Annotated in this window: 49 protein-coding genes and 1 tRNA gene (2 of these 50 running past the window's edge); 12 read left to right on the forward strand and 38 right to left on the reverse strand. The window is 59.0% G+C overall.

The window, feature by feature from the left end:
- The 7 genes from flhB to ACEOAC_RS15190 form a co-directional block, all read right to left on the reverse strand.
- Positions 1–731: the 5' portion of a flagellar biosynthesis protein FlhB gene (gene flhB / locus ACEOAC_RS15160; protein WP_039876338.1), read on the reverse strand. 445 nt of this gene lie to the left of the window's left edge; the window shows 731 of its 1,176 coding nt (coding positions 1–731); the start codon lies at positions 729–731; its stop codon lies off the left edge, out of view.
- A 363-nt stretch (positions 732–1,094) separates the two neighbouring features.
- Positions 1,095–1,754 (reverse strand): protein phosphatase CheZ, encoded by a 660-nt coding sequence (cheZ, locus tag ACEOAC_RS15165; protein ID WP_006712753.1) that lies wholly within the window; start codon positions 1,752–1,754, stop codon positions 1,095–1,097.
- Positions 1,747–2,142: a chemotaxis response regulator CheY gene (gene cheY / locus ACEOAC_RS15170; RefSeq protein WP_006712751.1), complete on the reverse strand. Its 396-nt coding sequence runs from the start codon at positions 2,140–2,142 to the stop codon at positions 1,747–1,749. The genes cheZ and cheY overlap by 8 nt, the downstream gene beginning before the upstream one ends.
- 177 nt (positions 2,143–2,319) lie before the next feature.
- Positions 2,320–3,396, reverse strand: coding sequence for a protein-glutamate methylesterase/protein-glutamine glutaminase (locus ACEOAC_RS15175; protein ID WP_039876336.1), 1,077 nt, complete (start codon positions 3,394–3,396; stop codon positions 2,320–2,322).
- 49 nt (positions 3,397–3,445) lie between these two features.
- Entirely contained in the window at positions 3,446–4,051 is a 606-nt protein-coding gene (gene cheD, locus ACEOAC_RS15180) for a chemoreceptor glutamine deamidase CheD (protein ID WP_077237032.1), read from the reverse strand.
- Positions 4,048–4,920, reverse strand: a complete 873-nt coding sequence (locus ACEOAC_RS15185; RefSeq protein WP_241812669.1) for a CheR family methyltransferase — start codon at positions 4,918–4,920, stop codon at positions 4,048–4,050. Before ACEOAC_RS15185 ends, cheD begins: the two co-directional genes overlap by 4 nt.
- Positions 4,921–5,115: 195 nt before the next feature.
- Complete coding sequence (locus ACEOAC_RS15190) at positions 5,116–6,762, reverse strand: methyl-accepting chemotaxis protein (protein ID WP_413628914.1); 1,647 nt, start codon at positions 6,760–6,762, stop codon at positions 5,116–5,118.
- 331 nt (positions 6,763–7,093) lie between these two features.
- Here ACEOAC_RS15190 and ACEOAC_RS15195 point away from each other — a divergent pair, with 331 nt between their 5' ends.
- Complete coding sequence (locus ACEOAC_RS15195) at positions 7,094–7,369, forward strand: metal/formaldehyde-sensitive transcriptional repressor (protein ID WP_006712746.1); 276 nt, start codon at positions 7,094–7,096, stop codon at positions 7,367–7,369.
- Between the two features lie 9 nt (positions 7,370–7,378).
- Positions 7,379–8,371 carry a CDF family Co(II)/Ni(II) efflux transporter DmeF gene (gene dmeF, locus ACEOAC_RS15200; protein ID WP_413445749.1) on the forward strand — a complete coding sequence of 331 codons (993 nt, stop codon included), beginning with the start codon at positions 7,379–7,381 and terminating at the stop codon, positions 8,369–8,371.
- Between the two features lie 418 nt (positions 8,372–8,789).
- Here the strand turns inward: dmeF and ACEOAC_RS15205 are convergent, their stop codons facing one another.
- From ACEOAC_RS15205 to ACEOAC_RS15235, 7 genes are all read right to left on the reverse strand, one after another.
- Entirely contained in the window at positions 8,790–9,032 is a 243-nt protein-coding gene (locus ACEOAC_RS15205; RefSeq protein WP_039876334.1) for a hypothetical protein, read from the reverse strand.
- A gap of 147 nt (positions 9,033–9,179) precedes the next feature.
- A complete protein-coding gene (locus ACEOAC_RS15210) occupies positions 9,180–10,814 on the reverse strand; it encodes an FAD-dependent oxidoreductase (protein WP_413443358.1) in 1,635 nt (544 codons plus the stop codon).
- 12 nt (positions 10,815–10,826) lie between these two features.
- Positions 10,827–12,044: a glycosyltransferase gene (locus ACEOAC_RS15215; protein ID WP_413443357.1), complete on the reverse strand. Its 1,218-nt coding sequence runs from the start codon at positions 12,042–12,044 to the stop codon at positions 10,827–10,829.
- A gap of 64 nt (positions 12,045–12,108) precedes the next feature.
- Positions 12,109–13,098, reverse strand: a complete 990-nt coding sequence (locus tag ACEOAC_RS15220; protein WP_413443356.1) for an NAD-dependent epimerase/dehydratase family protein — start codon at positions 13,096–13,098, stop codon at positions 12,109–12,111.
- A 361-nt stretch (positions 13,099–13,459) separates the two neighbouring features.
- A complete protein-coding gene (locus ACEOAC_RS15225; RefSeq protein WP_413443355.1) occupies positions 13,460–14,548 on the reverse strand; it encodes an acyltransferase family protein in 1,089 nt (362 codons plus the stop codon).
- A 410-nt stretch (positions 14,549–14,958) separates the two neighbouring features.
- Positions 14,959–15,035, reverse strand: a tRNA-Pro gene (locus tag ACEOAC_RS15230).
- 99 nt (positions 15,036–15,134) lie between these two features.
- Positions 15,135–16,061, reverse strand: coding sequence for a hypothetical protein (locus ACEOAC_RS15235; protein ID WP_413443354.1), 927 nt, complete (start codon positions 16,059–16,061; stop codon positions 15,135–15,137).
- A gap of 652 nt (positions 16,062–16,713) precedes the next feature.
- Here ACEOAC_RS15235 and ACEOAC_RS15240 point away from each other — a divergent pair.
- Positions 16,714–17,874 carry a glycerate kinase gene (locus ACEOAC_RS15240; RefSeq protein WP_413443353.1) on the forward strand — a complete coding sequence of 387 codons (1,161 nt, stop codon included), beginning with the start codon at positions 16,714–16,716 and terminating at the stop codon, positions 17,872–17,874.
- A 102-nt stretch (positions 17,875–17,976) separates the two neighbouring features.
- Here ACEOAC_RS15240 and ACEOAC_RS15245 read toward each other — a convergent pair whose 3' ends face one another.
- Complete coding sequence (locus ACEOAC_RS15245) at positions 17,977–19,062, reverse strand: acyltransferase family protein (RefSeq protein WP_413443352.1); 1,086 nt, start codon at positions 19,060–19,062, stop codon at positions 17,977–17,979.
- 1,116 nt (positions 19,063–20,178) lie between these two features.
- Here ACEOAC_RS15245 and ACEOAC_RS15250 point away from each other — a divergent pair.
- Entirely contained in the window at positions 20,179–20,724 is a 546-nt protein-coding gene (locus ACEOAC_RS15250) for an FxDxF family PEP-CTERM protein (protein ID WP_413443351.1), read from the forward strand.
- 182 nt (positions 20,725–20,906) lie between these two features.
- On the opposite strand, the gene ACEOAC_RS15255 is transcribed toward ACEOAC_RS15250, so the two are convergent.
- Complete coding sequence (locus ACEOAC_RS15255; RefSeq protein WP_413443350.1) at positions 20,907–21,437, reverse strand: serine O-acetyltransferase; 531 nt, start codon at positions 21,435–21,437, stop codon at positions 20,907–20,909.
- A 650-nt stretch (positions 21,438–22,087) separates the two neighbouring features.
- Between ACEOAC_RS15255 and kdsB the strand changes: the two genes are divergently transcribed.
- From kdsB to ACEOAC_RS15285, 6 genes are all read left to right on the forward strand, one after another.
- The gene (gene kdsB, locus ACEOAC_RS15260) at positions 22,088–23,368 is read left to right on the forward strand and encodes a 3-deoxy-manno-octulosonate cytidylyltransferase (protein WP_274620122.1); all 1,281 of its coding nucleotides are present in this window, start codon (positions 22,088–22,090) and stop codon (positions 23,366–23,368) included.
- A gap of 30 nt (positions 23,369–23,398) precedes the next feature.
- Positions 23,399–24,346: a KpsF/GutQ family sugar-phosphate isomerase gene (locus ACEOAC_RS15265; RefSeq protein WP_174616859.1), complete on the forward strand. Its 948-nt coding sequence runs from the start codon at positions 23,399–23,401 to the stop codon at positions 24,344–24,346.
- A 92-nt stretch (positions 24,347–24,438) separates the two neighbouring features.
- Entirely contained in the window at positions 24,439–25,278 is an 840-nt protein-coding gene (gene kdsA / locus ACEOAC_RS15270; RefSeq protein ID WP_413443349.1) for a 3-deoxy-8-phosphooctulonate synthase, read from the forward strand.
- A gap of 103 nt (positions 25,279–25,381) precedes the next feature.
- A complete protein-coding gene (locus ACEOAC_RS15275) occupies positions 25,382–26,812 on the forward strand; it encodes a lipopolysaccharide biosynthesis protein (protein ID WP_413443348.1) in 1,431 nt (476 codons plus the stop codon).
- Between the two features lie 25 nt (positions 26,813–26,837).
- Complete coding sequence (locus ACEOAC_RS15280) at positions 26,838–28,184, forward strand: capsular biosynthesis protein (protein WP_413443347.1); 1,347 nt, start codon at positions 26,838–26,840, stop codon at positions 28,182–28,184.
- A 229-nt stretch (positions 28,185–28,413) separates the two neighbouring features.
- On the forward strand, positions 28,414–29,376 hold the full coding sequence (locus ACEOAC_RS15285) for an acyltransferase family protein (protein ID WP_413443346.1): 963 nt from the start codon (positions 28,414–28,416) through the stop codon (positions 29,374–29,376).
- Positions 29,377–29,510: 134 nt separating this feature from the next.
- Here the strand turns inward: ACEOAC_RS15285 and ACEOAC_RS15290 are convergent, their stop codons facing one another.
- The 4 genes from ACEOAC_RS15290 to ACEOAC_RS15305 all read right to left on the reverse strand — a co-directional run bounded on the left by ACEOAC_RS15290 (position 29,511) and on the right by ACEOAC_RS15305 (position 34,526).
- A complete protein-coding gene (locus tag ACEOAC_RS15290) occupies positions 29,511–30,938 on the reverse strand; it encodes a mannose-1-phosphate guanylyltransferase/mannose-6-phosphate isomerase (RefSeq protein ID WP_413443345.1) in 1,428 nt (475 codons plus the stop codon).
- Complete coding sequence (locus ACEOAC_RS15295; RefSeq protein WP_182994925.1) at positions 30,938–32,074, reverse strand: sugar phosphate nucleotidyltransferase; 1,137 nt, start codon at positions 32,072–32,074, stop codon at positions 30,938–30,940. Before ACEOAC_RS15295 ends, ACEOAC_RS15290 begins: the two co-directional genes overlap by 1 nt.
- A gap of 123 nt (positions 32,075–32,197) precedes the next feature.
- Positions 32,198–33,322, reverse strand: coding sequence for a WecB/TagA/CpsF family glycosyltransferase (locus ACEOAC_RS15300; RefSeq protein WP_413443344.1), 1,125 nt, complete (start codon positions 33,320–33,322; stop codon positions 32,198–32,200).
- Between the two features lie 46 nt (positions 33,323–33,368).
- Positions 33,369–34,526 (reverse strand): glycosyltransferase family 2 protein, encoded by a 1,158-nt coding sequence (locus tag ACEOAC_RS15305; protein WP_413443343.1) that lies wholly within the window; start codon positions 34,524–34,526, stop codon positions 33,369–33,371.
- Between the two features lie 549 nt (positions 34,527–35,075).
- Between ACEOAC_RS15305 and ACEOAC_RS15310 the strand changes: the two genes are divergently transcribed.
- Positions 35,076–36,479, forward strand: coding sequence for an Atrophin-1 multi-domain protein (locus tag ACEOAC_RS15310; protein ID WP_413443342.1), 1,404 nt, complete (start codon positions 35,076–35,078; stop codon positions 36,477–36,479).
- Positions 36,480–36,572: 93 nt separating this feature from the next.
- Here the strand turns inward: ACEOAC_RS15310 and ACEOAC_RS15315 are convergent, their stop codons facing one another.
- The 8 genes from ACEOAC_RS15315 to epsL all read right to left on the reverse strand — a co-directional run bounded on the left by ACEOAC_RS15315 (position 36,573) and on the right by epsL (position 46,709).
- On the reverse strand, positions 36,573–37,985 hold the full coding sequence (locus ACEOAC_RS15315) for an O-antigen ligase family protein (RefSeq protein WP_413443341.1): 1,413 nt from the start codon (positions 37,983–37,985) through the stop codon (positions 36,573–36,575).
- Between the two features lie 80 nt (positions 37,986–38,065).
- The gene (gene xrtB / locus ACEOAC_RS15320) at positions 38,066–39,712 is read right to left on the reverse strand and encodes an exosortase B (protein WP_413443340.1); all 1,647 of its coding nucleotides are present in this window, start codon (positions 39,710–39,712) and stop codon (positions 38,066–38,068) included.
- A 27-nt stretch (positions 39,713–39,739) separates the two neighbouring features.
- A complete protein-coding gene (gene epsG, locus ACEOAC_RS15325) occupies positions 39,740–40,618 on the reverse strand; it encodes a chain length determinant protein tyrosine kinase EpsG (protein WP_413443339.1) in 879 nt (292 codons plus the stop codon).
- A 49-nt stretch (positions 40,619–40,667) separates the two neighbouring features.
- Entirely contained in the window at positions 40,668–42,062 is a 1,395-nt protein-coding gene (epsF, locus tag ACEOAC_RS15330) for a chain length determinant protein EpsF (RefSeq protein WP_413443338.1), read from the reverse strand.
- Positions 42,063–42,138: 76 nt separating this feature from the next.
- Positions 42,139–42,930 (reverse strand): polysaccharide export protein EpsE, encoded by a 792-nt coding sequence (epsE, locus tag ACEOAC_RS15335; protein ID WP_413628437.1) that lies wholly within the window; start codon positions 42,928–42,930, stop codon positions 42,139–42,141.
- A gap of 69 nt (positions 42,931–42,999) precedes the next feature.
- A complete protein-coding gene (locus tag ACEOAC_RS15340; protein WP_413443336.1) occupies positions 43,000–43,953 on the reverse strand; it encodes an EpsD family peptidyl-prolyl cis-trans isomerase in 954 nt (317 codons plus the stop codon).
- A 97-nt stretch (positions 43,954–44,050) separates the two neighbouring features.
- Positions 44,051–45,460, reverse strand: coding sequence for an undecaprenyl-phosphate glucose phosphotransferase (locus tag ACEOAC_RS15345; RefSeq protein ID WP_413443335.1), 1,410 nt, complete (start codon positions 45,458–45,460; stop codon positions 44,051–44,053).
- Between the two features lie 10 nt (positions 45,461–45,470).
- A complete protein-coding gene (epsL, locus tag ACEOAC_RS15350; protein ID WP_413443360.1) occupies positions 45,471–46,709 on the reverse strand; it encodes an XrtB/PEP-CTERM-associated polysaccharide biosynthesis outer membrane protein EpsL in 1,239 nt (412 codons plus the stop codon).
- A 399-nt stretch (positions 46,710–47,108) separates the two neighbouring features.
- Between epsL and ACEOAC_RS15355 the strand changes: the two genes are divergently transcribed.
- Positions 47,109–47,717: a phosphatase PAP2 family protein gene (locus tag ACEOAC_RS15355; protein WP_413443359.1), complete on the forward strand. Its 609-nt coding sequence runs from the start codon at positions 47,109–47,111 to the stop codon at positions 47,715–47,717.
- A 106-nt stretch (positions 47,718–47,823) separates the two neighbouring features.
- Here the strand turns inward: ACEOAC_RS15355 and ACEOAC_RS15360 are convergent, their stop codons facing one another.
- The 10 genes from ACEOAC_RS15360 to thrS all read right to left on the reverse strand — a co-directional run.
- Positions 47,824–48,906 (reverse strand): collagen-binding domain-containing protein, encoded by a 1,083-nt coding sequence (locus ACEOAC_RS15360; RefSeq protein ID WP_413443334.1) that lies wholly within the window; start codon positions 48,904–48,906, stop codon positions 47,824–47,826.
- A 229-nt stretch (positions 48,907–49,135) separates the two neighbouring features.
- Positions 49,136–49,657 (reverse strand): GNAT family N-acetyltransferase, encoded by a 522-nt coding sequence (locus tag ACEOAC_RS15365; protein ID WP_413443333.1) that lies wholly within the window; start codon positions 49,655–49,657, stop codon positions 49,136–49,138.
- Positions 49,658–49,835: 178 nt separating this feature from the next.
- Positions 49,836–50,237, reverse strand: a complete 402-nt coding sequence (locus tag ACEOAC_RS15370; protein ID WP_006712697.1) for a MerR family transcriptional regulator — start codon at positions 50,235–50,237, stop codon at positions 49,836–49,838.
- A 3-nt stretch (positions 50,238–50,240) separates the two neighbouring features.
- On the reverse strand, positions 50,241–50,654 hold the full coding sequence (locus ACEOAC_RS15375; RefSeq protein WP_077237224.1) for an integration host factor subunit alpha: 414 nt from the start codon (positions 50,652–50,654) through the stop codon (positions 50,241–50,243).
- 64 nt (positions 50,655–50,718) lie between these two features.
- Positions 50,719–53,145, reverse strand: a complete 2,427-nt coding sequence (pheT, locus tag ACEOAC_RS15380; protein ID WP_413443332.1) for a phenylalanine--tRNA ligase subunit beta — start codon at positions 53,143–53,145, stop codon at positions 50,719–50,721.
- Positions 53,146–53,211: 66 nt separating this feature from the next.
- The gene (gene pheS / locus ACEOAC_RS15385; RefSeq protein WP_006712692.1) at positions 53,212–54,240 is read right to left on the reverse strand and encodes a phenylalanine--tRNA ligase subunit alpha; all 1,029 of its coding nucleotides are present in this window, start codon (positions 54,238–54,240) and stop codon (positions 53,212–53,214) included.
- Between the two features lie 189 nt (positions 54,241–54,429).
- On the reverse strand, positions 54,430–54,792 hold the full coding sequence (gene rplT / locus ACEOAC_RS15390) for a 50S ribosomal protein L20 (protein WP_006712690.1): 363 nt from the start codon (positions 54,790–54,792) through the stop codon (positions 54,430–54,432).
- A 25-nt stretch (positions 54,793–54,817) separates the two neighbouring features.
- Positions 54,818–55,015 carry a 50S ribosomal protein L35 gene (gene rpmI / locus ACEOAC_RS15395; RefSeq protein WP_006712688.1) on the reverse strand — a complete coding sequence of 66 codons (198 nt, stop codon included), beginning with the start codon at positions 55,013–55,015 and terminating at the stop codon, positions 54,818–54,820.
- A 251-nt stretch (positions 55,016–55,266) separates the two neighbouring features.
- Entirely contained in the window at positions 55,267–55,788 is a 522-nt protein-coding gene (gene infC / locus ACEOAC_RS15400) for a translation initiation factor IF-3 (protein ID WP_077237003.1), read from the reverse strand.
- A 73-nt stretch (positions 55,789–55,861) separates the two neighbouring features.
- Positions 55,862–57,671, reverse strand: partial view of a threonine--tRNA ligase gene (thrS, locus tag ACEOAC_RS15405; protein WP_006712685.1) — the 3' portion only. It continues 98 nt past the right edge of the window; 1,810 of the gene's 1,908 nt are visible here — the last part of the coding sequence; its start codon lies beyond the right edge, outside the window — the gene reads right to left on this strand; it ends in the stop codon at positions 55,862–55,864.

Consider the following 57,671-nt stretch of genomic DNA (forward strand, 5'->3'; position numbering starts at 1 on the left):
ATCTTGCCCTTGACGTGAGGATCGCCTTCGGATTCCTTGTGCTCCTGCTTGACCTCTTCACGCGTCATGCGCAGCTTGCGGCCGTAGTTCCAGATCTGATAAGGGACGTCCAGTACGGCAATGAGGATCAGCGCCGACACGATGGTGATGAAGCTCACCCATAGCAGATACGCCGAATGGGCGCCGGCGGTCTTGAGCGATTCCACGCCCAGCCCCAGCACGGCATCAATCTGGCCGCGAATGGCCAACCAGGCAACGGTCCCCACCAGCAGCGTCTTGAGGACAGCCTTGCCCAGCTCGACCAGGGAGTTGACCGAGAACATGTTGCCAAAACCGCTGATGGGATTGAGCTTGCTGAACTTGGGGGCCAGTGATTCGACGTTGAACAGCCAGCCTCCCAGCATCAGGGGCGCGGCCATGGCAGCCAGGGTCATCATGAAGGCGATGGGGATCATGGCAATGGCCACATCCAGCAGATGGGCGCTGAGCATGTTGAACAGCACCACCGGATCGAAGGCCGCCGCGCGCTCCATGCTCAGGGTAGCGACCATGATGCGGTCCAGGCTGGTCACGACCGGGCCGCTGAAGGCCCAGACGCAACTACCGCCCACCAGCAGCATCAGGCAAGTGGCCAGCTCGCGCGAGCGCGGCACATCACCCTGCTCACGAGCACGCTCAATGCGTTTACTCGTGGCGGGTTCTGTCCGCTCCATATCGCTGTCTTCGGCCATCCGCCGTATCCCCCTGCAAAACTGCTTGCCCCCCGGCGTCGCGTGCGCTGGACGGATTTCTAGAACAATAGGCTAGGATTATTGGCGACCGGGAGGCGCCATCATCACGGGAATAGGGGCGAAAACGTCCCCCATTTCGGACTAGGCAAAAGCCCCAGGCTCTGCCTTGGACAGAACGGCGCGTCTCGAAGGCGGTGTGCCGCACGCTTCTTCCGGCATAGGAGACACAGGGCAAAGTCAGATTTGCATGTTGAATGTGATACGTGGCATTTCCACGACATGCTAAACCAGCAACAATGACGAAGGCCTTGCATATTGCCCATCAGACAATATGCAAGGCCTTCGATGAAGATACCCGCAGGATCAGAAGCCCAGGCTCTCCAGCAGATCGTCCACCTGCCCCTGGTTGGCAATGACATCCTTGCCGGCCGGGTCGATCTGGGGGCCATTGAGCAGGCCCGTGTCTTCACGCTTGGTTTCCGAGGGCGAGTAATCGACCAGCAGTTGCACCAGTTGCGACTCCAGGTCGTGTGCCAGCTTGGTGACGCGCTTGATGACCTGACCCGTCAGGTCCTGGAAATCCTGCGCCATCATGATGTCCAGCAGTTGCTGCTTGGTCACGCTGCTGTCTTCGCCAGCCTGCGCCAGGAAGGCCGAGGTGCGGGCACCCAGTTCGCGGTACTGGGCTTCCGAGAAGCTGCCGGCGGTAGCCGCTTCCCACTGCGCCTTGAGCTCGCCGGCACCGTCGTGGATGCGCTCCTGCAAGGGGCTGGCCAGTTCAGTGGCATTGAGCACACGCTGGGCGGCCTGTTCGGTCATGCGGGCCACGTATTCCAGGCGGTCACGCGCGTCGGGCATGTCGCTGGCGGCGCGCTCCAGCAGGCGGTCGAAGCCCAGACCGCGCAAGCTGTCGTGCAGGTTGCGCGTCATGTGGCCGATACGGACCAATACCTCTTCGCTGACCGCGGCACCCTCGGTGGACGCGGTACGGGCGGGATTGAGGCCGCCTTCCACCTCAGCCACCTGCAGCCATCTTTTCGAAGATCTTGCCCAGCTTCTCATCCAGCGTGGCCGCGGTGAAAGGCTTGACCACGTAGCCGTTGGCACCCGCCTGGGCAGCAGCGACGATGTTTTCCTTCTTGGCTTCGGCGGTGACCATCAGCACGGGCAGCTTGGACAGGGCCGGGTCCTTGCGGATTTCCTGCAGCATGGTCAGGCCATCCATGTTGGGCATGTTCCAGTCGGAGACGACGAAATCGAACTGGTCGCTACGCAGCTTTTGCAGCGCCTGCACGCCATCTTCGGCCTCGTCCACATTGGTGTAGCCCAATTCCTTGAGCAGATTGCGCACGATGCGGCGCATGGTCGAGAAATCGTCGACGACTAAGAACTTGGTATTGGGACCCGACATGCTAAGACTCCATCTGAACAATTGAATTCGTGGATAACGGCAAGTGCCTACGCTCACTTGAACCGAATCCTTCTTATCTTCCCAGCTTGAGGTGAACCCTCAGGCTGCCTCTCATATGCAACGCATTGTAGTGCAGCAACAGCAAATTTGGCAGAACAATAAGCGTATCGCGCGGCTTCAAACCCGCAGGGCACGGCTTCCGTGTTCCGCCAGCCACGCCAGTACCCTGCCCGGCATGGCCTGCAGTGAAAGAACCTCATGCGCCGCACCAATGGCGATGGCTTCGCGGGGCATGCCGAAGACCACGCAGGAGGCCTCGTCCTGGGCAAAGTTGTAGGCGCCGGCATTGCGCATTTCCAGCATGCCCTGTGCGCCGTCCTTGCCCATACCGGTCAGGATCACGCCCACGGCGTTCTTGCCGGCGCAGGTCGCAGCCGACTGGAACAGCACATCCACTGACGGCCGGTGGCGGTTCACCGGCGGGCCCTGGTCGAGCTGGGTCATGTAGTTGGCGCCGCTGCGCACCAGCTTCAGGTGGGAATGGCCGGGTGCAATATAGGCGTGCCCCGGGAGCACGCGCTCGTTGCCGGCCGATTCCACCACTGAAATCTTGCACAGGTTGTTCAGGCGCTGAGCGAAGGAACGGGTGAATCCTTCGGGCATATGCTGGGTGATCAGGATGCCGGGGCAGTCGGAAGGCATGCGGATCAGGAATTCCTTGATGGCCTCGGTGCCGCCGGTGGAAGCACCGATGATGATCAGCTTTTCGCTACTGGTGAGCGGATTGCGGATCTGCGGCAAGGCCTCGCCGGGGGTGGCAGCCTGCTCGGCCGCACGTGACGGGCGAGCGCGCACGCGGGCCTTGGCGGCGGCGCGGATCTTGTCGGCGATCATGTCGGCATATTCCTGCATGCCGCTCTGGATGGAGATCTTGGGCTTGGTGACGAAATCGATGGCGCCCAGTTCCAGCGCCCGCAGGGTGATTTCGGAACCACGCTCGGTCAGCGAAGACACCATCACCACCGGCATGGGGCGCAGGCGCATCAGCTTTTCTAGGAAATCCAGGCCGTCCATGCGCGGCATTTCCACGTCCAGCGTCAGCACGTCCGGGTTGGTCTGCTTGATCAGCTCGCGGGCGATGATCGGGTCGGGCGCCACGCCCACCACTTCCATGTCCGGCTGGCTGCCGATGATTTCGCGCATGACACTGCGAATCAGTGCGGAGTCGTCGACGATAAGAACTTTAATTTTCATCACTCAATCACTCTAATTTCGGAATCACCCTGCTGACTGATCATGGCCGTCAGAACAGGTCCACCTCGCCGCCCACCGGCTTGGTGACCAGCTTGCTGGCGTAGGCTTTTTCGCGGTCCACCAGGGTATTGTTGTGCATCTGTTTCAGCTTTTTCACCAGCACCTTGCCGGTACGGGGGAAGAAATACACCTTGCGGGGATAGATATCGTTCAGGTCCTCGGCCACCACACGGATGTTTTCTGCCTTGAGGTAGCGCCGTACGAATTCGGCATTGCGCTCGCCCACGTTGATGGCCGAAAAGCCGCGTAGCACGTTGCCGCCGCCGAATACCTTGGCTTCCAGGTTTTCGCGCCGGGCCCCGGCCTTGAGCACTTCGTTGATCAGCACTTCCATGGCATAGGTGCCATAACGGGCCGAGGCCGAGATCGGACTGCCATCGTCACCCCCCCCGTCGGGCAACATGAAATGGTTCATGCCACCAATGCCGGAGACACGATCCCGGATACAGGCCGAGACGCAGGAGCCCAGCACGGTGACGATCATCATGTCCTTGCCGGTGAAGTAATACTCGCCCGGCAGGATCTTGGCGGCGTCGCAATCGAAGGTGCGGTCGTAGTAGAGATTGGTGGCAATCTGCTCGGACGCCTGACTCATGGCTTGGTCCTTGCGCCACGCTGCGTTGCGTTGAGTTCATAGACCGTCTTGCCTTTGAGCTTGAGGGCATCGGAGACATACAGGAAGTTCTCCGAATGGCCGGCGAACAGCAAGGCATGAGGCTTCATCAATGGAACGAATCGGGACAGGATCTTGCTCTGGGTAGGTTTATCGAAATAGATCATCACGTTGCGACAGAAGATCACATCGAACTGACCGTTGATGGGCCAGCCATCGGCCAGCAGGTTCAGTTGCTTGAAGGTGATCAGCTTGCGCAATTCCGGGCGCACGCGCACGTAACCCTCATGGTTACCCTTGCCGCGCAGGAAAAACTTCTTGACCCGTTCGGGCGACATCTTTTCGATGCGCTCCATGGGATAGACGCCATTGGCGCCGGTGGCCAGGACATTGGTATCGATGTCGGTGGCCACGATCTGCACCGGTGGCGTCATCGAGCCATAGGCCTCGCAGGCGGTCATGGCGATGGTATAGGGCTCTTCCCCGGTAGAAGCCGCCGAGCACCAGATGGTGGCCGGCTCCTTCAGGGTCTTGAGGAAATCCGCCAGGATGGGGAAATGGTGAGCCTCGCGGAAGAACGAGGTCAGGTTGGTGGTCAGGGCGTTGGTGAAGGCTTCCCACTCGTCGGAGTCGTGGGTGCGTTCGAGCATGTCGAGATACTGCTGGAAGGAAGTGATGCCGGTGGCCCGAAGGCGCCGCGCCAGGCGGCTGTACACCATCTCCTGCTTGCTGTCGGCCAGGGCGATCCCGGCCCGCTGGTAGATCAGGCCACGCACGCGCTCGAAATCACGGCTATTGAAATCGAACTCCTTGCCGGATGATTCGCCCTTGCTTGGCACCGTAGGCTTCACTGTCTTTCCTTCCCTCGCGCAGCCCGCTCGCAGGCCGGCCACTTGCTGTCTATCGCCCGTCCCATGCGGGCGAGCGTCCCCTCGTCGAATAATCTAACAGGCGCCGGACGGGGTCAAGCGAATCAGCCTCGGAAATGAAATGGTTTTACCCCCCTATTGCGACAAGTCAATCCGACACGGGCATGCATACCCTTCTCAAACCTTGGAAATCCTCACCGGCCTTGCCCCGCGCGGGGCGGCCGACGCCCGTACTGCAGTGGACGGCGCCGGGGTGGCAGACGTAGTAGTCGAGACCACCGGTACCGCCGCAGGCGCAGCCGCATGGCTGGACCGATAGCCGACCCGGAAGCCGCCCCAGTGCTTGCCATTGACATAGATCGGCACCGACAGGTCGTGCATCACCTCACCGGTATCGCGCTTGTAGGTCTGCAGCAGGAAAGGCTTGGTATTGGCCCCGCAGCGCTTGCCGGTGCGGTCACTGAAGATGCGCTTGGTACGATTGTTGACCAGGTCGACATCATAATTACCAGTCAACGGCTGGGAAAACTTCTTGTTGTGAGTAGGAAAGTAGCCGTTGTTGTCCACCGCACCGGCATAGGCCAGTTGCGGCATGCGCTCCAGCAGCGCCTCTTGCAGTGCGGGCAATACGCGGTCGGTAAAGCCGTCGAACTGGCTGGAGTGTTTTTGCGGCGAGGTATTGGCAATCGGCTTGTAAGTGCGATCGAAGAGCGCCGTCTCGGCAATCTGCCCGGCGCGGATCGCCTTTTCGAACAGGCTCCCCACCGCCTGCGCGGCTTCTGAGGCGGCCTCGCGGATCTCATCATGACCGCTGCGCGCACCGCCATCGACGATGGCCTCGAATACCGCCTCCGCCCGCTCTGACAGCAGCATCGCCGACGCCGCCACGCGGGGCAGCTCACCGTCGGTCTGCAGCATGCCGTTGCGGATGTCGGTGATGGCCTCGGCGATTTCCTGGGTCGTCTGGACATGTTCGCGCGAGGCCACAGCGATTTCCTCGATCTGCTCCTGCGACTGGCTGGAAGAACGCTCGATGCTGTTGAGCAGCGTATGCACCTTCTCCACGTTCTGGGCCGCCTCCAGCACCTTGCTGCTCAGCGAGTTCATCCCCGAGGCCGCCCGCTCGGCCTCTTCAGTGATGGCGCGCACCATGACGCCGATGTCGTCGGTGGCTTCCTTGGTGCGCTGGGCCAGTTGCCGCACCTCCCCTGCCACCACCGCAAACCCGCGCCCCTGCTCGCCGGCGCGCGCGGCCTCGATGGCCGCGTTCAATGCCAGCAGATTGGTACGGGCGGCGATTTCACTGATGACCTCGGTAATGCCATGGATGCGGCGCGACTTTTCCTGCAGCTGCGCCATCATCGACGATGCCGACAGGGCGTCGGTGCGCGCCTGCCCGATCTGCTGCAGGCCGCGATCGACCTCTGCCCGGCCGCTGACGCTCTCGGCACGCACTTCGGCGGCGATCGCCGAGGCGCGCTCGGCATTGGCGGCAATCTGCTCGGTGGTGGCCGCATTCTGCTCGGCGCTGGCAGCAATCCGATCGGCCGCTCCCACGTCCTTGCTGATCTTGTTCTTGATGGTATCGACGAAGAACGAGGTTTCAGCTGCACCGATCATGATGTGATCAATTTCGCCGCTGATCCTGTCGACCATCGCATCGCCACGAGGCTGCCCACGGCCGCGCGCCAGCGCAAAACCGACCAGGCCCAGCAGCACGGCCACGCAACTGACCAAAGGTGCCGCCAGCCAGCGCCCTGCCCCCATGGCATCCAACGCCAGCGCCGCACCGCCACCGAGTACCAGCCCGGCCAACCAGGGCAATGCCCCCTCCCAGGCCTGCGACGCCACCCCGGCGCCGGCCGCCCGCGCACTTTTGTTCTTCGCCATCGATGTCTCCTTGCGGGTAGCCCCGCTTCTTTTATTTCCGCCCTGGGCAGAGTTGGCTGCGGACGAAACATGACGCAACACGCCGCATTGTCCCGAGGCTATAGCGCAGAGCTTACGTATAACTGAATAAAACTGCACATGGGCAAGTATTTTTTCACAGCATGGGAATGTATGCAGTGTCCCGGATTGCGGCAAAACGCCCCTCACCTCATGCAGCCCTGGACAGCTTATAATGGCGGCTTTATAGGATAGGGGGGTATGGTATATGGCACACCTGAAGCAAGACAAGGATGCCCTGCTCAACCGTGTGCGACGCATCGGCGGCCAGGTCCAGGCCCTGGAACGTGCACTGGAAGGTGACGCCGAGTGTGGCCGCACCCTGCACCTGGCCGCCGCCATCCGCGGCGCGGTGCACGGCCTGATGGACGAATTGATCGAAGCCCACGCGCGCGAACATGTGGCCCGCCCCGGGCTGACCGACGAGGAACGCAAGCAGGGACTGGAAGAAGTCCTGGAAGCCATCCGCCGCTACGCCAAATAAGGAAACGACATGCCAAGCACCTCCCCCTTGCGCCATGACCACGTCTATCTTGGCGCCAACCACGACCGCAATACCCGCCGCACCCTGTGGGTGGTCGCCCTCACCGCCGTGATGATGGTGGCCGAAATCGCTGCAGGCTACCTGACCGGATCGATGGCACTGCTGGCCGACGGCTTTCACATGGCGACCCACACCGGTGCGCTGGCCATTGCCGCCGGCGCCTATGTATTCGCCCGCCGCCATGCCCATGATGGGCGCTTCAGCTTCGGCACCGGCAAGGTCGGCGACCTGGCGGGCTTCGCCTCCGCGCTGGTACTGGCGGTGATTGCCATCGGCATCGGCGGCGAATCCCTGTGGCGCCTGGCCAGCCCGAGTGCGGTCGATTTCAGCGAAGCCATCCCGATCGCCGTGGTCGGACTGATCGTCAATATCGCCAGCGCCTGGCTGCTGATGGATGGGCATCATGGGCATCATGGGGATCACGACCATCACGGTCATCCGGGTCATCACGATCATGATCACGGGCATGCGCATGAACACCATGCCCATCCTCAGGACGGGCATGGACACGGCCACCATCACCATGGACACGACAACAATCTGCGCTCGGCCTATCTGCACGTCGTGGCCGACGCCCTGACCTCGGTGCTGGCCATTGCTGCCTTGCTGGCTGGTCGCTATCTGGGCTGGACCTGGCTGGATCCCTTGATGGGGGTGGTGGGTGCCGTGGTCATTGCACGCTGGTCGTATAGCCTGCTGCGCTCCAGTGCGGCGGTGCTGCTCGACGTGACCGACGCCCAGGTCGCTGCCCGCATAGAGCAGGTGCTGGCCGGCGCGGAGGTGCAGATCGACGACCTGCATGTCTGGCGCATTGGACCGACTGCGCGGGCGGCAATTGTGAGCGTATCCGCCGCGAAGGCGGCTTCTGAAGACCTGCTTCGTCAGAAATTATCGGAAGTGGACGGCCTGCGACATCTCACGCTGGAATTGCGACTGCGCTGATACCGGCGTGGTGAGCCCTCCCCCCCTACACACAGAAATGAAAAACAGCGGCCTAGGCCGTAATGCCGTTCAGTTAAGCTTGTTACCAGCCCGAAAGCTTGCTCAGACTTTGTTTGCGCCATCGCTGGCCGTTCGTCCTGAGTAGCGGCGTAGCCGCGTATCGAAGGCGCGCCACAAGCTGAGCAGCGCCCCTTCGACAGGCTCAGGACAGGCTTCGATACGGCCCTCAAGGGCCTACTCAGTCCGAACGGTTTCAAATGGCGGGAAGAGAACTAGGGAAGAGAAACAAGCAAAATCGCCGCGCCAAAGTCATCTGGCGCGGCGATTTTTTCTTAACTGAACGGCATTAGCGGCGTAGGCCGCTGTTTTCGCGTTATGTGCCGCTTTTCTTACACCTATATGCAGCATTCGGCATCAATCAGCGCCAGCCGCGATGCCAGCCATAGTGCGGATGATGCCAGCCCCAGCCGTAATAGGAGTGGTATTCCCAGACCCAGCCGGGTCCGGGCGAAGCGTAGGTCGGCTGCACGTAGACCACACCCGGGGGCGCAACGTAGGTCGGCTGTGCCACGTAGGCGGGCCGTACGGTGGGTGGTGCGACCACGCAGCCGCTCAGGGCCGTGACCACGGCCACGGCCGGAATCAATAGTAGGGATTTCATGCTTGCGCTCCTGATCTTGTTTGGCGGAATGTGCCGGCATGGAAACGCCGGAGGCCACGTCATGGCGTGGTTATCCGGATAACGAGATAGCTCGGGCGCAGGCGGACGTGAAATTGTATGGATGTGTAACCTGACACGCAGATTCACTTAGTTCTGCAGATGCTCAGCCATCCTCAATGCCAGCGCCACGATGCTCAACGTGGGATTGGCATGACCATTGGTAGGAAATACCGAGGAGCTCAGCACCAGCAGGTTCTCGACGCCATGCAGGCGGCAATCGGAATCGACCACGCTATCTTGTGCGGACAAGCCCATGCGCGTGCTACCGATGTGATGCCCGCCCACCGGCAAGGCTCGTGAAACCTGCTCACGCAGCTCGCCAATGTCGAAATCAAGGCGGCAGTTGCGGGTCGTCTCAAGCAGGGATTGCATGGACAGGAAGGACTGGATGCCCGATTCAATATCCTGTGCAGTCAGGCGCCATTTCACGTCGACCCTGCGCATTCCGTAACGGTCGGTCGCGTCCAGGAGGCTAATCCGGTTGTCCGCGTCGCACACCTGTTCACTGTTGAATTCCAGCGGGTAGGTGCCGTTGCGGTTGGGAATGAGCGTGTAAGGCAACTTGCGCTTGGCCAGCTTGCGCTTGACTACCATATCGTATGCAAAACCAAACACCGAGCCGGCATCGACGATCACATTGCGCAAGTGCGCCAGGCGACGCGGATCACGGATTGCATCCTGGCTGCCGTGATTGAGGATGTCCTGGTGCTCGGTCGGCAAAACCGACTTGGCAAGATAGATCGCAGAGAGCACGCCACTACCGTGGTCAGGGTCGGCATAGGGCGGGAAATGCAGCCGCAGCGTCGAATTGAGCAGGCCCAGCCGGTTCTGCAATTCGGGAGTGAACTGCAGCTTGCGCCGGGCATAGATACCGTCCTGCGTTTTCTGGAAACTGAACCGTGGACGCTCGTCCTTGAGACGCAATTGTCCAAAAATCAGGTCGAAGTGACAGGCGTAATATCGGCCCAGGCTGGCGTCGAATCGCTGCCAGGCCGGAACATTCTCACGTGTACAAAGCAATAGCCGGGTTGCCTCGATGGCACCGCCAGCCAAGACGATCTGGCCGGCACGCACCTGCGTCTCACGCTGCCCGTCATGCAGCACCACGGACTCGATTCGCGCGCCATCCGTGCTGACCACCAGACGGGTGCAGCGAGCGCGCAGCAAGACCTTCACGCGATCAGATGCCTTTAGTTCTTCAGCAAACTTCGCCGCAAAATCGGTCGGCAGGCTATAGCGTTCTATGTATTCCGTCAGATCCCGCGCAAGCACCGGTAGCTCTGAAAACATCGGACCGTTGCCCCCGGCCAGGCTGGCAGGCGAAAAATCCGCCGCGCCGGCATCACAGTACTGCATGGCCTCGGGCAGGAAAGCCGCGTACTCTTCATGACTGATCGGCCAACCGCTCAACGGCACATGCGGACGCCGGGCGAAATCGACTGGATCAAGCGGGACGCACCGCCCGCCCCAGAGATGCGTGGTCCCCCCAAAGCGCTGACGACGATACTCGGTCGTGGCCGGATGTGGAGCGTGCGCACTTCCCTGATAGGCATCGTCGTCGGTCTGGCTTTCACTCCAGTCGCCACCGTCGACCAACAACACCCGTTGCCCCTTGCGTGCCAAAGCAACAGCAAGACTGATGCCACCGGGACCGCTGCCGACAATGCACACCGGATAATCCTGAAGACTTGCGCCCTCGCAATCGGAGAGATATTGAATCAATCTGTCTCCCCCTCACGCTTCCTGGCGACCATGCGAAGCGAAAAGCTGCTCAAGCTTTCCTACTTCAGTGCCCAGGTGATGTTTTTGTCTGACTGCCTGCGCGCCATGCCGCCCCATTTCCTGCAGACGTTCCACCGAGGCTCCCGTGACCTGATCGATGGCAGACACAAGCTCCTCGACCGAACCAGGTGCGACGACCCATCCATTGACGCCATCCTCCACCAGTTCCGCAATACCGGCGATGCGGGTACTGATGACCGGGCGCGACAATGCCAGCGCCTCCATCACCACCACGGGCAGGCCCTCGGCAAAACTGGGCAGCACGAGCGCACGGCTGCGCTCGATTTCCTCGCGGACCTCTGCGCTGCTCTTCCAGCCGAGGATGCGAATGACCTTGGACAGCGGACCGCCAGCGATGGCCTTCTCGATAAAGGGACGCAGCGGACCGTCGCCCACCAGTACCAGCTCGCAAGGCTTACCGGCGTTGACATGACGAGTCACAGCTTCGATCAGCAAGGGCACGCCCTTCTCCGCACACAGGCGCCCCACGAAGACCAGCCGCGGCACCTCGGGGATGGGCAGCGCCGGAGCATTCTCGAATGCCGGACCAACGCCACAGCGCACTACGTTCAGGCGCGGCCATGCATTGACCTCGGAGAACAGCATGCACTGGCTCTTGCAGAAGTTCGTAATGGCCGCTGTGAAGGCCGAGCGCTGCACCTTCTCTCCCAATGCCCACGCGACAGGGTGGAAAAAGATGCCTGGTCCATGAACCGTCATGCTGTACGGAATACCCGACAGCATCGACGCATACATGGCTACCGTCGCCGAATTTTCGGCAATGTGGTTATGCAGTATCTGTACCTTCTGCTCACTCAGGCGACGCGCCAGATAGCATGCCTCGATCAGGTACAGCACGTGTAGCAACGCCGGTCGCACACCCGCGGCCCGCGTGCGGCGCGCCAGTTTCAGCACCTCCAGCACGCGCCCCGGCGCTTGCACCAGCGTCGCAAATGTGGCGGCCAGCAAACGTGGCAAGCCATTTTCCAGGATGTAATCGGTATTGGCCTGCTCACTTTTCACATCGGCGCTGACGGCGGCATCACCTGCCTCGCGCCGGATCGAAAACGTCAGCACCTCGTGGCCGCGTCGACGCAGTTCCAGGACCTCATTGCGGATAAACGTATCACTGGCGCGCGCATATACGCTGGTCAGGTAGGCAATTTTCATATTGTCTTTGCAAAGTCGGTGGAAGATTGCTTCATTCCGTGCAATCGAATTCTGCTGGCATTGGTCATTTGCTCACTCGTGCGGATCCAATGCCTTGGCTCAACGCCCATTGCGCCGACTCCGCAAGGCTCTGGGAATACGTGCGCGGGGCGAACTTCAACTGAGTGTGAGCGTGCTCCACATCGATACGCAGAGCCTGCTGCCAGAGGCGCAGGAAAGAGGGCGACAAGGCCACGGGCAAACGCTGCGAATCCGCCCCGGCCTTGTCTGTCAAACGCTGCAGGACACGGATCAGTGCTGTTCCCACGCTGGCATCCAGCTTCAGCTGCAAAGTACGGATGGACTTGACCGGAGCGACGCCGATGGCCTTGCCAAGGTCGATGAAATAGCGATTCCACTGGGGGCTGTCGGCACCTGCCAGATTAAAAATCGCCGGCCCCTCGATAGCAGACTCATGGCGCAGGGCCAAAAGCACAGCCGAGCAGACATCATCCACGTGGACCAGATTGGACCAGCCCTCGCCTGCCGGACCAAGATCTCCGACCCGCCCGGCCGCCAGCAGGCGCGCAATCTGTCGCACCCACATGTCGCTGCCAGGACCATGGATACAACCCGGACGCAGCATGATCACCCTCTGGCCGGCCGCGGCATAAGCCGCCATATGTTCTTCAGCCTCGCACTTGGCCCGTGCGTACCAGCTGGCACCGGGATCGAGCGACGCATCTTCCCGGAGCTGCCCCTCCTGACGGCCATATACCGCCATCGAACTCATATGCACGATCCGCGGGCGCGATGTCTCCAAGGCCGCTTCAACCAGTAATCTGGCGCCACGGGAGATCGAATCGCCTTTACCTGCAACACTATTGACTACCGCATCGATATCAGCCAAGGCCCGGCGCAGACTATTGGAGTCGAGGGTATCGACCTGGCGGAACTCCAGGCCTACAGGCAGATTGGCCGGCGGACGGCGACCCGCCAGGACCGGAGTGGCCCACCCGCTTTCACGCAGTTGCGCGACCAGGCGCTGTCCAACAAACCCGGTTGCTCCGAGCACAAGAACTCTCACATAGGCTCCAGTTACAGGTCTCAAAAAAGATAAACATGCATTTCAGCAAAAGGCCGGATACAGCTGCAGCACCTGCGCCAACACCCGCTCGCTCTGCTATGCCGGCTTTACCACATCCATCGCCAGATTCCAGGAGGCGAAGAACGCCGCAATCCTTGTGCCAATCGCCATGCCAAATCGGCCGGCAAGACGTTTTTTGCGCTGCATCATGCATTCTTGCCAATATTACACGGCCGACAATATGTGAGCAATACGAGACGCAACGAGAAAATATCGCAAGGCCGTAGGCGAAACCGCGCCCTCACACGGAACCAGAAAATACCCGGCGTGCGCGTCGAAAAATCGCCGACTAGACCGGCGCTGTGGCCGGTACGGACGGGGGTGGCAGCTTGCGCTTCATGAACGTGGACAAAGGTTTTTCTACGCACCGATGAATGAAATAGGCAAATGCGATCATACCCACGCAAATGAGCGGCAGCAGCAGCCATTTATTCAGTTTTTCGCCTACCAGATTGAAGATCACCAAGCCCACGTTCAAATGGATCAGGTACAGCGGATAGGAAAGGCTGCCCAGCCGGGTCGCCAGCTTGGCGTAGCGAGGCGACGAAGATCGCCGCAAGATGACGCCAATAAAAAGAACATAGAATCCGATACAGATCCCAGCGACCATTTCGCCGTTAAAAGCGAGTTTATTGTAGTGAGCAGCACGCACTGCCAGATCAGCGACTTCGAAATGGACTCCGACCGGCACAGTCACCACCAACATTCCTGCTCTGAACCAGGAAAATCCGAGTTTCGACAGCCGATAAAAGAGGCAGCCTGCAATGAAGAAACTCGCATAATTGGTAATCAGGTACTTGTCCAGGAGCGGTATTCTGTAGAACGCCTGGAATACGCAGATGAGCAACCAGCCGGCCAACAGATATTCGATCTTCGGCATCTTGCGAAGCAGCAGCACGCAGAGCACGAGCAGATAGAACTTCAGTTCTACCAGAAGAGTCCAGTACACGCCATCAACGTACCCGATACCGAAGAATCCGTTGAACATGGTGAGATTGAAGAGGTATCGCGGAACAGTCAGGGTAAAGATGTGATTGATGAAGAAGTAAGTGAGCACGAAACTGACCGTGCAACAAAACCAGTACGCGGGATAGAGCCTGAGCAGGCGAGACCGCAGGAATGACAAGGCCGTCCCGCCCTCGGCAGTCATCAGGATGACGAACCCTGAAATCATGAAGAAGAGATTGACCGCCAGATAATTGTATTTGACCAGATTGGCGGCATCGCCGTAGAAAACGGGAGAATAGATGTCCCCATCGGCGAATCCCCGGACGAGGTAGTGCAGAAGCATCACACTGACCGCCGCCAGGAATCTTAGGACGTCTATGTCATGGAATCGCCGGTGAACCGGGTGGCGGGTGTCAGGGTGTATGTGCATGGTTATCGCGTTTTCTGTTAAAAGTCATAACAAAAGCGATAACTCAGACTTAACTTTGCGCTGCGCGTTCCGGGGAAAATGCTGCAAAGCAGTAAAGGCACAGCGTGGGACGACCAGACTGCATCTTTCCGATGGAAAGAATCTGGCGCGAGGAAGGATTATTCATAAGCCGCCCCATTTGCATGGAACGTGCTTTCTCAACAACTACGGGGATTGGGTATGTCGCTGCCAGAAGTGTTGGCGATCAAAAACCGTTTCAGATGATTAGCCCGGCATCAACGTAACAATTGTCCGAATCATTCATGAGCTACTGCCGAGCCCAAGCCAGAAAGCAAAACGGCACTGACATTAGAAGTTCTAATATCAGTGCCGTTTATCCGTATAACTTGCGTCATACGTTTTAGTTCTGTTGGTCGGGACGGTGTGATTCGAACACACGACCCCTTGCACCCCATGCAAGTACGCTACCAGGCTGCGCTACGCCCCGACTGAAGAAAAAGATTATAGCAGCAATTGTGTTTTTAATTCAACTGTTTCTGCAAAACATTTTCTGTTTTGCTTTCAACCAGAATTCAACCCCTGCAATTTACCTGCCTCCGAAGAACTCATTGAGGAGGAAATTCTGCAAGCCCTTGGTATCTTCCTGCCGCGCCGATAATGTCACCACCCTACCCAACTTCTGCGAATCGAAATTGAAGTCACCCGTGTAGTACTTACGGATCAGGGCAATCATGCTATCGACTACGGCAAGCTGCACGTTCCCGCCAAAGCCCGCGTCCACTTCGATCAACTGGTTCTGGCTGCGACGCTGATCAGTGGTCCAGCCACGGAAACTGTATTGCGCCACGCGCGGCCCCATGCTGATGATCTGGAACACACCGTTGGTGCCGCGCCCGCGTCTATCCTGGAAGGCGATATTGGCGCGGGCGATGTCGTTGGCAGAAGGATTTTCAGCCGCGCGGGCAGCCGCGTTTTCCTGTGCAGCCTCTTGCTCGGCAGCTTCGCGCTTCTGGCGATTACGGTTTGTAAAGGTCATGAAATCATCCGCAGGCGCCGCCTGGGCAGGGGCCGGGGATGCGCTCGACGGCGCCGGTGTAACGGGCAGCGAGCGCTGCGGACTAGCCTGACGCGCTGCCTGGGCTGCATGCGGACGAGTCGCTGGCTTGGTTACGGGTTTCCTGGGCAGAGGCGGCTGCTTCTTTGGGGGTTCCGGCGCGGGCTTGGGCGGCTCCGGCTGCGCGACGGGTGCCGGTGTAGGTGGACGAATGAGACTGACCTGCAGGGGGGCATCGGGTCGCCCCGGTTGATCGAACCTGGGCGGCGGCGTTTCGTTGAGCTTGGCCCGCACGAACAAGAACACCGCCGCATGCACGAGCACGGACGATGCCACACCCAGCACGGTCCGGCGCCGGGAACGGGAGATGTGATCTGCTCGGGTCAACGAAACCAAAAAACTCATACCTTGTGACGGCCAATGCGGACGGCTGCGAGCATCGTCGCCGCTCTCGGACATGGGAAGCTCCATGCGCTTGGACCCGGATCAGCCTTGCCGCACCCTGTTATCGATAAAGGCAACATTCTAGCTGCTTTTGCGCGACCGCCAACCTGCCGATCAGACTCCCTTAGGAGATCAGATCAATATCTCAGCGCCACCGGCCATGGCGCCCCCAACCGCTGCTATAGCCGAAGTAGATGGATGAAGAGGGATAACTGTAAGACGGATAAGCAGGATACGCAGGGTAGGCATAATAGGGAGAGTACGCCGGCTGGACCGGATAGACCGCAGTTCCGCCATAGGGTGAAACCGGAACGGCTACGCAACCACCTAGCAGCACGGCCGCAGGCAATGCAGCCAGATAAAGACGGGCCTTCATGATTTTCACTCCTCCGGCGCAAGGGGCCAATAAGAAACTATCGGTCATCTCTACTTAACCGGCTACCGACCTTACCTTTTGTTACTCACTTCATATCCAGGTCCCGCTAACCAAATTTATCTTCAGCGCTTGTCGCTACTGCCTATACCCCGGGAAGCATAGCGCAGCGGCATCGTACTTATATAATGATGCGTTACATGCAGCGCCACGGCGGTGCTGCCCACACAACAAAGACGAGACCTTGCCAATGTGCTCTGCGCCACGCCGCGCGCAGGCCGGAACCTGCCCATCATGAATTCAGCCCAGACCTCCTCCCGCCCTCCAGTCGTCGTCATCGCCCCCGACTCTTTCAAAGGCTCTCTTTCGGCTGAAGATGTCGCAGCCGCCATCGGCGCCGGCATCCAGGCCGCGTTACCTGATGCGCAGATCCGGTTATGCCCTATCGCCGATGGTGGCGAAGGCACGCTCGACGCACTGATGCATGCGGGTGGCGATCGCTTCACCATCGATTGCCGCAATGCCGCCGGTCAGCAGGCCCGGGCACCAGTGGGCATCCTCAAAGATGGCAGCGCGGTGATCGAGTCCGCGGCCATCGTGGGCTTGACCGATAGTGCCGGCACGGCCGTTCCCGTGGACCAGCGCTGCACCCTGGGCGTGGGCGACGCCATCAAACAACTGCTGGATCGCGGCGCGCGCCGCTTCCTGGTCGCGCTGGGCGGGAGTAGCACCAATGACGGCGGTGCAGGACTGTTGGCAGGATTGGGAATGGTATTCCTGGACGCTGATGGAGAAATCGTCCCGCCCCTCCCCGAGCAACTCCATCGCATCGCCAGGGTGGACACTTCCGCACTCGACCCGCGCATCGGGGAAACGCACATCGTCGCAATGTCTGACGTCGACAATCCCTTATGCGGCGAAGAAGGCGCTACAGCGGTCTTCGGCCCACAAAAAGGCGTCGTACCCGAGCAGGTCGAACAGCTCGATCGCAAGCTGGCTCATTTTTCCAGCGTGCTGGAAGCAGCCCTGGGTCACGGCGCCGCCGACAAGCCGGGCGCCGGCGCAGCCGGCGGGCTGGGCTATGCACTGCTGATGCTGGGAGCACAATTCCGCTCAGGCGCGGAAACCGTAGCCGACCATATCGGGCTGGATGACGCACTGGCAGGGGCTGACTGGCTGATCACCGGCGAAGGCCGCAGCGACGCCCAGACCTTGCACGGTAAAGCCCCGTTCATTGCCAGCCAGCGAGCGCGCCGAGCGGGAGTGCCGACTACCCTGCTCTCAGGCGGGATTGATCGCAGCGCGCTACCCAAACTCCAGCAGAGCTTCTCGGGCTGTTTCTCCATTACTTTCGGCCCGGTGCAACTAGAGGACGCGATTGCACAAGCCCCGGGCTTATTGCGCGACAGCGGCGAACAACTGGCACGCCTGTGGCAGACCGCAGCAGGCCGCTAGCATTACCCTAGCGCTCCGATACGCAAGCAAGGGCGGCTGCGACCAGAGCGCTGAAGCTCAGGTCGCAGCGTCTTTGCAAGACGCTTTCAGCCAGCGACATGACTAGATGGGCGCCGCGGTTTCCGGCGAAGCCGGGGTGCGGGCACCGCCAAAGCGCGCATTGAGGAACTTCGTCATCGGCTTTTCCAGTAGCAGATAAGACACGCACCCCGCAGCTGTCGAACCCAGCACAGCGAGCACGCAGACGAAGCCATAGGCATGCGGACTGAGCTTGAGCCCGATGATGACCGCAACCGGCATCACGAAGCCGTGGGCCAGATAGGTGGAATAGGATGCATCGCCAAGCAGCGTCACTTTAGCTGCCAGCCCCCTCACCCACTCAACCCGCTCCATCCAGGCTACGCCAAGTACCAACATCGCCGAAGGAATCCCTAACCCGATGAAGCGATCGAGATGCGGGCGGTAGACGAACAAGGCCGCCAGCGCAAACGTCACCAGGACCACCGGCATCCACAACGGCACTTCCCTGCGCTGCATCCACAGTCTGGCCACGACCATGCCGAGCACGAACTCGAAGAGCACCGTACGACCGAAGAAGCGGAACAGCACGCTGTCGACCAGCATCTGGGACACAACAAAAATGATCGCCAGCAAGACAACGGAGGTCTTCAGGCGTGGAAGCCGTAGTGCTATGGCTGTCGCCAGCACAGCGTAGAACAGCATTTCAAAACTGAGCGTCCATCCCGACTCGACCAATGGCAGGATGTCACCGCTGGCCGGCGACACCATCGGGTAGAACAGCAAGGACCCCAACACGTAGAGCAGTGGAAGACCATCCGCGAATGCTTTGGAGCCCAAAATGAGCACGATACCCACCTTGAGCATCGTATAGAACCAGTACAGCGGGACGATGCGTATCAGTCGCCTGCGAAAGAACAGGCTGGCAGTGGCACCGGCATCGGCAGGAGATGGAATCCGTCGCGTCGACAGATACATGACCAGGCCACTGATCACAAAGAAAATATCAACACCCACCCCACCCACTTCGTGCCAGTAGGAAAGCAAGTCTGGCAATCCGCTGCGAGCCCGCAATTCGAGCGCCGCATGTTGCGCTACGACCAGCGCTGCAGCTACGCAGCGCAAAAACTGAACCGTCAGTAAATGATTCCCAGAAGTTGTCAGCATCATTCCCCCCCCCCGCAAGAGACCCGTCAACACGGACGCACGGCTAACTGACCGGCGCACGCACCTGCACTACGCTGCACAGCAAGCAAACGTCAACGAACGGGGGGAGGATGGATAACGGATTCACCGCGCGCCATCCGAAAATAAGAACAGATAGCGAGAAGAAACGTTCTGGCTCGCAAGAATCGCAAAAAACAGGAATTTCCTCAACGCGGATCAAACTTGGCCGCGCAATCCAGCAACTGGCAAATACACCGCCCCAGGCGCACTCGCAATTTCCCTCGAGAAAATATATTTAATGCAATTATTTTCGCATTACAAAATTAATCTTGGTTTACGGAAATATAGATATCAGTCAACAAAATGACTTCATAATCCGCGAAACCACCCCCTTCTTTGGTTTACTATATTTTAGGGGCTCCAGTTTGTCGAATTTTATTTACGCATTGCAGCATGGCAAAAAGATATGCCATAAAAACAACATCCTCGCGCCATATCACCGCATTTTTCTCACCAGTTCCGATGTGCCAAGAACGCGCATGCCAGCCCACGCGAAAAGACACATAAACAAAGGTCCACCCCTCGCTTCCTGGCACTGTTCTGCCTCGCTCCACCGTCAATACATTACAAAGACCTTTTCCTCAGGGAGAAACCAGCCCTTTACATGTTTGCCTTCAAGCAACCGAAAGCGAAGTTTAAGTTGACTCAAAAACAATTAAACAATCCCTCAATTTGTTGTAAAAAAGATAAATTTATTGCCGTACGGATCAGTTCATTTCCGCAGCGCACTACTCATCAGTAGTGCCCGCCGGAAATTATCGAAACCCTTTGCTGGCGCGGGTTTCAGGCCGATTGAAAAATCCGGGAATTTATCCTTTTTCTGCGTATTTTTGTTGCTCATGCGTGAAAGCGAATGTTATAGTTCCGACATCAACGCATGTTTCGTTACAGGTGTCAGGATTTGTCAGAGGAAATTATTCTTTTGGCAATAAATAGATTGACTGCGACGTGGTGTCACAGGGCAATCCAGCATCAAAGTGAGTTGATTTGCTTTTGAATGGAGAGCGCCACGCGCAATCCTCTTCACACAAATAGTCTTGAACTTAAAGGATTGATCCCATGAAAAAACTTCTCGCCGCTTCCGCTGTCGCCCTGGCACTGTCCATGGCCGGCACTGCCGCCCACGCAACCACCTTCGCGCTGGACACCTCTGGCGGTACCGCCAGCTTCAGCTCGCCGAAATACGCCACTTCGGAATCGTTCAACGACAACTATACCTTCACGATCACCAGCCTGACAGACCTGTCGTCGGCTGTCACCGCCACGTTTGTCACCAAGAACGGTGGCGGCCTGTCCACCTATTCCTTGATCAACACCACGACCAACGCCACGATCGCAACCGGTACGTCGACCAGCTCGCCCAATGGCAAGAACACAACCATTACCTTCAGTGTCGATGCCACCAAGCTGACCGCTGGCGCCTACTCCCTGAATGTGACCGGCAAGGGCACCTACGGCGGTAACCTGACCCTGACCTCGTCGGTGCCGGAAGTCTCCACCACCGCCATGATGCTGGGCGGCCTGGCCTTCGTGGGCATGATGGCGTGGCGTCGTCGTCGCAGCGACCAGAAGCTGTCCATGCCCATGGGCATGACTACCGCCTGATCAGCAGCAAGGCAATACGTAGAGAAAACGCCCGAGCAATCGGGCGTTTTCTCATTTGGGAGCGAGAGCGAGCTTCGCGCAGGTCTGAAGCAAAGAAAATGTCGCGTTCCATGCCGGCGGGTCAAAAAAATGGCCCGCATTATCTGCAGGCCAGACTGAAAGAGCCGCAAGCGAGCACAGGATCAGACTTCGTCGATCCTTGCAGCAGCGGAAACCACACGGGCCGGTGCCCCCACCACCGTGGCGCCGGCAGGTACGTCGTGCAACACCACCGACATAGCCCCGATCTTGCACCCATCTCCCAGATGGATGCCACCGAGCACCTGCGCATAGGCGCCGAACTCCACATCATCGCCGATCACCGGAGACGGACCACCGGCATGACGATTGCCGATGGTCACGCCCTGTCGCAAGGTGCAGCCTGCGCCAATGACAGCCTGTTCATTGACGAAGATGTTGCCGAAATGCCAGATACGCAAGCCGGGACCGATCCTGGCGCCACGTGGAAGACTGATACCGAAAGCGGTCTCGGTCAGCCGGAACAGCGGCCAATACAGCGCGTTCTGCAGCTTGCGGGTAAGACCGGGCGGTCTTGCCTCGATACGCCGACCCCAGCGATAGACCCAGATGGCCCAGATCGATTGTTCTTTCAGAAACGGACGGCGCAAGTTATAGCGCTCCAGATCGGCCAGCCAGTCAGGGTCCCGCGACATCTTTTTTCCTCTCAAAATCACTGATTATTCAATCTTCTCTCGGCATCAATCAGCATCAAACGCTATCTTGACGTCTTGTCATTATTTGCGAATAAAAGTTCACTCAATGACAACAAAAAGTATGCACCTATTCAGCGCGGCATTTCGGGCAAAAATGCGACTGTGCAGCGCAACAATATGATAAATTTGTCGAACAAGCCAGTAACTGCAAGCAAATGCCGGGAAATTTCCACTCAGCAAATTTTTGTGGAACTTTTTCTTTCATATTTGAATCTTTGCACCTGGCCAGATAAGAACATCACAGTTCCTCGCGCCTTGCCTACCGGGCGGACGTCGGGGACACGTGAACCCGACGTCGCAACGTCCACCATGACAAGAGCAAATGCCGCCAGCTGAAACTGTCGTATCGATGTCACCGACCTGCCCGCCTCTGCGGTTACCAAAATCACGAGCAGGGGCAGCGATCGGCACACCTGAGCCGCAACCGAAGCGTAGCTGATGACCAGGATGACCTCCCTGCGCGGCAGGCACCCAGCCATGGGGCACCGAACTCCCTCACATGAAAGCACTTCCATGACCAACGTATCGCACCGCCCCGACATGACGAACACGCTGGCGCCCCGGCCGGCGGCGCTGGGCTGAGGTCCCGCATGCGCTGTATCGCTGTCATTCCGGCACGCTTTGGCTCCAGCCGCCTGCCCGGCAAACCGCTGGCCGACATCCTGGGCAAGCCCATGATCCAGCATGTCTACGAACGCGTGAAGACTCTCGAAGAACTGGCCGATGTGGTGGTGGCCACCGACGATGAACGCATCGTGGCTGCGGTCAACGCCTTCGGTGGCAAGGCCGTCCTGACTTCGCCTGACCATCCTTCCGGTACCGATCGTCTGCGCGAGGTCATGCAACACCATCCGGCCGACCTCTATCTCAACGTGCAAGGTGACGAACCGCTGGTCAATCCGGCGCACCTGCGCAGCCTGCTGCAAGCCATGCTGGGCGCACCGCAGGTGCAGGTCGGCACCCTTTGTCATCCGATCAGTGCCAGCGAGGCGGAGAACCCCAATACCGTCAAGGTCGTACGCAATCGTGCGGGCGACGCGCTGTATTTCAGCCGCGCACGCATTCCCTTTGAACGCGAGTCCACCGGCAAGACGCGCTACTTCAAGCACATCGGGGTCTACGCCTATCGTGCCGAGCTGCTGGCGGCTTTCCCCGAATTGCCGGCCAGCGAGCTGGAGCGCGCGGAAATGCTGGAACAACTGCGCATCATGGATGCCGGCTGGCAGATCCGCGTCATCGAAGTCGATCACGCCGCCACTGGCGTGGATACGCCGGCCTGCCTGGAGCGCGTACGTGCCCTGATGGCTGGCCTGCCCGATCCGGCGCTCAAAGCCGGCAGCCTGGCGGACCTGAAGCTGGTGATCACCGATATCGACGGAGTTCTCACCGACGGCGGCATCTGGTACGACGACAGCGGCGAATGCCTCAAGCGCTTCCACGTGCGTGATGGCATGGGCATCAAGATGCTGCAGGAAGCCGGTGTCAACGTGGCCGTCATCTCCGGCCGCGATTCGGCCACGCTGCGCCGTCGGCTGGCCGATCTGGGCATCACCGTATTCCACCTCGGCGCCAAGGACAAGGCCGCCGCCTGCCAGGACATCATGGCGCAATACGGCGTCGGTCGCGAAGCCACGGCCATGATCGGCGATGACAGCATCGACCTGCCCGGCTTCGCCGCCTGCGACTGGCCGGTGGCCGTCGGCGACGCAGCTGACTACGTCAAGCGCCATGCCCGCATCGTACTGGCCAAGCCCGGCGGCCACGGCGCTTTCCGGGAATTTTCCGACAGTGTATTGAACGCCCAGAACCGTTCCGCCATCTATGACAGCGTTGCTGGTTATGCCCAGGCCATGAGCCGCATGACGCAGTGACCCGCCCCAACAGAAACAAGTGAGCACACCATGAGAAAAACCGGTATCCGGGTATTCCAGGAACAGGCGCAAGCCTTGAACATGATCGCCGAGCGCCTGGCCGACGAATTCGAACAGGCCGTCGAGCTGATGTACAACACCCGCGGTCGCGTGATCGTCTCAGGCATGGGCAAGTCGGGCATCATCGGCAGCAAGATCGCCGCCACCCTCGCCTCCACCGGCACATCGTCCTTCTTCGTGCACCCGGGTGAGGCCTATCACGGCGACCTGGGCATGTTCACCGAGGCCGATACCGCGATCCTCATCTCCTACAGCGGCGAGACCGAAGAGGTGATCCGCCTGATTCCCTCCCTGCGTCACTTCGGCCTGCGCATCATCGCCATCGTCGGCAAGCGCAATTCGACCCTGGGCAAGAATGCGGATGTGGTCCTGGATGTGTCGGTACCGCGTGAAGCCTGCCCCAACAACCTGGCCCCGACCACGTCCACCACCGCCACCCTGGTGATGGGCGATGCCCTGGCCGTGGCGCTGATCGAGAAGCGTGATTTCAAGCCCAACGACTTCGCCCGCTTCCACCCGGGCGGCAGCCTGGGCAAGCGCCTGCTCACCCGCGTCAAGGATGTGATGCACACCCAGGTGCCCTGGGTCATGCAAGACACCCCCCTCATCGATGTGATCGGCCAGATGACCGAAGGCGGCCTGGGCATGGCCCTGGTCAGCGATGACGGCAAGCGCCAGACCCTGAGTGGCGTGATCACCGACGGTGACTTGCGCCGCGCCCTGGCCGCCCGCAAGGACATCTATCACATCACCGCCGCCGACCTGATGAACCGCTCGCCCAAGACCGTCCCGGAAAGCGAAATGTTCGTCGACGCCGAAGCCAAGATGCTGGAACTGAACATCACCGCCCTGGTGGCACTGAACCAGGAACAGCACGTGGTGGGCGTACTCAAGCTGCTGGACGCCAAGCGTCTGTGATTTCGGTGCAAACCAAAGTATTCTCCCCCTCCAGGCGCGACCCGGTCGACGCCGTAATTTGAACAATCACCTCCTGCATGAGGAAACGGAACATGATCAAGATCTTTGATATCGAGGTTGGAAACGAACTGCCCTTCGTCCTTTTTGGCGGCATCAACGTGCTGGAATCCGAACAATTCGCCGTCGATGTCTGCGGTGAATACGTGCGCGTCACCAAGGAACTGGGCATCCCCTATGTGTTCAAGGCCTCCTTCGACAAGGCCAATCGTTCCTCCATCAAGAGCTACCGCGGCCCTGGCCTGGACGCCGGCCTGAAGATCTTCGAAGCCGTCAAGAAGGCGCACGGCGTGGCGGTGCTGACCGATGTGCACGAGCCCTACCAGGCCGCCGAAGTGGCCAGCGTCTGCGACGTGCTGCAGCTGCCCGCCTTCCTGGCACGCCAGACCGACCTGGTGATCGCGCTGGCCAAGACCGGCAAGGTGATCAACATCAAGAAGCCGCAATTCGTCAGCCCGCCGCAGATGAAGAACATCGTCGAGAAGTTCGAAGAAGGCGGCAATACCAACGTCATGCTGTGTGACCGCGGCGCCCAGTTCGGCTACGACAACCTGGTGGTGGACATGCTGGGCTTTGGCGTGATGAAGCAGGTCAGCGGCAACAAGCCGGTGATCTTCGACGTGACCCACGCCCTGCAACAGCGTGAATCCGGCGCAGCTGCCTCGGGCGGTCGTCGCGGCCAGGTCACCGAACTGGCCCGCGCCGGCATGGCACTGGGTCTGGCGGGGCTGTTCCTGGAGGCGCATCCCGATCCGTCCAAGGCCCTGTGCGACGGCCCCAGCGCGCTGAAGCTGTCGCAGCTGAAGCCCTTCCTGGAGCAGGTCAAGGCAGTGGACGATCTGATCAAGGGCCTGCCTGACCTGGATACGCATTGAGCATGGCCGCTCCCATTGAGGCTGCCAAGCTTTCACCGGGCGCGGCGTTGTCGGCATCCATCGCTGGCCTGCGGGCTTGCCACCTGGCGTTCCGGGGAGCGGCATGAGCGCTGCTTCCAATGTCCGCTGGATCGCGATAACGCAGTTCGTCAAGATTGGCTCCCAGCTGGTCAACATGTTCGTGTTGACGCGGCTGATACCCCCTTCCGAGTACGGCCTCATGGCCATGGCCGGCATCGCGACCAATCTGGCGTTCATCCTGCGCGATATGGGTACCGCCGCCGCCATTATCCAGAAGGCCGAACTGCACGATAACGACAGCTCGTCGGTGTTCTGGTTGAACATGATCGGCGGAATGGTGCTGATGCTGTTGCTGTGGCTGGCGGCGCCTTTCATGTCGTCTACCTTCGGTGAGCCGCGCTTGACCCATGTGCTGTGGGTACTGGCCATTACCTTCCCGGTGGCGGCCAGTTCGATGGTGCATCAGGCCTTGCTGGAACGGGTGTCGCGCTTCCGGCTCATTGCCGGGATCGAATCGGCGGCCTCGCTGCTGTCGCTGGCCATCGCGCTGGTCCTGGCCTTCCAGGGCGCCGGCGTATGGAGCCTGACGGCGCAGGCGGTGATCACGGCAGTCTGCACGACCCTGCTGCTATGGCGCTATTCGCCGTGGCGACCGAAGATGATCTTCGACCGCGCATCGATTCGCAGCGTCTTTTCCTTCAGCGGAGCGATGGCTGGCAACCAGATGGCAGCCTACGTTTTTCGCAATGCCGACAGCTTCGTGGTCGGCAAGATGCTGGGCGCCTCCGTCCTGGGCAATTACTCGCTGGCCTACAAGCTCATGCTGTTCCCGGTGCAGAACATCTCCTGGGTGGCGGTGCGCTCGCTGTTCCCGGTCATGAGCCGGCGCCAGGACGATCGCGCCTATCTGTCCAGTCTAGCGCTGCGCTCCCTGAGCCTGATTTCCTTCGTGGCCGCGCCGATGATGTTCGGGGTAGCCAGTCTGTCGCACCTGTTCGTAGCGGTCTTCCTCGGCCCCAAGTGGGCACTGGTGGGCGACATCCTGCTGTTCCTGGGCCTGGTCGGTTATCTGCAGGTCATCACCAGTGTGGCTGCTCCGGTCTTCATGGCCCTGGGCAAGACCGGCTGGATGCTACGCCTGTCGCTGATCGGCACGCCGCTGTATGTACTGGCGTTCGTGCTTGGTGCGCGCCAGGACGGCGTTCAGGGCCTGGCGCTGGCTTACCTTGCGGTGTCGGTGGTGATGGCTTTCCCGACCTTCTATTTCGCCTGCCGGCTCATTGCCGTGGGTCTCAAGGATTTTCTGGTTGCGCTGCTGCCGTCGCTGCTTTCCGGCGTGGGCATGATGCTCTTTGTCATGTTCTGCCGCGACCGCATCCCGGCCACGGGAACGCTGCTCTTTACGTTGCTGGCTGGGGCCGGCGCGCTCTTCTGGCTGATCACGGTAGCCCTGTTCCAGCGGGCCGCGGCCAAGGAGTTCTTCCGCCTGGCCTTCAAACGAATCAAGAAATGATCCAACTTCCGAACGGGTATCCTCGATGAAAATTGCCATCTTTGTCCTGGCCGACATGTTCGTGCCGCTGATGCTCAGCACCGGCAACTGCCTGGAACAGCGCCATGGCCACCAGGTACGCTACCTGAATTTCCTGCCGCATGACCACAAGCTGCTATCCAAGAACACGGAGCAGCTCTTCCCGCGCGATCTGGAAACACTCGACGGCAGCGCCCAGGAGCAGAACATTCTGTTCCCGCAGGACGACGTGAAGGACATGGTCAACTTCATGCAACTCAAGCACGGTGGCAGCCTGACCGAGTGGCATGGGCGGGTCAATGCGGTGGCACGTTACGTACAGCGCTTCATCGATGCAGAGGTACCTGATCTGTTCGTGGTCTGGAATGGCCAGGATCACATCGGCCAGGTCATCAGCGTCCTGTGTCGACGCAAAAATATTCCAGTGGTCTACCTGGAGAACGGTTACTTCGCCAACACACTGCAAGCCGACCCGGCCGGCGTGAATGCCTCCGCCACCCTGGCGGCGCTGGACTACGATGCCGTTCTTGCACAAGCCCAGTCCCAGCCACCTTCCAGCAACGATGTCCAGACGGCCCCGGCGCTCGAGATCCGCCCTCTGACCCGCACGCAACTGGCGACCATCGCGCTGGCCCATCGCGCCAATCTCGGCTACTACACCCAGTATCCGGAACAACGCGGTTCCAGCCGCATCAAGACCTGGCAGATCAAGCGTGAACGCGCTGCCATCCCGAACGACCAGGTCACGCTGCCGGAACACTTTGCTTTCGTCCCCCTGCAGGTCCACGACGATACCCAGGTGCTGCTCAACTCCAGGCTGGTACATTCGGTAGAGGAGTTCTTCGAGACCGTTCATGCCGCCATTCGCCGGACCTGCGGACCGGACTATCCCATCATCGTCAAGGAGCACCCGGAAGACCTGGGGCGCTACGACTACAGTGAACTGCGCCAGAAATACCCGGACGTGATCTGGCTGCGCAAGTTCGACATCGAATTGCTGCTGGATCGCGCCACCATGGTGTTTGTGATCAACTCGTCGGTGGGCTTGCAGGCCGTACGCCGCAAGAAGCCGACTGTGGTGCTGGGGGAGTCCTTCTATTCCAAGCCGGAGATCGCTTTCGTGGTCAAGGACCTGTCCCAGCTTGATGCCAACGTGCAGCGCGCGACCAGCGGGGTGGATGAGATGATGTCGGTGCGTATCGATCGCTTCCTGGAGGCACTGGATCGCACCCTTTTCGTAAAAGGTACATGGAAGTACCCAGCCTGCATCCAGGCCGGACCAGCGCTGGCTGAGCGACTGCTAGGATTGCACAGAGGCAGGTGCAGCAGCACAACTGGCCGGGCAGCGTCATGAGCCAGGGCTGAAGATGGAGGCTTCAGCCGTGGTGATATAGGTTTTGACGATGCAGGAGCAGTCTTCGAGAATAGCGACTCCTAGGCTGCGTAGTGAAATCGATCCGCGTACTGCGTGTTTGCGTTAAAGTCCGGGACAGTTGTTTCCGCCAGATAATCACGATTCGATAGAGTATCCGACAGCAACACGGCGTCTGACGCTCTGACAAGTCACATCCGAGATGTCCGCTATGAAAACAAGAAATATCCAATTGGATGTCGCCAAGGGCCTATGCCTGCTATTGATGATAGCGGGACATATCAAAGGCATCGATCCAGGGCTGTATCACTTCATCTATTCGTTCCACATGCCGGCATTCTTTGTTATTGCGGGCATGACTTACGTGGCGAGCCAATCATCGAAGAGATATCTAGTCTGGAGTAAATTCAAGCGACTGATCATTCCGGCCTGGATCTTCGGCGCGATCAACGGCCTTCCATTTCTCGCGCGCTTGTTCAGGGGCGTGATCGATATGCCGGACTTTGTCCATCGCTTCGTCGGTACCTTTACCGGCGCAGCCCAGGTCAACGACACCTTCAATTGCACACCGCTATGGTTCCTATATGCGGTATTTCTCGTTTATCTTTTCGAGATCGCTGCTAGCCGATTGCTGCAACCCAGGGCGAGATTCGCGCTGCTGCTGGTCATTCTCCTGCTGCTTTTCATCAACCCCTGGGCATACCAAGTATTTGCGCCCGTGCAGCTGAAATATGCACTCACGGGCATCCTGTTCTTCCAAGTCGGCGTGCTGCTGAAAGAAAGGATGAATCCACCCCAGTCTGGACATCATTATTTTTTGCTCAGCATCTCCTTTATCGTATGGATCGGCCTCGCCTCATTGTCGCCCACCGTGCAACTCAACAGCGGTTTTCTCGGAACGGGTGGTGAGATATTGCTTTCGTTCTTCGCTGCGCTGGCAGGGGTTTTCTTCATTATCCAGCTGGCCCATATCCTTTCGGACCTGCCCTATCTACCTCTGCTGGCGCAGATAAGCCTACCCATCGTGGGCTTGAACTACTTGGTCGAGCAGCGCCTCAATACCTACATTGAAGGAATGGCCTTATTTGTCATCGAAGCTATGATCCTGATTCTGATTGCGAGCCTGACCACCAAAACCGGCCCGGTGGGACGCCTGCTCAACGGGCGTATCTGATCTCTCATCAGGACGTCGCGAAGCTGCACCGTTCCTAAAGAAAAGGCGCCCGCTGCCATTGCAGCGGGCGCCTTTCGCATTGGCATTGGGCAGATTTCAAGCCGCCCTTGAATAAACGAGCTTATGCCTATGTCTCAAGCACGCTTGTAGACGTCATCGAAGCGCACGATATCATCCTCGCCCAGATAACTGCCTGATTGCACCTCGATCAGGTGCAGCGGCAGCTTGCCCGGGTTTTCCAGACGATGGGTGACGCCGATGGGCAGGTAGATCGATTCGTTTTCGCTGAGCAGCGTCACTTCCTCGCCGCGTGTAACCAGAGCTGATCCACTGACCACCACCCAGTGCTCGGCGCGATGGTAATGCATCTGCAGCGACAGCTTCTCGCCCGGCTTGACGATGATGCGTTTGACCTGGAAGCGCTCGCCTGAATCGACACTTTCGTAGCTGCCCCAGGGGCGGAAGACGCGCTTGTGATGGACGTGTTCGGTGCGCTCGGTGTTCTTGAGCTTCTCCACGAAAGCCTTCACCTCTTGGACCTTCTCTCGATTGGCCACCAGCACAACGTCATCGGTCTCCACCACCACCAGATCTTCCACGCCCAGCACCGCGACCATGCGGCTTTCAGCGCGCACCAGGGTGTTCTTGACCTGATTCAGGTGCACGTCGCCGCGCACCACGTTGCCTTCGGCATCCGCCGGCAGCACTTCGTGCAATGCGCTCCAGGACCCTACATCGCTCCAGCCAATACTGGCCGGCACCACCACTGCACGCGAGGTATTTTCCATGACGGCATAGTCGATGGACTCGGAGGGTGAGGCAGCAAATGCAGCATCGTCCAGGCGGCAGAAATCGAGATCGGAATAGGCCTTGGAGACGGCCTCCTTGACGGCGGCGCCGATCAAGGGGCGATGCGCTTCCAGCTCAGCCAGATAGTCACGCGCCTTGAAGAGGAACATGCCACTGTTCCAGTAGTAGCCGCCCTGCTTCAGGAAACCCGTGGCCGTCGCGAGGTCTGGCTTCTCCACGAAGCGCTCAACCAAATAGTTACCGGTGTCCGCGCCGTGAACATCCCCGCGCAGGATATAGCCATAGCCGGTTTCGGGCTGTGTCGGCTCGATGCCGAAGGTCGCCAGCGCACCTTGCTGAACCGAGACCAGGGCGCGACGCACTGCCTCATGGAAGGCGAGCACATCGGTGATGACGTGGTCGGCGGGCAGGACCAGCATGACCGCCTCCGGATCCAGGCGCTGCAGGTGCAACGCCGCTGCAGCCACTGCCGGCGCAGTATTACGACCCTGCGGCTCAAGCATGATGCCCAGCGGGCGAACACCGATCTCGCGCATCTGCTCGGCAATCATGAAGCGATGCTCATTGCCGCACACCACCAGCGGGGCCTGCATCTCAGGCCATGACCCCACGCGGGCCACGGTTTCCTGAAGCATGGTCTGCTCGCTTACCAGCGGCAGGAATTGCTTGGGATAGGCCGCGCGCGACAAGGGCCAGAGACGGGTGCCGGAACCACCGGACAAGATGACGGGATAGATTTTGACATTAGACATTATGTACTCCTGATTTCCTGAATTGCACTGCGCGGTTTGAGACGACGATCCCGTGCATCGTTCCACTGCTCGTCCGGATCATCGGACGTATGTTTCATCGCGCCGTCATGAGTGACGCTGTAGGCGCCATAGACGACGCTGTTTTCGAAGACAGTCCCCGTGGCGACGCGAGTATACTCGAACAGGACACTCCGAATCACTTTTGCGCCACTGCAGATGTGGCTACCATGCCCTATCCAGGCGGGCCCTACAATGGTAGCGCCGGCTTCCACATGGGTACCCGCGCCGATGTAGACGGGGCCTTCGATGGTCGTGCCTTCCCAGTCGATACGGGTATTAAGGCCGACCCATACGCCTTCCTGGATCTGGGTGCCGGGCACGTACATCTGCGCGACTTCGCCCTTCAGAACGCTCTGCAGTACCGACCAGAAATCCGTCACGTTGCCGATATCGATCCAGTTGAAGAAACGCTTCTGGGCATAGAACGGCAATTGCTTCTCCACCAGCAGCGGGAACAGGTCGGCACCGATGTCGAAGAACTTGTCCTTGGGGATCAGGTCCAGTGCCGCCGGTTCCATGATGTAGATACCGGTACTGGCGAGATTGGACAGCGCCTCTTCCTGGGTGGGCTTTTCCTGGAAGGACTTGACCTTGCCGTCCGGCTCGGCCACCACGATGCCATAGCTGGACACCTGCTCCATCGGCACTTCCTTGGTGATCACGCTCACCAGCGCACCCTTGCGGCGATGCTCGAACAATGCCGAATGCAGGTCGAGGTCGATCAGGGCATCGCCGCAGATGACCAGGGTGGTCTCGTCGAAGAAACCGCCGAACTCCTGGATCTTCTTCATGCCACCGGCCGAGCCAATCGGATTGGGGAAGACCTGGCCGTCGTCGTCCACATAGCCTTCGAAGGAATAGCCGATGCGCGCACCGAAGCGCTGCCCTTCGCCGAAATAATTTTCGATGCGATCATGCAGGTAGCTGACGTTGACCATGATGTCCTGGACGCCGAACTTCACCAGGTGTTCGATCAGGTATTCCATCACCGGCTTGCCCAGGATGGGGATCATCGGCTTGGGCAGCGCATAGGTCAGGGGGCGAACCCGGGTACCCTTGCCTGCTGCCAGAATCATTGCTTTCATGTTATGCCTTCCTCTATCACGAATATGGGTACCACACTTACCGAATACGCCGTCGACAACCAATCATTGGCCAGGTGGCCATCATGCATAAAGCCGGAATCCATACAGCCAGCATCAAGGCAATGGCTTAAGCAAGTATTGTGCGCAATGCAACTCAAGCTGACGACGCACATGTGCCGACGCGTTGATCACTGCCCATGGCCGCTGCTCCGCAATGCAAGAGCCATACAGCAAAATCAATGAACCCAGGGCAGCGCTATCGATATGTTCAAGCGCAGTGCAATCCACCACCAGAGGACCTTCTGCACGTGCGGCCTGGGTGAGCGCCGCTTGCCAGCGCCCCAGATTGGGCTTGCCGATGGCGCCGGCCAGTACCAGCTCGCAATCACCACCGGCGCTGCGCACCTCCATCCGCGCGTTCTCAAATTGTGCAGCTGGCACGCGCTGACGGCGTGCTGCCAGTGCACCCGGGATCACCACGCTGACCAACAACTGCAGCAGAGTACGTCCATCGTTCCAGTATCTGCGCCACAGCGCCGGCTCTTCCTTGATGCGCCAGGCCCATTCCAGCCCGGATTTCTGAACCCAGCGCGGTGCACGCGATACAGTGCCGGCCACAAAATTGATCACCGCGCCCAGATGGCCCATCAGCGCCACATCGAGGTCGTTCCGATTACGCTGCACCCATTCCTGCCCCTTCTTGGCGCTCAGTGCCACAACAAGGAAATCGGGACGACTGTCGTTGATACGCTTGATGGTTTCAGGCGTGCTCATGTCCTCCACGCTCCCGAATCCGGGAGTTTCGAATCCCACTGCCTGCATGCCGCCCTGGTCGGCGTTGATCTTCTCGCAGGCCAGTTGAGCCACACCCGGCAAGCCGCCAAAGAAGTAGATACGCATGGGGTCAACACCATTTTTCCCCGCAGTGCTGCGCAGGGAATCAAACAGTGTGGATCCTGAGACCCGTTCGGTAAAGGGCAAACCCAGAGCACGTGCGATCCAGACGATAGGCATGCCGTCGATGACGGAGAGATTGCTCTGGATGACGGTAGAGCGGAACTGTTGATCCCTCAGGCAGGCGATGACGAAATTCAGGTTGGGCGTCGACAGGAAACAACGGCGGCGCTCGCTGGAGGCCTGATGCAGACGCGCGGTGGCCTGTTGCAGATTCACCAGATCGAACGGCAACCCCAGGACGCAATATACCTCGCGGGAAAAATCAGGCAGGGACCTGGTCAAGACAGGCCGCTCAACCAACGACAGCGGCGGCGCCGTTAGGATAGTGTCATTCGGAGTCACGTTTGGACCTCACCCACTCAACTTGGCGATTGAAAAGAAATTTGAAATACAGTGGCACTTTGCGGGCGACATAGACAAATGCGCCCAGCAATTGGCCCAGATTGATTACGCCACGCGCGAACCCGGACCAGGCCAGCAACACGGCGGCGGCAAGGGCAATCATCAGCACGCTGGCAAGACCCAGCGGGAGCACCACGCCGAGGATCACGGCGACGATCAGACTTAAACCCCATGTGACACACACCAGCATGACCAACAGAGCCAAGGGCGGCACACTCAGGTCAAGTGCCATGGCGGCCAGGGCCGCGTGCCGGAGCTTGACCGACTGCAGCAGCAAGCGCGGCACGTAACTCTGGATCACGCTCAGATGGCCGTGCTCCCAGCGGGTACGCTGGGTACTGACGCCGCTTTCACTGATCGGGAAAAAGCTGTAGACGAGTGCTTCCGGGCAGAACAGCGGTGGCTGCCCGGCGGTCGCCGAATCGACGCCGAGTTTCATGTCCTCCACGATGTGGCCGGTCGCAAGGTCCACCTTGCGGATATGTTCCCAGCCGAACGCCATACCGGTACCCATGAGCTGGCATGGCTGCGCCAGTCGCTGGAAGCCCAGTGCACGAACATGATTTTTGACGATCCAGGCAAACTCGGCGATACGACGCATCGGTCCGGCATCCTCGGACGCGTGCATCAGGTACAAGGCCTGCACCGGACGGGCCGAATGGACGCAGCCACGGCTGATCTTGTCCAGAGCATCGACTCCAAGGTAGCAGTCGGCATCGACAATGACGAGCACTTCGGGTGGATCCAGGGCAAGTTGACGTACCCCGTGATCGAGCGCGTATCCCTTCCCCCGCAACTGCTCGTGGAAGCGTTCCGTGACTTCGGCCCCGGCCTCCCGCGCCAGTCTGGCGGTGGCGTCGGAGCAATTGTCGGCGACCACGAGAATGCGATCGCCCTCGACCAGTTGCGCCTTCACACCAGCCACCACTTCGGCGATCCCACCTTCCTCATTGTGTGCAGGAATCAGAACTGCAATGCGAGGACGGGTGGAACTCAAGGGCGTCGCCCTGGCCGTCGCAAATCGTGCCGCCAGTACCTGTACGAGCAGCACCGCCACCGGGATGGCTAGCACCAGTAGTGCCATGACCAGGATTGTCTGTAGTAACGCTATGAACATCGTGGCTTCCGTTTCCTTTTCGGTTCAAGGATTTTCTATCTTTTCCAACTCGACCAACTGTCCAGCCGCACCCGTCACAACGGTTCAGAATGCCTGTGGACTCGCATTTAATTTCCACCTGGGAACACGCGAAAAACGCCTGCCCACCGCCGAAAAAAATCCATCACGGAGCAGTTCATGGATCCGCCGACAAGACCAGGAAAAAATGTTTCCATGCTGCATTAAATGCGGATGCAAATTGGCAGGTCTCATTCGTGTATTCGAGCATTATGCGATAACCCAGGGTGTAATTTGCTGCGTCCGCACAATTTTAATTGCGCCCCTTCGAGACGACTGTTCCGGGAAAAGTTCGCGGGCACGAAACGGCCGGGCCTGCCTGCGCTTTTTTAGACATTTTTCCCATCAGGCTCGCTATACTTTTGCGCTATAACGAACCGATAACAGCTTTGCACGTCTCACCGGATGCCTCATCGCAGCGATCAATTCGCAGCGTCCACCTTTCACAGGAAATCGCTCATGCCACAAAAATCTCACACCTTCCGCCGCGCCCGGCTCTACTTGCTGCTGGGGTGTTCCGCGCTGGTCAGCCTGCCGAGCTGGGCGCAGGAATGGGGTACCTTTCTCAAGCCCTTCGCAGCCGATTCGTTATGGAATAGCCGGCCGGTGAACCCTACCTTCTCGGACGATGTGATTCCAACTTCCGACTACTATCCACTGATCACCAACAGTAGCTACTCCACCGGCATTTTCCTGGCCTCCCCCAACGATCCGCCAGTTACGGTGACCGGCCCGACGGGGAGCAACAGCATCAAGATCGCCGATGAAGAAGCATTCCATGACATCACCATCCCGCACTGGCCTGCCGCAACAAAACCGGCTCCGGGAGGCGACGCTCACGCCGACATCGCCGACCCGACCACGGGCATCATCCATTCGTTCTGGGGCCTCGCACAACAGGATGGCAAATGGACCGCGAGGCTGTACGCCTGGACCAGGCTGGACGGCCGCGGATGGCCAGATCCCGCTCACTACTATCAAGGCGCTCGTGCAACCGGTATCCCTGCAGCTGCAGGTATCATCCGTACCCACGAAGCTGCCGCCAAGCCGGACTTCTACCCGCACGCGCTGGCCATGTCACTGACCTTCAATGCGCTGGCAGCCAATCCGGCTTATGTCTTCCCATCCACTTCGGCCGATGCACATGCCGCCAAGCTCAACACCGGCAACATTCCGGAGGGTGCATTGATGATGCTTCCACCGTCCTTCGATACCAGCAAGATCACCAATGATGAACTGCGTCGCATCGCCGAGACGCTCAAACGCTATGGTGCCTATGTTATCGACGCCAATCGCGGTACTCCCTTCGTCATCTATGCCGAAATCGGCTCGACTGCCAATCCCGCACCCAATGGATGGAATGCCACAGTCGGGAACGAACTGCAAGCCATTCGGGCGGCATTACGGCGCGTAACTGGCGCCAGCGGCTGGATCGATGGTAACGGCAAGAGTTTCACGCCCAACCAGAACCTCAATCTGCTGTCGATGCGCGGCGCGTGGACCATGCAATCCGGCGGCGGCCAGGCCAAATTCAGTTCATGGGATCAAGCGATGATCTTCACGAACAGCAGCGCCAACTCCGTGGCAGTCAACTACTCGAACCGCGGCATGCAAGCCGTCAACTGGGCAAAGCCGGTGCCCGGTGCCAGCTACAAACTTACTGCACGTACGACAGGCGGGGCAAAGCTACGCATGACTATCTATGATCAACTGGTCGGAAAGGTCGTTACCGACAGCGGTTATCTTGGCAATGGTCAAAGTACCACTTTTACCTGGAATGCCAATTCTCCTCGCCTGATCATCTACGCTCAGAGCGGAGGCGAAACCTCGACAGTGAGTGCGGAACTGATCAAGGCGAACTAAGGCTCCTCTTACGACGCGCTCTTCATCATCCGGGTGAAGAGCGTGTTTTTGTTGATGGCCCTGAGTTCGCGGCCCTGTTCGCCACCCTATGGCCTATCGCACCGGAACAGGTCGTCCGACACTGCCAGCACCTGCTTTCTCGCCGCTCTCCTCCTGACTCAGGTACAGGGACCAGCCCATGCCCATCGCGATCCAGAAATACCAGTTGAAGGCAAGGTAGCTCAACATATTGTCCGACGCCGACACCACCAGATAATCCACCAATGCACAGATGAGGATACCGGCTGCAAGCCTATCCTTCGGATAAAGCTTCACCAATGCCCGGAAGCACTGGTAAAACACTGCCAGGTAAGCCACCAGACCGACCACGCCGACGTCAAAGAACAATTGAACGAATACGTTGTGGGCCTTCCATTCGACATTACCGGCCAGAGGAAAGAAGACATTGGCGTAGTAACCGAATGATTCAACGCCATAACCTGTCAGGTATCGCGTAGGAGACATCCAGTTCAAAGCCGACTCCCAGAGATAGACACGCCAAGCAAACGAGTTCAGTTTGGCATAGGTGGCGACGGTGTTACCTGCGTCTAGATCCAGGAGCCGCTGCTGCACGCTCGGCACCAAGAGAGCCAAACAACAAAGGACCAAGATATAAGCCAGGTAGCGTCGTTCAAACAACACCCCGTACATAACAAACAGCAAGAAGCAAGCAGCCCAAGCGCTACGCGTTTGGGTGAGAAGCAGCAAGAGGAATAGCACGCCCATGTAAGCTACAAAACCATAGCGTTGCAGCGGGCTCAATTTGAACGTCGGACTCTTCAGCACGTATAACCCAAGCGAAATAACCAAGGTTAGGTAGAAGGCCAGAATGTTAGGGTGGGTAAAAGTACTCTGCAGGCGGAAATTGCTAAATCCACCGCCCGCATTGAGACCAATGCTGACGATGCCATAAAGCACCGGAATAATGGACGAGGCGATGATCAGTCGCACCATGTAGCGAAAATCTTCCTGCGTACGCACGACGTAAAACGCACACACGAAGACGGCGAAATAGGAACTCATCGCCAATGCCGTCTTGATGCCACTTCCCGGGTTCGGCGATACCACGACGCCGAACGCCTCCACAGCCAACAGAATGATCCAGACCAAGGCCGCCTTGGGCGGCAAGAGCCGTGGCTTTTCAATGAAGTAAAGCAGCGCGATCAGGACAATCAAGGCGTTGATGGCGCCGCCCAGACCTGCTGAGGCACCGGTCGAACCCACCCGCGTGGACTCCAGCACGATATCGCCCGAAGCGCGCAGCAGCAACACGAGCACCAGCAACAGGCGCTTGTTGAAGATAAAGATGCCACCCAGCACGAACAACACCGGCAGGGCCGCCAGGCGGGCATAGCTGTCACCCAGCAAACCTGCCACCACGGGCAGTATCAGACCGACCAGAACGGCCACCATGACGGCGGCCCCGATGACCAGCATCTGCGATGAGTCGAGACTACTTTTTTTCATATCATTATCCTCGGCATCGAGCCGACCTTAGCCTTAGCTGTACGCGACATCAGAACGACCTGGGCCAGTCTGGCGACGCATCAGGCTGGCACCAGAAGACCTGGATTACCTGCCCGCATCGCTGACTGCAGGTCTTCCAGGAAGCGATGCTGCAGAGCGAAAGCATCGGTTTGCCGGTCGTTCTCCTGCAGGAGACTGGAGGCGCGGACCAGAATACCGTCCGAGACACGGCCAGCCATGCCATCCTTGAAGATCTTCAGGCGGGCAGCCAGGCCACCATCGGGGAACCCGTCCCCGATGCGCACCCAGTACGTCACCGCTTCGATGCGTTTCTGGTGTACGGCCACGAAATGCGAGGCCATGACGTCCTGCCCACCAGCCGCCATGGGCAATGCCACACGATTCCGGTCTTTCAGGCTGAAACCCTGGGCGACATAGCAGACTTCCGGAAGATGGATCTTCACGTCCTGCGTCTGCTCGCTGGCATAGGCCAGAGCGAGCATGACCATCTGCCCCTGGCTGTTGATGTAGGTCCGCCCGAGCACGTCGTCATAGGGCTGATCCGAGCTGCGGTCGGTGCCATCTTCGATTCCGACATTGACTTGCAGGAAGGGAGACGGAACCTCATGCCAGTCGCCGAAGCGCTTGGGGACGATATCGTCGAACTTGCCATTCTTGACCACGTTGACTTCACGCGGCACCAGCAACTGTACCGCGCCCACCGATGCCACCATGAATACCGCCAGCATCGCCGCCACACGCAGGTTCATGAGGAACTTGCCACTGTCATCGGGCTTGACCGTCTGTCGCTGACGCTGCAAGGCTTCCGGCACCGCCGTACCGCGCCACTTGGCATGACTTACCGCGACCCAGCGCAGCAGGCCATCCAAAGCGATGATCAACCCCAGCGCGACCAGGAAGAGCAGCATGCCGGCAAATCCGTGCAGGAAACCCTGACCCGCAGAGTCGCCCATATAGAAAGTGATGAGTGCCAGCACCATCACCCGAACGGTGTTAGCCGTGAATGAAATGGGGACGATCAGCACTGCCAGCAGGAAATTGCGCAGCAAGGATTGATGGCGCACCAGATTCATGTACAGCAAACCGAGCGCCTCCAGCGTGAACAAGGAATTCAGACCGGCACAGGCATCAGCGACGAGCAACTGGTATGGCCCGATAAAGAGGATGACGCCGCTGCGTGCAATCGGATAACCAAATTCGCGCAGGATCAATTCGGAGACATAGGAAACGCCGATCTTCAGCGGCTGCGTCAACAGGTCGACCACGGACGCCGGCAACGGCACCATAAACAACATGAAGAAAAACGCAAACCACAGCCGACCACAGGTGCGCAGCCCGAACTGCAGCAAGACGATGCCGACCAGGATGGGGATAAGCGACCCGGCTTCCATGAACAGGACCGTCTGTGAGCGCCCCAGGATGAAACACAGCAGGCCCAGCAACACGAACAGGCTTCCGAGCACAGGCGCAGGGCGGCGCTCGATGAGGCCATCTTCCCGCAACTGCCTTACCCGCACGAACATATAGCAGCAAGCCACCGCCAGGACGATGGGGCCGTGTGCATTTCGCTCGGTACCCCACACGCCATGGAACAGGTCGATGAAGCTGGGGATGTACATGGCCGCCAGGCCTGCCACCACGATCAACCAGGGAAGACCGGAAAAGCGCTGTCGCGGCATCGTCGGGCGTATCGTCTCGGCAGTCATCTGTCGGCTCTCAGGAACTTGCGTCGGTTAAAACTCGTTGACCACGCTGCCAACCACCGCCACGTGGGCACTGGTCAACCTTTCGGTCAGGGCCCGCACTGCTGAGATATGGGTCATGTTGGTGCGCACCACCACCAGGCTGGCACCGGTACGAGCCGAAATCATGTTGCCGTCGGCATATTGGCCACCTGAAGGGGTGTCCACCAGGATGATGTCGTAGTCCTGAGCCAGATCAGCGAGCAACTGGGTGAAATTGGGACGCCCCAGCAACTCCTGAGGATTGGGTGGCGTAGGTCCGGCCGGCAGCACCGACAGATCGAGCAGATCGGGCAGGCGCTGTATCGCATCGGCAGCGGTACAACGACCAGCAATCACGCCCGAGAGGCCATTGCGGTTATCCAGGCCGAACAGTTCGTGTTGGCATGGGTTGCGCATGTCGGCATCGATCAGCAGGGTGCGCTCACCCAGCTGCGAGAACACCACGGCCAGATTTGAGGCAATGAAGCTGCGCCCTTCTTCGCTCTCCGGACTGACGATGGAAAGCGACTTGTGCTTGCCGTCGATATCGAACCAGCGCACCATCAGCTGGCTGCGCAATGCACGCAAGGCTTCCACCTGCTTGCTGAAGGGGTTGTAAGCCGCCACGACTTTCTCGCTGACTTTGCTTTCACCCTTGAGCAGATATGGATAGTCGAACTGGCGCGAGAGCGCCTGATCGATATCGGACTGGGTCAGCAATCCCAATTGGATCGCCGCGTCACCAAAGCGCAGACCGCGCTCACGCTGCAAGCGCAGAATGCGTTCCGCATTCTCCGTGGAGAGCTTGCCGCTATCGACCAGAATGGCGCCAATCGAACGATTCGGCAAGGCCGCGCCATCAGTGAAAGTCAACGTTGCTGTAGTCATGATATTCCCGGGGAATCCTATTTTTATTGGCGATGGAGACTGGACCGACTCAGGCCGGCTTGGCACGTCGGAACCAGAAGCGGCGGCGTTGGGCAGTTACTGGACGACTGATGGAACCAAGGACCGGCAGGCCCAGCTCATCCACCAGGTCGTGCTCGGAACGAACTCGACGATTGGCGAGCTCAAGGCCGACAGCTGCCATCACACCCAGGATGCCGCCGACGAAGATGGCCAGGATCAGATTCAGGAAAATACGCGGGCTGGATGCTTGAGCCGGCGGCACCGCAGCCGAAAGCAGCGAGATGTCCGACTGATTGGATTGACCTTCGAGGTTGGTCTGGGCAAATCGCTGCGATGTCAGTTCATAGGCGCGCTGTGCGCTGTCCAGCTCGCGGCTGAGTACGGCGAGTTCGTCGCGGGTACGATTCATCTCCAGCACCTTGCGCTTCTGGGCCTCGAATTCCGCGCGAATTTCAGCCTCTCGCTTGGCAAGGATTGTGGCATTGGTGCCTACGGAAGATGAAATCGAGGCGGTGGCGGCACTGAGTTGTGCACGCAGTCCATCACGCTCCGCTTTGGCGGCCAGATAATCCGGATGGTTGACGCCAAGGCGCTTGGAGGCTTGTTCGAAACGTGCTTCGGATGCAGCCAGGTTGGACTTGAGGGTCTGGATCAGCGCGTTCGAGTTCACATCGGGTGACTCCACGCCTCCACCGGCGGCCGCCTGGCGGCGCCGTGATTCGGCTTCGGACATGGCCGCTTGCGCCATCACCAATTGCGTGGAGAGATCGTTGAGGCGGTTGGTCTCGACGTCCGTACGGTTGTCGATGTTGGTGATGCCATGTTCTTCCTGATACTTGGACAGCTTGGCCTGGGCCTGCTCATAGGCGTCACGCAAGACCTTGACCTGATCATTGAAGTAGGAAGACGCCTTGCGGGTCGGATCCAGCTTCAGCTGCATGCTGACCTTTTGGTAGGACGAGGCAAAGGCGTTCGCCACCAAGGCAGCAAACTGGGGATCCTGTGCCTTGAAGGTAATGTCAATGACGCTGCTTTCCTTCGAGGCGACTGCATCGAGCTTCTTGAGCAGCAAAGTGGCCAACCAATTACGGATATCGAGGTCACCATGGTCGTCATCTGCATAGGCGTCCTTGATTTCCTGCTGATCCGCCAACTTCAGCGAATCCACCACCGCCAGCGCCACAGAGGGGCTATTGATGATGGCGACTTGCGTCGGCATGAAACCAGGCAAAGCCTGAGGAGCCACGACCAGGCCTGTCACCGGATCGGAGGCCTTGTAGTTCAGCACCACCGAAGAAGTCGCCTTGTATTGCTTGGGCAACACCAGGCTCACCACCAGCGCCACCGCCACCGTGATCGAAAGAATAAGCAAGATCACTTTGCGGTGCGCCTGCAGGATCAGAATAAATTGAGATAGATTCATAGGATTACGCCTCCAGGTTGGCGTCTTCGGTAGCTAAAACGGAAAAACACGCGTTGCGGGTTCGGCGCAGCGGCGCTTAGAACCAGCTTTCCTTCACGTAGACGATATCGTCGGCTTGCAACAAGTCATCCTTCTTCACGACGATTTCCTGCAGATTGCCGTCGGCGTCGCGGCGCTTGACCATCAGCCCGCGTTCGGTGCCACGTTGCGTCAACCCTCCTCCGACCGACAAAGCCTGCAACACCGTGGTGCCTCGCTCCAGGCGATACATGCCAGGTCGCTGCACTTCACCATAGATGTAGAAACGTAACGCGCGCTCGACATAGACCACATCATTGGCCACCACTTCCGGCAGAGCCGACGTATCGCCGCTGTGAGTGATTGCATAGATATCGACCATCTGCTTGGTAACGCTCTTGCCATCGTTGTGCACGATGGTCAAAGCATCACCACCATCAGGAGTAACTCCGCCGGCCAGCGCGATGACGTCAGCGACATTGCGCTTGCCATCCAATGAATAGCGCCCCGGTTTGTTCACTTGCCCCAAGACCGAAACCATCTGGCTCTGAGGCACGGTCACGAGGATGTTCACCTGCGGATTGAGCAGGTATCCCCCCTTCTTGAGCAAGCCCGCGATCTTGCTTTCGGCCTGCGCCGTGGACAGGCCACCGACCTTGACTTCACCGATCAACGGGTAGCTGATCACCCCGGCCTCGCTGATGCGGGTTTCCAGTGACAGGTCCTCGCTGCCGTAGACCTTGACCCGGATGACGTCACCTGCGCCTAGCAGGATGTCATCGGCCTGGGCAAACAAACTCCAACTGGCAAGCATCAGGCCAACCAACAGGAATACCATTTTTCTCATCATTGTCTTTACTCCGCATTACTTCAGGTTCTTGATTCAGGCGTAGATGCCCGGATGTGGATCAATACTTCCTTACTTGAAACCAGCCGCACCACGGGAAATCGCATCATTCTTCACGCTCTCGGCGTCCTTGCCGCCACTTCCCTGCCCCCCCGCATTAGCGGTTGAGGCGCTCAGATCCTTGAATGACTTCGATTGCTCCGAATACTCGATCTTTGCATCTTTCCTGAGACGTTCCACCAGTTGCTCCGAGGCCTGATTCTGCTTTTGCACCGTCAGGTACTGGATGATCTGGGGAGTCGCCACCGCAAGCGAAAGTGGCATGTTCTTGACGTCCTGCACCGACGTCAGGATCGCGGTGGATCCTTCGATCACCACAAACAATGCGCCACGTTCCATGGTCTTGAGGCTAGCGTTCATCTGCGGCGGCAAATCGGCCGAGGTCTTGATCACCTGTTGCCGGACATATTGGATACGGTGCGAATCAAGCCATGTGACGACATCGTCCAAGCGCTTACCCGGTTGATCGAGGATCGCATTGAGTTCAGGCGTCAAGTTCGTGCGCGCGATGATCAACTGTGCGAACTCGTACTGCTTGCGCTGGGCAAACCAGTCTGGATTCTTGCGATATAGATCTTCAATATCCTGGTCCAATGGGCGGGTCGGCGCCTTGATCTTGCTGGCGACGTAGCTCTGCGCCAGAACCAGATTGCGCGCACGTTCCATGTCGGCCAGCACTGCAGGATCGGTATCAAGCTTGTCCTTCTTGGCAGCATTGATCAGCAACTGGCGGGCCACCAATCCATCCAGCAACTGCTTGGTCACTTCGCTGCCACCGGTCTTGGCCAGCTCGTTGTTGATCTGGTGAATGGTAATTTCCTGTCCATCCACATTGGCGACTACCTGCCCCGAAGATGATGCCTTCTTCTCACCGCATGCAGCCAGCGCCAGCAGGAACATGGTCGATACCAGTGCCTTTGTCGCAGTATTGTGACGTTGTCGAATTGCCGCTTTCCCGATTTTCATTTGACCAAGCTCTCTTCTTTTCTCTATCACTTGTTGCCGGTTACCAGCCACGAAGGCCGGTACATATCGCCTCTCCCCTGGGAGCTGCCCTTGTCCATCAGTAAGCGTTGTCGCGCTTGATCACCATGCGCACGGTCTGGAAAATGATCCACAGATCGAACACCAGTGACCAGCGCCGCAGATATTCCAGATCGAACTCGATACGAGCCTTCATCTTGTCCAGCGTCTCAGTCTCGCCGCGCAAGCCATTGACCTGGGCCCAGCCGGTAATGCCGGGCTTGACCTTGTGACGCAACATGTATCCCTTGATCTGCTTGCGATACAGCTCGTTGTGAGCCACCGCGTGCGGACGGGGACCGACAATGCTCATACGACCTTGCAGGACGTTGAAGAACTGGGGCAATTCATCAAGGGAGCTGGAGCGCAAGAAGCCACCGATCTTGGTCAGACGCATATCGCCCTTGGTCGCCTGGGTGACCTTGCCACCGTCTTCCATCACAGTCATCGAGCGGAATTTGTAGACCACGATCTCTTCGCCATCCAGACCATAGCGGCGCTGCTTGAAGATGACCGGTCCCGGTGAGGTGAGCTTGACGCAGATGGCAATGACCATCATCACTGGCAACAACATCAGCAGAATGGCGGAGGCCAGAATCAGGTCGCTCACGCGCTTGACCAGGTTGTTCGTTCCGGTAAAGGGTGTTTCGCAGATCGCCATCACCGCCATCCCGCCCACATAGTCGAAGCGGGCCTGGATCAGGTTGAAGATATAGATGTCCGGGATGAAATAGATGGACGCGGTGGTGTCCTGCAATTCGTCGATCATCTGCAGCACACGCGGCTGTGCCGAGATCGGCATGCTGATGTAGACCATGTTGATGTTGTTCTGACGTACGTAGGCAGCCACGTCCGACATCTTCCCGTGCAGCGGCGTAAAGGTGCCGGCCGGCTGGCGGTTCAGCTCGCGATCGTCAAAGAAGCCCATCAGCTTGATCATCAGCGACGGGTATTTCTCCATACGGTCAGCCAGTTTCAGGGCAGCCGGATTGACACCAATGATGATCGCCTTGCGTACTTCGCCCTTGGTATGCAGATCACGCATGACGCGAGATTGCACGTGCTGCGAAATGATCAGACCCACAGGGGTCGTCACCACCCAGAAGAAAATCGCCCTCAGCGAAAAGCTCTGATAGAACTCGCAGATATAAGCCACCAGCACCAGTACCGCGGCTACCGCCAGCCAGTCCAGCACGGGTGACAATATCGAAGGCCCCTTGGGGCTGCGCCGCAGACGGCGTTCGTGCAATTCCGTGAAGAAATAGGAGGACAGGAAGAACGCCATGATGGCGAGCACCCAGTAATCACCATTGAAGTTGTGACCGTGCAGGCGAACCAATACCCACAGGTAGGCCACGATCAGCGCCGGCTCGACGAAGCGCTTGAACACCATGGTAATGGTATTGGGCTTGACGTTGCCCAACGGCAGGCCATCGTGCAGGTCACTCATTTTGGGGGCCTCAGAATTCATAGCGCGAAGTCAGTGAAATGCCGTTGGAGAGATAGCTGAAACTGGTGATATTGGATTGCAGTTTCTCGCGCGATACCGCAAGCATCAGCGACAGCGAATTGGTCGGAGAATAGGTCAGGCTCAGGCTGGCCTTCTCGTAATCATCGCGGCGGCCGGAAGGCGTAATACCTGTGATGATGGAAGCGCCGTTGTAGTTGCGACGCTCGTAGTCGATCAGGCCATCCACCCGCAGTTTTGCCGTGGGCAGATAGACGGCTGCCACACTGACACCGGTCGTGAGCGCAAAGTTTGCGTCGACGTCATTGACGCCCCCGATTTCACGCCACAAGTTACCCTTGAAGGCCGTCTTGGCTGTCGGCGCCCAGTCGGCGATCAGGCGGGCATTGAAACCACGGTAGCCGTTGCCGCTGGCGGCGGAGTTACGCTCGCGCTGGGTCAATCCCCCCAGGAACTGCAGCTTGGTCTTGCCGCTGTAGAGCCAGACCACCTTGGCCTTGTAATCTTCCTGGGTAAAAGAGTTGTTGAGCGAACCTGCGCCGACGACCGTATCGAAGGGATAGCGCCCGTTGGTCCGGCGCAGCTGCACACCCGCAATACTGCCGCTACGTGCCGTATAGTCCAGCCCGACCTCGGCCAGGTTCTGCGTGAAGTTGTTGGGTCGTTGTGAAGTCAGATCATAGGACAGCCCAAATTGCGAGGCCTGGACCCGTACGGTCCAGTCCGGATGCAATTGCCATGCAGCGTTGGCATATTTGGTGTCCATGGTTCGGATATTCGTTTCCAGCACACGCAGGTTTTGAAACGGCGTCAGCGATCGGGAATAAACATAGCCCACGTTGCCGGAGAAACGCTCTCCCAAAACCCAGGCCCAATCTGCCTTCAAATCCCGCGCGTCATTGTCAAACTGACTGAAATAATCAAAGGTATTCTTGGTGACACTCGCATCCAGCATGACGTGCTGACGGCTGATCATCCGGTCCAAACGGATGCCACCCACCCTGCTCTGCACGTTGTCCGACAATTTCGATGATCCAAGCGCCGCTTGTGCCGCCTCCGGGCTGCTTAAGCGCAACAGGTTATCGTCATGCAAATAGGTGTACTGCACATACGGAACAACCACCTGACCGGGGTCTGCCGCGTAGGCAAAAGGGCAGGTCACGGACACCAGCAGCGCACAAACTTGCACCCGGGTCTTGCGCTTGCTGCTATTGCGAAACTGCCGTGGCATCACGAATCAGCGCCCTTTCTTTTTTTAGTTTTACTTTTAAAACAATGGCAATATTTTGCGTCCGAATTGCTGCATCGCAACACGAAAAAATTTAGAGTCAATCATGCATCATTTTTGATATTTAGGCAAAAATTTGTGCTGAAGATTGCCCTCCAGAAAACAATGCGGTAAGGATACGCACCCCTAGAATCGGGACAATCAGACAATGACGGATGCCTTTGTAGGACAAACGGGATATTTCAATTTTGATAACCGTTGCGCGAAAAACCATAAACTATTTATATCGCGACGCAACAAAAACTGAACGTTTATCTCCTATCAAGCGTCCCAGCGCTTTCGCAGCCCCCTTCTAGCGGATAAGATCCTCACCGCACTGTCTTGCAAACCTCCTTGTCTTCCATGAATCTCTCCTGGCATACCATTACCTTCTTCGGCGACAGCGCCATTACCATCCCGGCCGCCTGCATCCTTGCACTCTGGCTGGGCCTGAACAGGATGTGGCGTCCGATGCTGGCGTGGCTGGTCTGTTTTGGCACAGCAATGTTCATCGTCGTCGTCAGCAAGCTGTTGTTCATGGGATGGGACATCTCCCCTCCCATGCTCAACTTCACTGGCTTCAGCGGCCATAGCGCTTCTTCCAGTGCACTCTATCTGTCCATTGCGCTGGTGCTGACACAAGGTTGCAGCCGCCCTCGCCGCTCGCTGGTGCTCGCATTGACAGCACTGGCGGTGACTGCGATCGGCGTCTCACGCCTGATGATCAAGGTGCACTCCGAATCCGAGGTGTTGCTGGGCCTGCTGCTGGGCGCCGGCGCGGCCTGGGCGTTCAGCCTGTCGCTGCATCGCTCGCCCCCACCCTGGCGCCATCTCTTGCTGCCACTGGGCCTGGCAGCTGCGCTGCTGATGACCGGCTTCGACAAACCGGCACCCACACAGAGCTTCCTGCAGGAACTGGCCAAGAATCTGTCGGGGCGCCCGGAGGTCTATTTCCGTCACGAGCCGTTGTAAGCCTGCACTGCCGGCGCCCTGCCCTTCACCATGAAAAATGCCGTTCAGCAATCCGCTGAACGGCATGTCTTGCGCATCACGTCTATCTGCTAGGTGACTGCGGCCCTCAGGCAGCCAGTGCCGCCGGCATCGGGACATTCCTGCGACGCAGCGCTGCCACGCCAATGACGATCGCCAGGCCGGACAGCATCATCAGATATTGCTCGGGCTCCGGGACCGGAGCCACGGCTGCCAGGTTGCCGGTGAAGGACTGCAGGTGCAGTTCGCCATTCTGGGTCAGGCTGTTGACGAAGACACCGCCCTCGATGTTCTGGTTATTGGTCAGGCTGGCATGCGTGGCCAGGATGGAGCCGCCAAACTGGTTGTTGATGGTGAGGCTGCTGGCGTTATAGAAGTTCCAGACGATGGACTTGCCCAGCGACTGTGCTTGCCCGCCCAGGAAGTTGGCACCGATCACTGCCGAACTCACGCTCGAATTGATGATGATGGTGCTGGCGCCATTGGCGGCGAAAGAGAATTCGCCGGCCGAGAACACCGAGGCGCTGGTCGTGTTATCCAGGTTGAAGACGGCCACACCCTTGGCATTGGCAACGGCATTGAAGGTCGCCTTGTTGCCGCTGAGCGAAACCGTGCTGTTGGCGACTGCGCTCTTGAGGGTGTTGGACAGCGCACCAAGCGTGCTACCGAAATTGGTGGAGCCCGCTGCATCGAAGTTGGTCTGCATCAGCGAGGATGGCGCGGACAGATGGCCGCCATTGAAATTGGTGCTGGTGCTGCCACCAACCACATAGGCCGGGCCGTTCAGATTGCTATTGGAGACGGAGCCGCCGATGTAGCTGGAGCCGGTGTTGACCGTGGAATTGACCAGCGAGCCGCCGATAGCCGAGCCCAGACCGTTGACGTGCACATTGGTCGCGGTACCCATGACCGTCAGGCCGGCATAGCTGGAGGCCGGAGTGTCGCCGACATGCTGCACGTAATCGCCGCCGGTGAGCGAGCCGCCGATCCAGGCACGACCATCGACGTGCGAATTGGACGTCGCGCTGCCGAGCACGACCAAGTTGAATTGCTGGAGCGCCTCGGCGCCAGTAAGTGAGGTCGTGGCCGCCTGGGCGGCTTCGGACAGACCGAGCGACAGCAATGGCGCGATGGCAAACGTGGCCAGGACCGACTTGGAACGGACAAGCATGAAACCCCCGATTCAATGAAGTGACGCCCGGTGAGATCTCCCAACTGGCGCAGGCAAGAATTGATCGCGGCAAACACCGCGTAAATTCACACAAATAGTTGTAAATTTTTTATCAATTCTAAGGGCTTAGTTGTCACTTGATCAAGTAGGAAGATGAAGTATCGCGTCCTTGTGAAAATTTTGCCACATTAACAATAATCAAGTTTCCCACCGTATGGAAGCGGAGTGGTCAACGCAAGGTTCTGGACATGTAGCGAGCGCCAACTCCATAGCTGGAGATTGCATCGGCCGCTTGCAGATGGGCTTGATCATCGCTCTCGAATCCGGCATTGCGCCAGTAGTCTCCCGAATCATGAACGGCCACCAATGTGGCGCGCTGCAGACCAATGGCGCGACCAAGCTGGCAGATTTCCTCCACCAACGCGCGCCCCAGCCCCGAACCGCGGGCTTGCGGCAACAAGGCGACGTCATGCAGATGCAGGCAGTCCGCCCGCTCTTCGAGCTCCAGCAGCAAGCGGTTCAAGGCGGGAGGTTGACCATGGCGGGTCGGATGCATGAAGGCATAACCGATGACTTCCTCGGTACCGGCTGGCGTCATGTGGGCGGCGATGCGGCAGCCTTGCGGAAACAAGGCCAGTCGTTCGGCAAAGACTTCGCGGGCCTCATAGTAACCGGCGTGAACCAGCGCTGCGATCTCCATCACATGCGACAAGTCGTCCACCTTCATCGCACGCCATTGGTAATGGGTCATGATTGATCTCCCTTGCCATCGGCATCCTCGCGATGGCGAGCCTGAAAGGAAACGCGCCGCACGGCGGTCGATAAGGACCAGCGTGCGGCGCGTCGAATTGCAATGTCAGTCGGAACGGGGATAAGGCTATTGCCGGGGGCAGGACGCCCCGATACGAATAGCGTCGCCCATTAGCCCATCAGGCTGCCGCACCCGGCTTGAGCGTCTCCAGAACCGCCTGCAGCTCGGCACGCAGGCTGTCGATGGCGGCCTCGTCCAGACTGATGGCGGGCGGTTGCGGCTCTTCCGGTTGTTCGACCTCATGGGTACCATCGAGCTTGTTGCGGGCGCCACTGATGGTGAAGCCCTGCTCGTAGAGCAGTTCACGGATACGACGGATCAGCAGCACTTCATGATGCTGGTAATAACGACGGTTGCCACGTCGCTTCACCGGCTTCAACTGGGTAAATTCCTGCTCCCAATAGCGCAACACATGCGGCTTGACGCCACACAGCTCGCTGACCTCACCTATCGTGAAATAACGCTTGGCCGGGATGGGCGGCAGCACGATGGCCGCCGGCTTGTTGACACGATCGTTCATAGATTAGACGGACATTTCAACGGTGCTACCGCTGGAGAGTTCCACCATTTCCTTCAATTTCTGGCTGGCATGGAAGGTCACGACGCGGCGCGCCGTGATCGGGATTTCCTCGCCTGTCTTGGGATTGCGGCCAGGCCGTTGCGGCTTGTCGCGCAGCTGGAAATTACCGAAGCCGGAAAGCTTGACGGCCTCACCACGCTCAAGCGCGTTGCGGATCTCGTCGAAGAAGGTTTCCACCATGTCCTTGGCTTCGCGCTTGTTCAGACCAACCTGCTCGAACAAAAGTTCGGCCAGCTCGGCCTTGGTCAGCGTCGGCAGGTTCTTGTCGGCCTGCGAGCGTGCCTGCGATTCCATCACGGCACGATGCAGGTCGGCGTCCAGCACGGATTGAAATTCGTTCGAATTCACGTTGTTCATGGCGATGAATGACTGGGCCTCAACCGATTCCGGTCTGTAATTATTTTCGCTCTCGGACATCACGTCAGGCACGCAACCTGGCGCCAAGCCTGCTGCCCGCAGCGGCCACCAGCGCACTCACGGCAAGGTCGACCTTGTCATCCTGAAGGGTGTTTTGAGTATCTTGCAAGGTGCAGCGGAACGCAAGACTTTTTTCGTCGCTTTCCAGACCCTTGCCTTGATATTCATCAAATAAAACAAGGGCTTGCAAGATGGCGCATGCGGGGTTGGCCTCTTTCTCGGCAGCGAAAACATCGAGCAATTGCTGGGCGCCAATCGACTGCTTGACCACCAGTGCGATATCACGGCTGACGGCCGGGAATTTGGAAATCTCGGTGTAGACCGGCAGGACCCGCTGCTGCAGAGCATCGGCATCGACTTCGAAGACCACCGGTGCCAACGGCAGCTCGTACTTCTGCTGCCACTTCGGATGCAGTTCGCCGATCACGCCGATGACCTGCTCGCCCAGCAGCACGTGGGCAGTACGGCCGGGGTGCAGCGCTGGGTGTTCTGCTTTCACGAAACGCAAGGTGCGCGGTGCGAACAAGGCTTCCAGATCGGCCTTGACGTCGAAGTAATCGACGTTGCGGCTGGGCTGGCCCCATTGTTCCTCAGCCACCGGGCCGTAGGCCAGGGCAGCCACGCGCTTGGGCTGCTCGAAACCGGCCACTGACAGCGGGCCATCGGCGATATCGGCATTCTTGCGGAAGATCGCACCGGCTTCGAAGACGCGGATGCGCGACGCCTTGCGGTTGACGTTGTAGCGTGCGTTGGCCACCAGCCCGGCGATCAGCGAAGAGCGCATGACGCTCATCTGGCTGGCAATGGGGTTGAGCAGCTTGATCGGATCGGCGTTGCCGCCGAAGTCGGCTTCCCAGGCGCTATCGACGAAGCTGAAATTGACCACTTCCTGGTAGTCCTGGTCCGCCAGCAGACGCCGGATGGCGAACAGCGAGCGGGTGTTCTCGGGCGCGATGCGCATGGCATTGGCGGCCACCGGCGGCAGCGCCGGGATGTTCTCGAAGCCGTAGACGCGCGCGACTTCCTCGATCAGGTCTTCCTCGATCTCGATGTCGAAGCGATAGGACGGCGGCGTGACCGAGAACAGGCCAGGCTGATAGTCGAAGGACAGGCCCAGGCGCTTGAAGATGTCCGAGACCATCTCATCGGTGATCTCCACGCCGATCACCTTGGCTGCACGCGCAGTGCGCAGCGTGACCGGCTCACGCTTGGGCAGGTTGACGATCTGGTCGTCGATGGGGCCGACGCGGGTGTCACTGGTGCCGCAGATTTCCAGCAGCAGCGCAGTAATGCGTTCGATGTGATCGACCACGGTGGCGAAGTCGACACCACGTTCGAAGCGATGCGCCGCATCGGTGGAGAAGTTGTAGCGACGTGCCCGGCCCTGGATCGCCTGCGGGAACCAGAAGGCGGCTTCCAGGTAGATGTTGCTGGTCTCCAGCGAGACTGCAGTGGCGTCGCCGCCCATGATACCGGCCAGGGATTCGATTTCCTTGTCGTCGGAGATCACACCCACCCACTCATCGACTTCCACGGTATTGCCGTTGAGGAGCTTGAGCGATTCGCCCTTGCGCCCCCAGCGCACATCCAGGCCGCCATGGATCTTGTCCAGGTCGAACACGTGCGAGGGACGACCCAGCTCCAGCATCACGTAGTTGGAGATATCCACCAGTGCAGAAATCGAGCGCTGACCACTGCGCTCCAGGCGCTGCTTCATCCATTGCGGCGTGGCTGCCTTGGCATTGAGGCCACGGATGACGCGGCCGGCGAAACGGCCGCACAACTCAGGCGCGGAAATGCGCACGGGCAGTTTCTCGTCGAGATTGACCGCCGCCGCCTGATATACCGGCGCCTTCAGGGGCGTCCCGGTCAGGGCCGACACTTCACGCGCCACGCCCAGCACCGACAGGCAGTCCGCCTTGTTGGGGGTGAGCTTGATGGTGAACTTCAGATCGTTCAATTGCAGGTAGTCGCGGAAATTCTGACCCACCGGTGCATCGTCCGGCAGTTCCAGCAGGCCGCCGTGATCTTCCGACAGTTTCAGTTCGCGCGCGGAGCACAGCATGCCCTGCGATTCCACGCCGCGCAGCTTGCCGACCTTGATTTCGAAGGGCTTGCCATCGGCGCCCGGGGGCAGCACCGCGCCTACCATCGCGCAAGGCACCTTCAGGCCGGCACGCACGTTGGGCGCGCCGCAGACGATGTTGAGGATGGTGCCGGTGTGCACGTTGACGCGGCATACGTTCAGGCGATCCGCATCCGGGTGCTTGGTCACTTCCAGCACTTCACCCACCACCACATTGGTGAAGGGGGGCGCGACCGGTTCGACTTCCTCGACTTCCAGGCCGGACATGGTCAGCAGATGCGACAGTTCATCCGAGGTCATGGTCGGATTGACCATGGTACGCAGCCAGTTTTCAGAGAATTGCATGATTCAGACTTTCAGCTATCAGCCAGAGGCGCGTCGCGACATGGCGCGGCGCCCTTCTTGATCGGATTAATTGAATTGCTTCAGGAAGCGCAGGTCGCCTTCGTAGAACAGGCGCAGGTCATTGATGCCATAGCGCAGCATGGTCAGGCGCTCAAGGCCGGAGCCGAACGCGAAACCGATGTACTGCTCGGGGTCCAGCCCCATGTTGCGCACCACGGTGGGATGCACCTGGCCGGCACCGGAGACTTCCAGCCAGCGCCCCTTGAGGGGGCCGCTGCCGAAGGCGATGTCGATCTCGGCCGAGGGTTCGGTAAAAGGGAAATAGGAAGGACGGAAGCGCACCTGCAGGTCGTCGGTCTCGAAGAAGGCCTTGACGAAGTTGAGGTAGACGCCCTTCAAGTCGGCGAAGCTGATGTCCTCGGCGATCCACAGGCCTTCGACCTGGTGGAACATCGGCGAGTGCGTGGCATCGCTGTCCACGCGGTAGGTGCGGCCCGGCGCGATCACCTTGATCGGCGGCTTGTTCATGCGGGCGTAGCGCACCTGCATCGGGCTGGTGTGGGTACGCAGCAGCAGGGGCTTGCCCTGGGTGTCGTGACCTTCGATGTAGAAGGTGTCCTGCATCGAGCGCGCCGGGTGATTTTCGGGGCTGTTCAATGCGGTGAAATTGGTCCAGTCGGTCTCGATCTCGGGACCGTCGGCGACATCGAAGCCGATGGAACGGAAGATTTCCTCGACGCGCTGCCAGGAGCGCATCACCGGATGGATACCACCCACGCCGCGACCACGACCAGGCAGGGTGACGTCGATGGCTTCCGCATTCAGGCGCGCCTGCATCTGGGCATTGGCCAGAGCATCGCGGCGTGCGGTCAGTGCGTTTTCGATCTGTTCCTTGGCGACGTTGATGATCGCCCCTTGTACCTTGCGCTCTTCCGGCGCCAGCTTGCCCAGCCCCTTCATCTGCTCGGTGATCTGGCCGGTCTTGCCGAGGTACTTGGCCTTGGCGTTTTCCAGTGCGGCGGCGTCCGGCGCGGCGGCGAAATCAGCCTGCGCCTGCGTGACCAGTTGGCCCAGGAGTTGGTCTAGGGGATTCATGCGGTAAGTCTCGCTCCAATCGAAAATCCGACGACGAAGTCGAAAAGGAAAAAAATCCACGAAACCGTGGATCAAAAACATACGGGGCATCGGTGTGACACCTCTGCCCCGCAGGATTTTGCAGCGCCGGCTGCTCGTCTGACTTGCGTCGTGGATGTTGCGGCCGGCTACCGCACATGCGCTGTCGATTTAGGCGGCAGCGATGTTGGCCTTCACCTGGTTGACGATGGCAGCAAATGCAGCCTTGTCGGTGACAGCCATATCGGCCAGGACCTTACGATCCAGTTCGATCGCAGCCTTCTTCAGGCCGTTCATGAACACGCTGTAGGTCACGCCGTGCGAACGCGCAGCGGCGTTGATACGGGCGATCCACAGTGCGCGGAACACGCGCTTCTTGTTACGACGGTCACGGTACGCGTACTGACCAGCGCGCATGACTGCTTGCTTGGCGATACGGTAGACGTTTTTGCGACGGCCGCGGTAACCCTTGGCGAGTGCGAGGACTTTCTTGTGGCGGGCACGTGCTGTTACCCCACGTTTGACTCTAGGCATAGTAGCTCCTTAGTGTATGGTGAGGTTAAGCGAACGGCAGCATTGCGCGAACGGAATTCAGGTTCGTCTCATGGACGCCCTCGGTACCGCGCAGTTGACGCTTGTTCTTGGTGGTCTTCTTGGTCAGGATGTGACGCTTGAAGGCTTGACCGCGCTTGACGGTACCGCCCGGGCGCACGCGAAAACGTTTCTTCGCGCTGCTCTTCGATTTCATCTTAGGCATAGCAACTCTGTCCTTCCGGACAGCTCCATTTTTTGATGATTGCAGGTGGCAGCAAATACTCGCTGCTCTTTGATGCCTGCTCTCACTTATTTGACAGCGGGTAATCCCGCTGCTTTTGCCCGGCGCAGTCGCCTGCGCCTTGCAAATCCTTTGTCGGCCTTACGCTGCCGCGGCTTTCGCGGCATGGACGACACCGGAGAGATGTCGTCCTGATACGGCTAACTGCTTGAGACTGAACAACAGAAAAAGATTTACTTCTTTTTCTTCGGCGCCAGCACCATGATCATCTGGCGGCCTTCCATCTTGGGAAACTGCTCGACCTGGCCGTAAGGTTCCAGGTCTGCCTTCAGACGCTCCAGCACACGCATGCCGATTTCCTGGTGAGCCATTTCACGGCCGCGGAAACGCAGGGTGATCTTGGTCTTGTCACCGTCTTCCAGGAACTTGGTGAGGTTGCGCAGCTTGATGTTGTAATCGCCATCATCGGTACCCGGGCGGAACTTGACTTCCTTGACCTGGATGACCTTCTGCTTGAGCTTGGCCTCGTGCGCCTTCTTCTGCTCCTGGTACTTGAACTTGCCGTAGTCCATCAGGCGGCAGACGGGAGGTTGCGCGGTCGGCGCAATCTCGACCAGATCGACTTCAGCCTCCTCGGAAAGACGTAAGGCTTCAGCCAGGCTGACGATGCCCAGAGGCTCGTTTTCGACACCCGAAAGGCGTACTTCCGGCGCAGTGATCTCGCGGTTGAGGCGATGCGACTTGTCAGTAGCTATTGCAGTTTCCTTTTAAAATCCAATAAATTAAGCCGTGCTCTTGCGCTGGGAGGAAGCCCTAGGCTTCCCCGACTCAGGCTTTGGCGGCAACCTCATCCTTGAGGCGCTCCACCAAGGTGTCGATGGACATCACGCCCAGATCGACATTGCCCCGCGCACGCACGGCCACAGTGTTTGCATCCCGTTCCTTATCGCCGACAACCAAGATATAGGGCGGCTTCTGAATAGAATGCTGCCGTATTTTATAGGTAATCTTTTCGTTGCGCAAATCGGTCTCGACCCTAAACCCTTGTTTTTTCAGCGTTTGTGCAACGTTTTGCACATAATCCGCTTGCGCGTCGGAAATATTCAGGATGACAACTTGTGTTGGCGCCAGCCACAAAGGCATCGCGCCGGCGTGGTTTTCGATCAGGATGGCGATGAAACGCTCCAGCGAACCGACGATGGCCCGGTGCAACATCACTGGCACCTTGCGGTTGTTGTCTTCAGTGACATACTCGGCCCCCAGACGGGCCGGCATGGAGAAGTCCACCTGCATGGTGCCGCATTGCCAGGAGCGACCGATGGAGTCCTTCAGGTGGTATTCGATCTTGGGACCATAGAAAGCACCCTCACCCGGCAGCTCTTCCCACTCCGAACCGGAGGCTCGGATGGCTTCGCGCAGGGCGTTCTCGGCCTTGTCCCAGACTTCCTCGGCACCGATGCGCTTTTCCGGGCGCAGGGCAAGCTTCACCGCCACTTCCTTGAAACCGAAGCAATCGTAGACTTCGCGCACCACGCGGTTGAAGGCAGCCACTTCCTCCTGGATCTGGTCTTCGGTACAGAAAATGTGACCATCGTCCTGGGTGAAGCCGCGCACGCGCATCATCCCGTGCAGCGCGCCCGAGGGCTCATTGCGATGGCACTGACCGAATTCGCCGTAGCGCAGCGGCAGGTCGCGATAGCTGTGCAGACCGGAGTTGAAGATCTGGATGTGGCCCGGGCAGTTCATCGGCTTGAGCGCGTAGGCGCGGTTTTCCGACTCGGTCGTGAACATGTTTTCACGATAGTTTTCCCAGTGACCAGTCTTTTCCCACAGCGAGCGGTCCAGGATCTGCGGCGCCTTCACTTCCTGGTAACCGTTGTCCTGATAGACGCGACGCATGTATTGCTCGACCTGCTGCCAGATGGTCCAGCCCTTGGGATGCCAGAAGATCAGGCCCGGCGCCTCATCCTGGAAGTGGAACAGGTCCAGCGCACGGCCCAGCTTGCGGTGATCGCGCTTTTCCGCCTCTTCCAGCATGTGCAGGTAGGCCTCCTGGTCTTCCTTCTTGGCCCAGGCGGTGCCATAGACCCGCTGCAGCATCTCGTTGTTGGAGTCCCCGCGCCAGTAGGCACCGGCCAGCTTCATCAGCTTGAATACCTTGAGCTTGCCGGTGGAAGGCACGTGCGGGCCGCGGCACAGATCGGTAAAGCTACCTTCGGTGTAGAGCGAGACATCCTCGTTCTGCGGAATGGAAGCGATGATCTCGGCCTTGTAGGCTTCGCCGATGGACTTGAAGTAGGCCACCGCTTCGTCGCGGGGCAGCACCTTGCGGGTCACCGGCTCATCCTTCTTGGCCAGCTCCGCCATCTTCTTTTCGATGGCCTGCAGGTCTTCCGGAGTGAAGGGACGCTTGTACGAGAAGTCGTAGTAGAAGCCGTTGTCGATGACCGGGCCGATGGTGACCTGGGCGTCCGGGAACAACTCCTTGACCGCGTAAGCCAGCAAGTGGGCGGTGGAGTGACGGATCACCTCCAGGCCATCGGGATCCTTGTCGGTGATGATGGCCAGCTCGGCATCCTTGTCGATCAGGTAGGAAGTATCGACCAGCTTGCCGTCGACGCGGCCAGCCAGGGCCGCC

The sequence above is a fragment of the Herbaspirillum frisingense genome (assembly GCF_047325095.1).
GTDB classification, from domain to species: Bacteria; Pseudomonadota; Gammaproteobacteria; order Burkholderiales; family Burkholderiaceae_D; genus Herbaspirillum; species Herbaspirillum frisingense.

What these genes read in the sequence shown, in the direction of transcription:
- cheY (WP_006712751.1), bottom strand. Translation starts at nt 2,142, where the DNA reads ATGTCGGGTCCCAATACCAAGTTCTTAGTCGTCGACGATTTCTCGACC.
- ACEOAC_RS15175 (WP_039876336.1), bottom strand. Translation starts at nt 3,396, where the DNA reads ATGAAAATTAAAGTTCTTATCGTCGACGACTCCGCACTGATTCGCAGT.
- cheD (WP_077237032.1), bottom strand. Translation starts at nt 4,051, where the DNA reads ATGAGTCAGGCGTCCGAGCAGATTGCCACCAATCTCTACTACGACCGC.
- ACEOAC_RS15195 (WP_006712746.1), top strand. Translation starts at nt 7,094, where the DNA reads ATGGCACACCTGAAGCAAGACAAGGATGCCCTGCTCAACCGTGTGCGA.
- dmeF (WP_413445749.1), top strand. Translation starts at nt 7,379, where the DNA reads ATGCCAAGCACCTCCCCCTTGCGCCATGACCACGTCTATCTTGGCGCC.
- ACEOAC_RS15205 (WP_039876334.1), bottom strand. Translation starts at nt 9,032, where the DNA reads ATGAAATCCCTACTATTGATTCCGGCCGTGGCCGTGGTCACGGCCCTG.
- ACEOAC_RS15215 (WP_413443357.1), bottom strand. Translation starts at nt 12,044, where the DNA reads ATGAAAATTGCCTACCTGACCAGCGTATATGCGCGCGCCAGTGATACG.
- ACEOAC_RS15225 (WP_413443355.1), bottom strand. Translation starts at nt 14,548, where the DNA reads ATGCACATACACCCTGACACCCGCCACCCGGTTCACCGGCGATTCCAT.
- ACEOAC_RS15235 (WP_413443354.1), bottom strand. Translation starts at nt 16,061, where the DNA reads ATGTCCGAGAGCGGCGACGATGCTCGCAGCCGTCCGCATTGGCCGTCA.
- ACEOAC_RS15240 (WP_413443353.1), top strand. Translation starts at nt 16,714, where the DNA reads ATGAATTCAGCCCAGACCTCCTCCCGCCCTCCAGTCGTCGTCATCGCC.
- ACEOAC_RS15245 (WP_413443352.1), bottom strand. Translation starts at nt 19,062, where the DNA reads ATGATGCTGACAACTTCTGGGAATCATTTACTGACGGTTCAGTTTTTG.
- ACEOAC_RS15250 (WP_413443351.1), top strand. Translation starts at nt 20,179, where the DNA reads ATGAAAAAACTTCTCGCCGCTTCCGCTGTCGCCCTGGCACTGTCCATG.
- ACEOAC_RS15255 (WP_413443350.1), bottom strand. Translation starts at nt 21,437, where the DNA reads ATGTCGCGGGACCCTGACTGGCTGGCCGATCTGGAGCGCTATAACTTG.
- kdsB (WP_274620122.1), top strand. Translation starts at nt 22,088, where the DNA reads ATGCGCTGTATCGCTGTCATTCCGGCACGCTTTGGCTCCAGCCGCCTG.
- ACEOAC_RS15265 (WP_174616859.1), top strand. Translation starts at nt 23,399, where the DNA reads ATGAGAAAAACCGGTATCCGGGTATTCCAGGAACAGGCGCAAGCCTTG.
- kdsA (WP_413443349.1), top strand. Translation starts at nt 24,439, where the DNA reads ATGATCAAGATCTTTGATATCGAGGTTGGAAACGAACTGCCCTTCGTC.
- ACEOAC_RS15275 (WP_413443348.1), top strand. Translation starts at nt 25,382, where the DNA reads ATGAGCGCTGCTTCCAATGTCCGCTGGATCGCGATAACGCAGTTCGTC.
- ACEOAC_RS15280 (WP_413443347.1), top strand. Translation starts at nt 26,838, where the DNA reads ATGAAAATTGCCATCTTTGTCCTGGCCGACATGTTCGTGCCGCTGATG.
- ACEOAC_RS15285 (WP_413443346.1), top strand. Translation starts at nt 28,414, where the DNA reads ATGAAAACAAGAAATATCCAATTGGATGTCGCCAAGGGCCTATGCCTG.
- ACEOAC_RS15290 (WP_413443345.1), bottom strand. Translation starts at nt 30,938, where the DNA reads ATGTCTAATGTCAAAATCTATCCCGTCATCTTGTCCGGTGGTTCCGGC.
- ACEOAC_RS15295 (WP_182994925.1), bottom strand. Translation starts at nt 32,074, where the DNA reads ATGATTCTGGCAGCAGGCAAGGGTACCCGGGTTCGCCCCCTGACCTAT.
- ACEOAC_RS15305 (WP_413443343.1), bottom strand. Translation starts at nt 34,526, where the DNA reads ATGGCACTACTGGTGCTAGCCATCCCGGTGGCGGTGCTGCTCGTACAG.
- ACEOAC_RS15310 (WP_413443342.1), top strand. Translation starts at nt 35,076, where the DNA reads ATGCCACAAAAATCTCACACCTTCCGCCGCGCCCGGCTCTACTTGCTG.
- ACEOAC_RS15315 (WP_413443341.1), bottom strand. Translation starts at nt 37,985, where the DNA reads ATGAAAAAAAGTAGTCTCGACTCATCGCAGATGCTGGTCATCGGGGCC.
- xrtB (WP_413443340.1), bottom strand. Translation starts at nt 39,712, where the DNA reads ATGACTGCCGAGACGATACGCCCGACGATGCCGCGACAGCGCTTTTCC.
- epsG (WP_413443339.1), bottom strand. Translation starts at nt 40,618, where the DNA reads ATGACTACAGCAACGTTGACTTTCACTGATGGCGCGGCCTTGCCGAAT.
- epsF (WP_413443338.1), bottom strand. Translation starts at nt 42,062, where the DNA reads ATGAATCTATCTCAATTTATTCTGATCCTGCAGGCGCACCGCAAAGTG.
- epsE (WP_413628437.1), bottom strand. Translation starts at nt 42,930, where the DNA reads ATGATGAGAAAAATGGTATTCCTGTTGGTTGGCCTGATGCTTGCCAGT.
- ACEOAC_RS15340 (WP_413443336.1), bottom strand. Translation starts at nt 43,953, where the DNA reads ATGAAAATCGGGAAAGCGGCAATTCGACAACGTCACAATACTGCGACA.
- ACEOAC_RS15345 (WP_413443335.1), bottom strand. Translation starts at nt 45,460, where the DNA reads ATGAGTGACCTGCACGATGGCCTGCCGTTGGGCAACGTCAAGCCCAAT.
- epsL (WP_413443360.1), bottom strand. Translation starts at nt 46,709, where the DNA reads ATGCCACGGCAGTTTCGCAATAGCAGCAAGCGCAAGACCCGGGTGCAA.
- ACEOAC_RS15355 (WP_413443359.1), top strand. Translation starts at nt 47,109, where the DNA reads ATGAATCTCTCCTGGCATACCATTACCTTCTTCGGCGACAGCGCCATT.
- ACEOAC_RS15360 (WP_413443334.1), bottom strand. Translation starts at nt 48,906, where the DNA reads ATGCTTGTCCGTTCCAAGTCGGTCCTGGCCACGTTTGCCATCGCGCCA.
- ACEOAC_RS15365 (WP_413443333.1), bottom strand. Translation starts at nt 49,657, where the DNA reads ATGACCCATTACCAATGGCGTGCGATGAAGGTGGACGACTTGTCGCAT.
- ACEOAC_RS15370 (WP_006712697.1), bottom strand. Translation starts at nt 50,237, where the DNA reads ATGAACGATCGTGTCAACAAGCCGGCGGCCATCGTGCTGCCGCCCATC.
- ACEOAC_RS15375 (WP_077237224.1), bottom strand. Translation starts at nt 50,654, where the DNA reads ATGAACAACGTGAATTCGAACGAATTTCAATCCGTGCTGGACGCCGAC.
- pheT (WP_413443332.1), bottom strand. Translation starts at nt 53,145, where the DNA reads ATGCAATTCTCTGAAAACTGGCTGCGTACCATGGTCAATCCGACCATG.
- pheS (WP_006712692.1), bottom strand. Translation starts at nt 54,240, where the DNA reads ATGAATCCCCTAGACCAACTCCTGGGCCAACTGGTCACGCAGGCGCAG.
- rplT (WP_006712690.1), bottom strand. Translation starts at nt 54,792, where the DNA reads ATGCCTAGAGTCAAACGTGGGGTAACAGCACGTGCCCGCCACAAGAAA.
- rpmI (WP_006712688.1), bottom strand. Translation starts at nt 55,015, where the DNA reads ATGCCTAAGATGAAATCGAAGAGCAGCGCGAAGAAACGTTTTCGCGTG.